A 44,378-nucleotide genomic window follows, 5' to 3' on the forward strand; every position below is an offset into this window, starting at 1 on the left:
CCCCAGCATGGAGTTTGAATCAGAAATTCCTCCAATTGGGAATCCCGATTCCGCTAAAAAACAACACGCTCTAGCGCTTACGCGCGAACCGACCTCCCCTTTTCAAGGGGAGGTGAGCCGAAGCCGCAAGCGATTGTGGATTTTACGCAGCCTCGAAGTCGAGATCGGCCCACACCGGCACGTGGTCTGACGGTTTTTCCCAAGCGCGGACGTAGCTGTCGACCCCGACATGGGTCAGCCGGTCGCTGGCTTGGGGCGACATCAAGAGGTGGTCGATCCGCAGGCCCCAGTTCTTCTGCCAAGCCCCAGCCTGATAGTCCCAGAACGTGTACTGGCCAGGCGCGTCGGTGACGGCGCGCAGCGCATCGGTCAGGCCGAGGCCGAGCAGGGACTGGAATGCTTCACGGGTGGTCGGACGGAATAGGGCGTCTTCCACCCAGGCCGGCGGGTTGTAGACGTCCGAGGCTGCCGGGATCACGTTGAAGTCGCCGGCAAGGATCAGCGGCTCTTCCGCTTTAAGTCGCTCCCGCGAGTAATCAAGAAGTCGCGACATCCATTTGAGCTTGTAGGGATATTTGTCGCTGTTCGCCGGGTTGCCATTGGGCAGATAGAGGCAGGCGATCCTGAGCACGCCATGCTTGTGGGTGACCACGCCTTCGAGGAAGCGTGCGTGCGCGTCTTCGTCATCGCCGGCGAGGCCCGACTTGGTCTCGTCGAACGGCAGCTTGGAGAGCAAGGCGACGCCGTTGAAGGTCTTCTGCCCATGCGTGACGACGTTATAGCCGAGCGATTCAATCTCCAGCCGCGGAAACGCTTCGTCGGTGCATTTGATTTCCTGCAGGCAGACGATGTCAGGGGAGCACTCCTTCAGCCAGGTGAGGAGAAGCTCGAGCCGCTGCCGGATCGAATTGACGTTCCAGGTGGCGATGCGAAGTCCCATTCGAAGTCCTCTATTTTTACGAGACCAAGCGTTTCCGCATCTCGATGTGCGGGATGCCGACCTCGTCGAATTCCTCGCCGACCCGCTCGAACCCGACGCGCGTGTAGAACGGCTCGGCGTGTGTTTGCGCGTTAAGGATCAGTTCGGGATAGCCGAGTTCGACCGCCTTGGCCATCAGCGCGTCCAGCACTCGGGCGCCCATGCCCGTGCCGCGCGCCGCCTTGAGCACGGCCATGCGGCCGATATGGCAGTCGGGCAGCAGCCGGCCCGTGGCCACGGGTGTGCCGTCCTCGGCAAACGCCAGCGCGTGCCAGCTCGGCGCGTCCATATCGTCCCACTCCAGTGCCTCCGGCACGCCTTGCCCTTCGACGAAGACGCCGTAGCGGATGGCACGGGCGCGTTCGCGGGCTTCTTCCCAGGTGCAGACAAGGACGGAGGCGGACATGAGGCAGCGATGCGGAAAGCTCATTGAAGGGGTGAAATGATACGGCCCGTTTGCCGCCCGCAAGGTCGCGGTCGCCATTCTGGCACATTTGCGGAATCGCGACGGGGCGGCGGCGCGTGCCGTATCACCTAATAGTCGCAATTTCGGCCGTTGGCATACCATCAGCCGCTCGGCTGTGATAACCATTTAAGGATTAATGGCGCAAAATGCGCTGTCGAGGGGCAGGCAGGGGCAGGATTGGGTCGTCACGGCCGTTGCGGGCCGGCGGACGAGCAAAAGGCATGAAGAAACGTAATTTGATTCTCGTTGCAGGCGTCATCGGCATCGCTGCCGTCGCCGCCTACGCCACCCGCTCTTCGTGGCTCGCCGGTGGCGGCGCAAACGCGCAGGCGCCGCAGCGGCCGCGCCCGGTTTCGGTCGAGCTCGCCAAGGCGGAGCGTCGGTCGGTGCCGGTCGATGTCGACGCCATCGGAACCGTGACGCCGATTGCCAGCGTGGCGCTGAAGTCACGGCTGGAGACCACGATCATTGGCGTGCATTTCGAGGACGGCGCCAAGGTCAATGAGGGCGACCTGCTGTTCACGCTCGACGCGCGGCAAATCGACGCCCAGATCGAGCAGGCGGAGGGCGTGCTGGCCAGGGACCAGGCCCAGCTCGAGGGCGCGCAGCGCGATCTGCGCCGCTACAACGATCTCGTCGCGAAGGGCGCGACCACCCAGGTCAATGTCGACAATGCCAAGACCCAGTCCGACATCCTGATCGGCACCATCAAGGCCGACCAGTCGGCACTGGAAAATTTGCGGGTCCAGAAAAGCTACACTGTCATCCGCGCGCCGTTCGCGGGCCGCATCAGCGCCGCCAATGTGAAGGTCGGCAATTTCGTGCGCCCCGCCGACACCCAGCCGCTCGCCACCATCAACCAGATGGCGCCGGTCTACGTCACTTTCGCGATCCCGCAGCGCGTGCTGGTCGACCTCCGCGACGCGATGGCGAAAGGCGATTCCAAGGTGATCGCGACCGTTCCCGGGCACAAGCGCTCGGAAGATGGCAAGGTCGCGATGGTCGAGAACACCGTGGACTCGACCACGGGCATGGTGACCGTCCGCGGCATCATGGACAATGGAAACGAGACCCTGTGGCCGGGCATCCTGGTGCAGACCAAGCTGATCATCCGTAACGAGGATGCCGTGGTGGTCCCGACAGTCGCGGTCCAGCGCAGCCAGAACGGCAACTATGTCTTCGCCGTGAAGGACGGCGTGGCCAAGGTCATGCCGGTCAAGGTCGACCGCACCTTCGGCGGTTTCTCTGTCATCGCCGAGGGGCTCTCCGGCGGCGAAGATGTCGTCGTCGACGGCCAGCTTCTGTTGTCGGACGGCACGCGGGCAGAGCCGCGCGCCCGCAAGGCCGGGGCGTGAGCGATGTCACTGCCCGAACTTTGCATCCGGCGACCGGTGATGACGACGCTGATCACCGCGGCGCTCATCGCCTTTGGCATTTTCGGCTTCCGCCTGTTGCCGGTCTCGGCGTTGCCGAAAGTCGATTTTCCAACCATTGCGGTAACTGCTACGCTGCCGGGCGCGAGCGCCGACACCATGGCGGCCTCCGTCGCCGGCATCATCGAGCGGCAGCTCTCGACCATTGCCGGCATCTCCTCGATGTCCTCGAACTCCTCGCAGGGCACGAGCGTCATCACCATCCAGTTCGATCTGAACCGCAACATCGACGCCGCGGCGCTCGACGTGCAGACCGCGCTGACGATCGCGCAGCGCCGGTTACCGATCGAGATGACGACACCACCCAGCTTCCGCAAGGTGAACCCGGCGGACTTCCCGGTTCTCTTCATCTCGCTGAATTCGGCGACACTGCCACTCTCGACCGTCAACGAGTATGGCGACATCACTATCGGCCAGGCACTATCGCAGCTTCCGGGCATCGCCCAGGTCCTGATCTATGGCGCGCAGAAATTCGCGATCCGGGTCCAGGCCGATCCTGTCGCCGCGGCGGCGCGCGGGGTGTCGCTCGAGGACATCAGGTCCGCGGTGTCGCGCGCCAATTCCTCGACCCCCGTCGGAACGCTGAACGGGCCGAAGCAGGACGTCGCGCTGCAGGCCTCCGGCCAAATGGACAAGGCGGCTGACTACCGCCAGATCTATGTCGCCTGGCGCAACGGTTCGCCGGTTAGACTCGACGAGATCGCAAAGGTCTATGACAGCGTCGAGAACGACAAGGTCGCGACCTGGCTGAACGACGAGCGCGCGATCGTGCTCGCGATCCAGAAGCAGCCCGACGCCAACACGGTTGCGGTGGTCGATTCCGTGCTGGCGAAGCTGCCGGCACTGCGGGCCTCGATCCCGCCTTCCGTGACCATGCAGGTGATGATGGACCGCTCGGTCTCGATCCGGCAGGCGGTCAGCGACGTCGAGGAAACCCTGCTGATCGCGATCGGGCTGGTCATCCTGGTGATCTTCCTGTTCCTGCGGTCGCTGTGGGCCACCTTCATTCCGGCGCTCGCGGTCCCTATCTCCCTGCTCGGCACGTTCGCGGCGATGTATGCGCTGGACTACTCCGTCAACAACATGACGCTGCTGGCGCTGACATTATCGGTCGGCTTTGTGGTCGACGACGCCATCGTGATGCTGGAAAACATCGTCCGCCACATCGAGCGCGGCATGCGACCGTTCGAGGCGGCACTGAAGGGCGCGCGCGAGATCGGCTTCACCATCATCTCGATCACCTTCTCGCTGATCGCCGTGTTCATCCCGGTGCTCCTGATGGGCGGCATCGTCGGCCGCGTATTCCGCGAATTCGCGGTGACGATCTCGGTCGCGATCATCGTGTCCGGGTTCGTCTCGCTGACCTTGACGCCGATGCTGTGCGCGCGCGTGCTGCGGGCTCATGACGAGACCAAGCGCCCGAATGTCGTGCTGCGGGCGTTCGAGGCGATGTTCGATGCCTTGCTGCGGGCCTACGAATGGGCGCTCGACTGGGTGCTGGCGAAAAAGGCGCTGATGCTCGCCGTCACCTTGGCGACGCTCGCCGGCACCTTCTATCTCTACATGATCGTGCCGAAGGGCTTCTTTCCGCAGGAGGACACCGGCTTCCTGATCGGCGTTACCGAGGCCGCAACCGACACCTCGTTCGAAGCGATGAAGGTGCGCCAGCAGGCGCTGGTCGACGTGCTTCGGACTGACCCTGCGGTCGATTACGTCAACTCGACCGTCGGTTCCGGCGGGCCCAACCCGACCGCGAATTACGGCCGCCTGTTCATCGCGCTGAAGCCGCAGAAGGAGCGCGACAACGCTAGCGTCGTGATCGGGCGGCTGCGCCAGAAGGCCCGCGCCATCCCGGGCATGCAGGCATTCTTCCAGAGCGTCCAGAACCTCAACATCGGCGGCCGCGTCTCCAAGAGCCAGTATCAATACGTGCTGCAGAGCGGCGATACCGAGTCGCTGTACCGGATCGCGCCCGACATGCGCGACAAGATCGAGAAGATCCCGGGCCTGCTCGACGTCACCACCGATCTCTACATCAAGAACCCGCAGATGACGGTCGACATCGACCGCGAGAAGGCCGCGGTCTACGGCGTCACCGTCGATCAGGTGCGCAACCAGCTCTACAACGCCTACGGGGCGCGCCAGGTCGGCACCATCTACATGCCCTCCAATGACTACCAGATCATCCTGGAGGTGCAGCCGGAGTTCCGCGTCGATCCGTCCAATCTGTCCAAGCTCTACATGAAGACCGGGAGCGGCCAGACCATTCCGCTGGATGCGGTCGCAAGGCTGGTGCCATCGGTCGGGCCGTTGCAGATCAACCACCAGGGTCAGCAACCGGCGGTGACGATCTCGTTCAATCTCGCGCCCGGCACTTCGCTGGGCTATGCAGTCGACCAGATCACGGCGCTGGAGCAGAGCTCGAACCTGCCGGCGACGATCGCGACCGGCTTCTCAGGCACCGCGCAGGTGTTCCAGGATTCACTGCGCGGGCAGGGCGTCTTGATCCTCGCCGCGGTGTTCGCGGCTTTCGTGATCCTCGGCATTCTCTACGAGAGCTTCATCCATCCGATCACGATCATCTCCGGCCTGCCGTCGGCCGGTATCGGCGCGATCCTCACGCTGATGCTGTTCAACATGGAGCTGTCGGTGATCGCGATGATCGGCATCGTGATGCTGGTCGGCATCGTCAAGAAGAACGCAATCATGATGGTCGACTTCGCGCTCGAGCGTCGTCGCGTGGGCTTGAGCGCCGAACACGCGATCCGCGAGGCCGCGCTCTTGCGTTTCCGCCCGATCATGATGACGACGTTTGCCGCGATCTTCGGCACGCTGCCGATCGCGCTCGGCGCGGGCGCGGGCGCCGAGTTGCGCCAGCCACTCGGCGTGGCCGTGGTCGGCGGACTCTGCGTCTCGCAACTGCTGACGCTGTTCATCACACCGGTGATCTATATCTATCTCGACCGCATCGACCGTCGGCTGCGCCGCAAGCTCGAGCCGCAGGAGGAAGGTGGCGAGGATCGGCCGCACGTGGTGGCGGCGGAGTGACGATGCCTGCCCGTGCAATGTGGACGGCGGGATTTGCCGCCGTCGCGTGGCTCGCAACGATCGGCGCACCCACCCGCGCGGCCGAGCCGATCGAGATCTTCGACGCGCATCTGCACTACAATTGGGAGCCGACGCCCACCTACAAGCTCGATGAAGTGCTGGCGCTGTTCAGGAAGCACCGCATCACCGGCATCATCGCGACCAGCCGTCCCAATACCGGGACGCATGCGCTGGTCGATGCCAAGGCTGATGGCGTCGAGGTGGTGCCGTTCCTCCGGCCCTACCGCGTGCGTGCCGACATCCAGACCTGGTTCGGCGATCCGACGATCTTCGACCTCGTGCAGGAGGAGTTCAAGCGCGGCTATTATCGCGGTATCGGCGAATTTCATTTGTCCGGCAAAGCGGCCGATACCGAGTGGGTGAAGAAGACCGTCGATTTCGCCGTCGACCAGGATCTCTATTTGCACGCGCATGCCGATCAGGAAGCCGTCGAGATCCTGATGCGGCATAGTCCGCGCGCCAGGATCATCTGGGCGCATACCGGCTTTGGGCTGCCGACCGATCGCGTCGCCGCGATGCTCGGTAAATATCCGAACCTGTGGGGCGAGCTGTCCTATCGCGGCGGCATCGTCGACGGGGCAGGGAAGCTGACGGCGGAATGGCGAGGGCTGTTCGAGCGCTACCCCGACCGTTTCCTGCTCGGCTCCGACACCTGGGTACCGGAACGCTGGGCAAGCTATGGCGACTATGGCGACATCATGGCCGGCTACCGCGCCTGGCTCGCTCAGCTACCGCCCGATATCGCCGCAAAGATCGCGCACGGCAACGCGCGGGCGCTGTTCGCCAGCCGCTAGAGCTTTCGGTTCTGATTGAATCAGAACCGAAAGCTCTAGATTCTAGTTTTGACGCGTTTTCTTCACGCGAACCGGTATCCACTTCGCTCGAAAACGCTCTCAGAGCGAAAAATCAGATCGAGAAGCTGGTGCCGCAGCCGCAGGAGGCGGTCGCGTTCGGATTCACCACGCGGAAGGACGCGCCGATCAGATCGTCGACAAAATCGACCTCGGACCCCGCCAGGAACGGCGCGGACGCCGAATCGACCAGCACCACCGCCTCTTCACGGGAGATCACGAGATCGTCTTCCGCCTTGGCGCGGTCGACGTCGAACTTGTACTGGAAGCCGGAGCAGCCGCCGCCTTCGACCGAAATGCGCAGCATCGCACCGTCACCCTCGCTCTTGAGGATTTGACCAATCCGATGGGCGGCCCGCTCGGTGATGGTGACGGAATCAGTCATGGCAAGCTCCGAAGCCTTGTTTGAGCATGATCTTTGCGGACCATGTTCGCAACGTCATACCCATTTCATTTGGTATCCCGCGCTCACCATAGTTAAGTGCGGACGGAAGCGGAATCAAATGGATAAGGACTAAAAAACCGTGTCGGTCGGAATGGCTGCCCCCCGCGCGCCCTATGCCTGCGACCCCGATCGCAGCCGCGGGCGGCTGTTCGCGGAGGCCCCGAGCAAGACCCGCAGCGCCTTCCGCCGGGATTGCGACCGCGTGATCCATTCCACCGCGTTCCGGCGGCTGAAGTACAAGACCCAGGTCTTCGTGTTCCACGAGGGCGACCACTACCGTACGCGGCTGACACATTCGCTGGAAGTCGCGCAGATCGCCCGTGCGCTCGCCCGCCAACTCGGGCTGGACGAGGACCTGACGGAAACCTTGGCGCTGGCGCACGACCTCGGACACCCGCCGTTCGGCCATGCCGGCGAGCGGGCATTGGACAGGTGCCTGAAACCCCATGGCGGCTTCGATCACAATGCGCAGACGCTGCGCATGGTTACCGCGCTGGAGCACCGCTATCCGGAATTCGATGGGCTCAATCTGACCTGGGAATCGCTCGAGGGCATCGTCAAGCACAACGGCCCGCTGACCGAGCGCGACGGTGCGCCGGCCGGACGCTACCGCGAGACAGGCGGCATCCCCATCGGTATTTCCGAGTACAACAAGACCTACGACCTGGAGCTATGGAGTTTTGCTTCGCTCGAAGCCCAGGTCGCGGCCTTCGCCGACGACATCGCCTACGATGCCCACGACATCGATGACGGCCTGCGTGCGGGGCTGTTCAAGGTCGACGAGCTCAAGGTGATGCCGTTGACCGCCGAGATCATCGCGGCAATCGACCGGCACTATCCGGCTCTCGACGAAGTCCGGCGTGGCGCGGAACTGGTGCGTGAATTGATCTCGCATTTCATCAGCGCGGTCTTCGCGGAGGCGAGCCGGCGGCTCGAGGCTGCGCAGCCGCAATCCGCTCACGATGTGCGTCGTCACAATGGGCCGCTGATTGCGTTTCCGCCGGTCGTGGCCCAGGAGGAGGCGGAGATCAAGGCCTTCCTCTGGCAGCGGATGTACCGCCACCAGCGGGTGATGCGGGTGATGGACGAGGCCGAACAGATCGTGTTCGACCTGTTCGCGCGCTACCGGCAATCCCCGGACGACCTGCCGCCCGAGTGGGTGGAGGGTAGGGAGGCGGAAACCGACGCGGAACGCGCCAGGCGGATCGGTAATTTCATTGCCGGGATGACCGACCGCTACGCCCTGATCGAGCATAACAGGCTTTTTGACTCGACCCCGGATTTGCGTTAGGCGGCGCTTATGGCCGACAAACCTGCTTCTCCGCACCTTTTTGCCGATGTGCTCGTGCGCGTGCACGCGATCTGTGCCGCGCTCGCGGCTGAGGACCAATGGCCCGAAGGCGTCGATTTCTCGCGCGTTGTGGTCGAGCCGCCGCGCGAGGCCAGCCATGGCGACATGGCGACCAACGCCGCAATGGTGCTCGCCAAGGAAGCCAAGGCCAAGCCGCGCGATCTCGCCGAGAAGATCGCAGCCAAATTGCGCGCCGACGAGCTTGTGGCGTCCGTCGAGGTCGCCGGCCCCGGTTTCATCAACCTGACCCTCAAGCCGCACGTCTGGATCGGCGCGCTGCGCACGATCCTGCGCGAGGGGGTGGGCTTTGGCTACAGCGCGATAGGCGGTAACGAAAAGGTCAATGTCGAGTACGTCTCGGCCAACCCCACCGGACCGATGCATGTCGGCCATTGCCGTGGCGCGGTGTTCGGCGACGCGCTTTGCAGCCTGCTGCAGTTCGCAGGGTTCGACGTCACGCGCGAATATTACATCAACGACGCCGGTGCTCAGGTCGACGTGCTCGCACGCTCGGCCTATCTGCGTTACCGCGAGGCGCTCGGCGAGGACATCGGCGCGATCCCGGAAGGGCTTTATCCTGGCGACTATTTGAAGCCGGTCGGGCAGGCGCTTGCCAAGGAATACGGCGACAAGCTGCTTTCGATGCGCGAGGCCGCCTGGCTGCCGGTCGTGCGCGACAAGGCGATCGCGATGATGATGGCCGAGATCAAGGACGATCTCGCCGCGCTTAGCATCAAGCATGACGTGTTCTTCTCCGAGCGCTCGCTGATCGACACCGGCAACAACAAGGTCGCCGAGACCATCGATTTCCTGCGCGACAAAGGCGACATCTACGAGGGGCGTCTGCCGCCGCCGAAAGGCAAGCCGGTCGAGGACTACGAGGACCGCGAGCAGACGCTGTTTCGCGCCACCGCCTATGGCGACGATGTCGATCGGCCGCTGATCAAGTCGGACGGCTCCTACACCTATTTCGCGTCCGACATCGCCAATCATCGCAACAAGTTCGAGCGCGGCTTTCACAATCTGATCGATGTGTTCGGTGCCGATCATGGCGGCTACGTCAAGCGCATGCAGGCGGCTGTGAAGGCCGTGAGCGCGGGCAAGGCGGAACTCGACGTGAAGATCGTGCAGCTCGTCCGGCTGCTGCGTGACGGCGAGCCGGTGAAGATGTCGAAGCGCGCCGGCGAGTTCGTCACGCTGCGCGAAGTCGTCGACGAGGTCGGCTCGGACGCGGTGCGTTTCATGATGCTGTTCCGCAAGAACGATGCGGTGCTCGATTTCGATCTCGCCAAGGTGATCGAGCAGACCAAGGACAATGCCGTGTTCTACGTCCAGTACGGACACGCTCGCGGCCACTCGGTTTTCCGTAACGCGCGGCAGGAGGTATTACCCGACCTCCCGGACGAGGACGGCGCGCGGCGGGACTATCTTGCAGGGGCGGCGCTGGAGCGGCTGTCCGATCCGGCGGAACTCAGCCTCCTCAAGCAGTTGGCGCTCTATCCGCGCATGATCGAGGCAGCGGCCGTCGCACATGAGCCGCACCGGATCGCTTTTTATCTGTATGACTTGGCCAGCGAGTTCCACGCGCTTTGGAACAAAGGGGGCGATCTGCCCTATTTACGCTTCATTATGAATAATGATGCAGAGATCACAAGGGCGCGACTGGCAATGGTTCAGGGCGTCGTCTCGGTTCTGGCATCGGGTCTAGCTGTTCTAGGCGTCCACGCCCCAACCGAGATGCGGTAGCAGCAGGGGCGAAGCCTCTCGCGATGGGGATCGTGGGGGTACTTGGCAGGGACCAACTCGTTCGCACCAGGAAGTTGCAGGCGACTTGGCGCTGTCCCGAAGGGGATGCAAGATCACGATGGCTGATCGATATCAAAACCGAACTTTTCCCGCCGACCTCGACTATGATCGCGGCAGCAATGCCGCGGGTCGGGCCGAAAGCGACCCGTTGGCCGAACTGGCGCGGCTGATCGGGCAGGCCGATCCGTTTGCCGCCAATCCGCCCAAGCCGCAGCCGGCGCCGCATCCTCTGCAGCCAGCGTCGCGTCCGCTGCAGTCGCGGGCCAATGTTCGCCCGCAGACCTATCAGCCGCAGGCTGAGGATGAGGAGGTGGACCTGCCGGCCAGCCCACCGCCCTGGATGCAGCGCGCTCGCCATGAGGTCGCGCCACCGCAGCAATATGCTGCGCCGTCGCAGGACTATGCTGGGCCGTCGGAGGACTACGAAGAGCCGGATCTTCACCCGAGCGCCGTGCACCCGGTGCACCGCTACACCGCGCAGCACGCCGCGGCGCCGATGCCGACGCCGGAATATCGCACGCCGGTGCCGGAATATCGCGAGGAGTTGCCGCTCGATGAGCCCGCGCAGCAGCTCGATCCGTCGCGCTACGACGATGCACTCTATGGCCAGATCGAAGCCGGCGGGCAGGATTTTCAGCGCGAAGCGGCGTATCCCGACGACCCCTACGCATATCAGAACGACGCTTACGAGGACGAGGAGCCTCCGCCGCGCAGGCGCTCCAGCGGACTGATGACGGTTGGAGCCGTGCTCGCGCTCGCGGTGGTGGGCACGGGCGCAGCCTTTGCCTACCGGACCTATGTCGGCTCGCCCCGCAGTGGCGAACCGCCGATCATCAAGGCCGACAACAGTCCGACCAAGATCATGTCGCAGCCTGACGGTGCCGGCAAGGCGCCAGACCGCATCGCGTCCGGCGACGGCACGGAAAAGCTCATCTCGCGCGAGGAGACGCCGGTCGACGTCACCTCCAATACCGGTCCCCGCGTGGTGTTTCCGCCGTTGAACCAAAATGCCAACCCGCCGCCGGTGGCGAGCGTCGCTCCGTCGGCAGCTTCGCCGATGACCACGAGCGGGACGCTGCCGAACAATGAGCCGCGACGGATCCGGACGCTTTCGGTCAAGGGCGACGCGACAGATGCCGGCGTACCGGGATCGGCCCCGCCTCCGCCAGCCAAGCCCGCGCCTGTCACGCGGACGGCATCTGCGAACCCGTCACACGGCAATCCGGCCTCCGCCAATGCGAGCGCCAACACGCCGATGTCGCTGGCGCCCGGCGCACCTCAGCCCGATCCGGCGCCGACCCGGGTCGCTTCGACCAATCCGACGGCCACCGTAAGCAGCGGAGGGTACGTCGTTCAGGTCTCCTCGCAACGAAACGAGGCGGATGCGCAGTCCTCCTACAAGGCGCTGCAGGGCAAGTATCCAAGCGTGCTCGGCTCGCAGTCGCTGGTCGTGAAGCGCGTCGATCTCGGCGAGAAGGGTGTGTACTACCGGGCGTTTGCCGGTCCGTTCAGCTCCCTGGATCAGGCGACGCAGGTTTGCAGCAGCCTGAAGGCCGCCGGCGGGCCGCAGTGCCTCATCCAAAGGAATTAACGGCGGTTTCCTTGACGCTCAGGATACATGCGGCCTAATCGGCCGCATGGTAAACCGAGCATTCATCACCGGCGTATCCGGATTTGAGCTGACCGATGCCGAGCGCGAGTTCATTCGCGCCGAGCGGCCATGGGGCTTCATCTTATTCAAACGGAACGTCGAAACTCCCGACCAAGTATCTGCACTTGTTCGTGAATGCCGCTCCGTCGCAGGTCAAGCCGACGCGCCGGTCCTGATCGACCAAGAGGGCGGCCGAGTGCAGCGGCTTGGACCGCCCCATTGGCCCGTTTATCCCGCTGGAGCGGCGTTTGGAGCGCTGTACGATCGCGATTCGCAGCTCGGGCTTGCCGCGGCGCGGCTCAGCGCGAGGCTGATTGCCGCCGATTTGGGCGCTCTCGGGATCACCGTCGACTGCCTGCCGCTGGCGGATGTGCCGGTTGAGGGCGCCGACGCCGTGATCGGCAACCGCGCCTATGGAACCAATCCGGCCAAGGTGGCCGCCATCGCCCGCGCCGTTACCGACGGACTGGAGCAGGGTGGTATTTTACCGGTACTGAAACATATACCAGGTCATGGACGGGCCACGGCGGACACCCATTTCCGGCTGCCGACCGTTGATACGGCGAGGTCCGAGCTGGAACGGACCGACTTTGCGGCGTTCCGGCCGCTTGCGGACCTGCCGATGGCGATGACTGCACATGTTGTGTTTAGCGCGCTGGACTCCGCCCAACCGGCGACGACTTCTGCGACAATCATCCAACAGGTGATTCGCGACGGTATCGGGTTCCAGGGTTTGTTAATGAGTGATGACGTGTCGATGAACGCGCTCTCGGGATCGATCGCAGAGCGGACCCGGGCGATCATCAGCGCAGGCTGCGACATGGTCCTGCACTGCAACGGCAAGCTCGACGAGATGCGCGAAGTTGCGCGCGAGGCGCCGGAACTGACCGGCGAGGCGCTGCAGCGCGCCAAGCGCGCGCTGGCAGCACGGAAACCGCCGCTTCCGTTCGACCGGCTGGCGGCACGGGCCGAGCTGGATGCCTTGATAGGACAAGTAGGTACGGCATGACCGCAGAAATTCTGTCGTTTGAGACCGGCCGGCCGGCTGAAGTCAGCGAGGACGAGCCGGCCCTGGTGGTCGACGTCGGCGGCTATGAGGGCCCGCTCGACCTCCTGCTGACGCTCGCGCGGCAACAAAAGGTCGACCTGGCCAAGATCTCGATCCTGGCGCTCGCCGACCAGTACCTGCAGTTCATCGAGGCGGCGCGGAAGATCCGGCTGGAGCTTGCCGCCGATTATCTGGTCATGGCGGCCTGGCTCGCCTACTTGAAATCACGACTGCTGTTGCCGGAGCCGCCGGCGGCGGAAGGGCCGAGCGCCGAGGAGATGGCGACCGCGCTCGCCAACCGGCTGCGGCGGCTTGAGGCGATTCGGGAAGCGGCGAACCGGCTGATGAACCGGCCGCAGTTCCAGCGCGATATCTTTCCGCGCGGCAATCCGGAGTCGATCGCCGAGATCAAGCATCCCAAGTTCACAGCGACGCTCTACGACCTGCTCACGGCCTACGCCACGCAGCGCCAGCAGCGGGTATTGGCCAGCGTACATCTGGCCAAGCGCACGGTGTGGTCGCTCTCCGAGGCGCGTGCCTCGCTGGAACGGCTGGTTGGTGCGGCCGATAGCGAGAACTGGAGCTGCCTCGACGAGTACCTGATGAACTACGTCGTCGAACCGTCGCAGCGGGCGACCGTGTTCGCGTCGAGTTTCGCTGCCGCGCTGGAATTGGTGCGGGAAGGCGAGATGGAACTGAACCAGAGCCGAGCGTTTGCGCCGCTCTATTTTCGTAAGCGTTTGCCGCAAGTGCCCGGTGCCACCGCGCCGGACCTTACGGCCGAGTAAGTGGAAGAAGGAGACCGAGCCATGGCAAGCCTGGCGGAAAAGCGCATGGAAGATGCCGAGGAGCACGTCACCGATCCGCAGGCGCGGCCCGAGGAGTTGCGGGTTCTGGAAGCCCTGCTGTTTGCCTCCGCCGAGCCGATCGACCAGGCCACCTTAGCCAAGCGCATGCCCGAGGGCGTCGACGTCAAGGCTGCGCTGGCGCAACTGCAGGCGGAATACGCCCCGCGCGGGGTCAATCTGGTGCGCGTTGCCAACAAATGGACCTTCCGCACCGCAGGCGATCTGGCCTGGCTGATGACGCGCGAGACCACAGAGACGAAAAAACTGTCGCGCGCGGCGATCGAGGTGCTGGCGATCGTTGCCTATCACCAGCCGGTGACCCGCGCCGAGATCGAGGAGATCCGTGGCGTGGTCACCTCCAAGGGCACGCTCGACGTGCTCCTGGAAACCGGTTGGATCCGCCCCCGCGGGCGCCGCAAGACGCCGGGACGGCCGCTCACCTTCGGCACGACGGAAGCGTTCCTCTCGCAGTTCAGCCTGGAGGCGCTCGGCGACCTGCCGGGTCTCGACGAACTGAAGGGAACCGGTCTCTTGGATTCGCGCCTGCCCTCCGGCTTCAATGTTCCGACGCCATCGGACGATCCGACGCTTCGTGAGGACGAGGATCCCCTCGAGCCCGGCGACAATCTGGAACTGTTCCTGGCGCCGGTTGCCGAGCCCGAGGAGGGCAGTGGCAAGGATTCGGACGCAGAGGGCGCCAGCAAGGATTCGGACTCAGAGGGCGCCGCCAAGGATTCGGATTCAGAGGGCGGTGGCGCTTCAGAGGATGATGGCAAGGAATCAGCCTAACCTCCGCAGCCGGAACGCCGTAGCTTAACGGTAGCAATATTGCGTAGCCGCGACAGCGATTTGCCGCGGCTTGAGTCCTTGTTTTTGACGCCCCGCGGGCCTACTTTCCGCTCGAAGCTTAGGCCGGTGCGCCGGTCGTCTTTGGAGGGTTTGCAGGATGGGTTCGCTTAGCATTTGGCACTGGATCGTGGTGATCGCAGTGGTCCTGCTGCTGTTTGGTCGCGGCAAGATTTCCGACCTGATGGGCGATGTTGCGCAGGGGATCAAGGCCTTCAAGAAGGGCATGCAGGACGATGACAAGACTGCAGAAAAGCCCGCCGAGCCGGTGAAGACCATCGATCACAACGCGGCGCCGTCGGCAGCGCGGTCGGACGTCGGCAGCAAGGCCGTCTAAGTTAGACGTCCCGTTGAGAAAAACCGCGCGCGCCCCCAAATCCTGTTAGAAGGGCGGGGGCCAGTTGCGCGTGAGCGGAATCTTTCATGTTCGATATCGGGTGGAGTGAACTGCTCGTCATCGCGGTCGTCGCGCTGATCGCCATCGGCCCGAAAGAGCTCCCCGGCGTGCTGCGGATGGTGGGCCAGTGGATGGGCAAGGCGCGCCGGATGGCCGCCGAATTCCAGGGCCAGTTCCAGGAGGCCATGCGCGAGGCCGAGATGGCCGATCTCAAGAAGAGCTTCGACGAAGTCAAGGAAGCCGCCACGGGCTTTACCAGCAATAACGTCATGACGTCGCTGCAGAAGGACGTCAATGACGCCATGCAGATCGGCGACATCGAGAAGCCCCCGGAGGTCAAGCCTGCGGATGCGCCGGCCGCTCTGCCGCCGGCATCGGAAAGTGATACGCCGGTCATTCCAACGACGCCGGCAGCGCCCACGCCGGAGACCTTTGTCGAAGCCGAGGCGCACGCGGCGGCAAACGAGCCGCTCGCGATCGTCAAAGAAGCTGAACCGGCAGCGCCGCAGGACACGCCTGAGGTGCCCGACACGCAAAAGACCGCGAAAGCGTCATGAGCGCCGAAGACATCGAAGCCAGCAAGGCGCCGTTGATGGACCACTTGATCGAGCTGCGCTCGCGGCTGATCAAGGCACTGCTCGGATTCGGCGTGGCGTTCCTCTTCTGCTTCTTCTTCGCCAAGCAGATCTACAACGTGTTGGTGTGGCCGTTCGTCTGGGTCGCGGGGCCGGATAATTCGAAATTCATCTACACCGCGCTGCTGGAATATTTCGTCACCCAGCTCAAGCTTGCGCTGTTCGGCGCCGGCTTCATCTCATTCCCGATCGTCGCGACCCAGATCTACAAGTTCGTGGCGCCCGGCCTTTATCGGCACGAGCGCAACGCGTTCCTGCCGTATCTGATCGCCACTCCCGTGTTCTTCGTGGCTGGCGCGATGCTGGTCTATTTCGTGGTGTTGCCGATGCTGGTGCGGTTCTCGCTCGGCATGCAGCAGATGGGCGGCGCGGAGACGGCGCAGATCCAGCTCCTGCCGAAGGTCGGCGAGTATCTGTCGCTGATGATGTCGCTGATCTTCGCCTTCGGCATCGCATTCCAGCTTCCGGTGATCCTGACGCTGCTCGGCCGTATCGGCATCGTGACGTCGAAGATGCTGCGCGAGAAGCGGCGCTATTTCATCGTCATCGCTTTCATCATTGCCGCGGTCCTGACCCCGCCGGACGTGCTGAGCCAGGCCTCGCTCGCGATCCCATTGCTGGCGCTCTATGAGGGCGCGATCATCGCCGTGCGGATGGTGGAAAAGAAGGCAGCCGCCTCCCAAGCCTCGACCGGCGGCACACCCAACGCCGCCAATCCGGCGGAGTAGGGCGTTATTCGTCATGCCCGGGCTTGTCCCGGGCATCCACGTCTTTTACAGACCGTGCAATCGAGGCGTGGATGGCCGGGACAAGCCCGGCCATGACGTAGGAATGTGGTCATGCACGACATCAAAGCGATCCGCGACAACCCCGAAGCTTTCGACGCCGCAATGAGCCGGCGCGGCTTTGCGCCCCTGTCGCCGTCGCTGCTGGCAATCGACGAGAGGCGCCGTGCGGCAATTCTGGCGTCCGAGCAGGCGCAGGCGCGGCGCAATGCGGCGTCCAAGGAGATTGGCGAAGCCAAGAAGGCGAAGGACGAGGCGCGCGCGGCCAAGCTGATGGCTGAAGTCGCCGACCTCAAGACCTCGCTGCCGGAGCTCGAGGCCGCCGCAAAAGTTGCCGATGAGGAGCTGAACACGCAACTCGCCGCGCTTCCGAACCTGCCGGCACAGGATGTGCCTGATGGCGTCGACGAGCACGGCAACGTGCAGCACCACGTATTCGGCGCACCGCGGCAGTACGGCTTCGCGCCGAAGCCGCATGACGATCTCGGCGGCGCTCTCGGCTACATGGATTTCGAGGCGGCCGCGAAATTGTCGGGCGCACGCTTCGTCGTGCTGAAGAAGGGATTGGCGCGGTTGGAGCGGGCGATCGGGCAATTCATGCTCGACCTGCACACCAATGAGCACGGCTACACCGAAATCAATCCGCCGCTGCTGGTGCGCAATGAGGTGATGTTCGGCACCGGGCAATTGCCGAAATTCGAAGACGATCAGTTCTGGGCGATCAAGGGCGAACTGCTGACGGCGGGTGAAGAGCGGCTGAAGAGCGAACGTCTTGGATTGATCCCGACCGCCGAGGTCTCGCTGACCAACTTGGTCCGCGAATCCATCGTCGACGAAAAAGAGCTGCCGATGCGGCTGACCGCGCTCACGCCGTGCTTCCGCGCCGAAGCGGGCGCTGCTGGCCGCGACACGCGCGGCATGATCCGCCAGCACCAGTTCACCAAGGTCGAGCTGGTCTCGATCACGACGCCGGAGACCAGCCGCGACGAACATGAGCGCATGCTGGCCTGCGCCGAGGAAGTGCTGCGTCAGCTCGATCTGCATTATCGCGTGATGACGCTGTGCGCCGGCGATATGGGCTTTTCCGCGCAGAAGACCTACGACATCGAAGTCTGGATGCCGGGACAATTTTCAGGTCAGGGTGACGGTGGCGCCTATCGCGAAATCTCGAGCTGTTCGGTCTGCGGCGATTTCCAGGCCCGGCGAATGGATGCGCGCTATCGCGCCGGCGATGGCAAGCCGCGCTTCGTGCATACGCTGAACGGCTCCGGCACCGCGGTCGGCCGAGCGCTGATCGCCGTGATGGAAAACTATCAGCAGCAGGACGGCTCGATTGCCGTTCCCGACGTGCTGCAGCCCTATATGGGCGGCTTGAAAGTGATCGAGCACGACAAGTGAAGTGAATCTGCAAGATGGCGCTGCATCGCGACATCTACTGGATCGGACGGCAATGGGCCGTCACCGGTTTCGGGATGCAGCTCATCGATCAAAGGCACGAGGGAAAGTTCGATATCGAGATCGCGAGGCTCTGGGACGAGGGGCTCGCGGGCGATCTGGGCGCGCAGAAATGGTTCGATCCGGTCGATTTCGGCAAAGGGCTTTGGGTCGCGCGGCAGCGCCACACGAAACCGCCGGCACCCGCTCAGGTCGACGTGGCGCCCGACGCGCCGGTCGCCGGGAAAGCGGAGGTTGCAACGGCTGGTGCCGTTGAGCCGCCACCGCGGAAAACCACTGGATCTCAGCTTCGGATCGCCGGCAGCGCCAAATTCCTGCGTCCCTGGCGAGTCCGGATGAAGCAGTAACAACCCGCAAGTCACCGGGTTTGCCTCTGCGGCGTTTGCCGGTTAAGACCTTTGGCAAGACAGGCGATCGAACAGGGCATTTTGACGGATGCGAATTCTCTGCACCAATGATGACGGCATCCACGCGCCCGGGTTGAAGGTCGTCGAGCAGATCGCGCGCGCTTTGTCCGACGATGTCTGGGTCGTGGCGCCCGAGCTCGACCAGTCCGGCGTATCGCATTCGCTGTCGCTGAACGATCCCTTGCGGCTGCGCGAGATCGGCCCGCGGCACTTCGCCGTCAGGGGTACGCCGACGGACTGCGTGATCATGGGCGCACGCCATATCCTCGGGGCCAAACTGCCGGATCTCGTGCTGTCGGGCGTCAACAAGGGCCGCAACGTCGCCGAGGACGTGGTCTATTCCGGCACCATCGCCGGCGCGCTCGAGGGCACCATTCTGGGCCTGCCGTCGTTCGCGCTGTCGCAGGAATTCAGCATCGAGACCCGTGAAAAGCCGCTCTGGGACACCGCGCTGCAATTCGGCCCCGACATCGTGCGCAGGGTGATGGATGCCGGCATCCCGAAGAACACGGTGATCAATGTCAATTTTCCGGCCTGCGTGCCTGACGACGTCAAGGGCATCCGCGTCACCCGGCAGGGTAAGCGCAATCTCGGTTTCCTGAAGATCGACGAGCGCCGCGACGGCCGCGGCAATCCATATTTCTGGATCGGCTTTGAGCGCACGGCGATGATGGATACGCCCGCGGAAGGCACCGATCTCGCGGCGCTCAGGGCGCACTACGTGTCGGTGACACCGCTGCGGCTTGACCGCACCGATGAAGCGTTTTCGGAAACGCTGACATCGACGTTGAAATAGGGTTCGCAGCTTCGTAGCCCGGATGAAGCGAAGCGCAATCCGGCGCCGGCGTATCCATGCGCGAGGGATTCCCGGATTACGCTTCGCTTCATCCGGGCTACGGATTCGATGCTAAACCGGCGCGCTCTTCAGCGTGCTGTCGATCAGTTGGGCGAGCGTTTCAAGCTGGAACGGCTTCTGCAGCGCGGGCCGATCGCGGTATTCCTCCGGCAGGCCTGACGAGCCATATCCGGTCGCGAAAATGAAGGGGCGGTTGCGGGCGTTGATCAATTCGGCGACGGGCGTGATTACCTTGCCGTTGACATTGACGTCGAGGATCGCGAGGTCGAACTCAGTCGATTGCGCGAGCTTGACCGCTTCTGAAATTTCCCCGGCCTCGGCCGCCACGCTGTGACCCAGCTCTTCCAGCATGTCGGCGACCATCATCCGGATCATGACCTCGTCCTCGACGAGAAACACAGAACAGCCCTCAGGCCGTGCGGTAGTCATGTCGGAATCCTTGCCTGTCCCTGCGCCACGTTCGCAAATATCTTCCGCAGGCGCAACGTAAACGTTCGCACTCATGCTCGCCCTCACAGAGCCTCGATCATGCGTCGTTGCCGATCATATGGGTAATAAAAATACTTGCTCGCCAACGCCGCGCCATGGCTATGGTTCCGGGGAGGGAACGCGATCGTGAGGGAAATTTTCCTCAACGCGGGATTTCGAGTTGGTGTGGCATTAATCGGTTAGGATCGTGCTCGGCAACCGTGCCGCGCAGCAAGCTTACGAGACCCGCTATGGCCAGCACATCTGAGCCGCCCGAGAAAATGATGTTTCAGCTCGCGCTGCGGCGGCGCGGCATCAGCGACCAGTCGGTGCTTCGTGCGATGGAGGAGGTGCCGCGTGAGCGGTTTGTCGCGGCCAATGACCGCGACCATGCTTACCGCGACAGCGCGCTCGGCATTGCCTGCGGGCAGACCATCAGCCAGCCCTTCGTGGTCGCCTACATGACCGAACAGCTCCAACTCAACCGGGAGCACCGGGTGCTCGAGATCGGCACCGGCTCCGGCTACCATGCCGCGGTCCTCTCGCGGCTGTGCAAGCATGTGCTGACCATCGAGCGCTATCGGACATTGGCCGATACGGCCCGCCAGCGGCTGGAGAAGCTCGGCTACTACAATATCGAGGTCATGCTTGGCGACGGCTTCGACGTGCCTGCCGGGGGCGGCGATTTCGACCGCATCATCGTCACCGCCGCGATGGAGCAAATTCCGGAGAAGCTTTTGCAGCGGCTCGAGGTCGGCGGCATCCTGATCGCGCCGGTCGGTCCACACCATGGTACCCAGACCTTGGTGCGGGTGACCAGGACCGAGACCGGCTTCGAGCGCAAGGAACTGGTCGATGTGCGCTTCGTGCCGGCCCTGCCGGGCGTGGCGCGGGAACTGTAGAGTCTGGGGATTGCTGCCTCGCGCCAATACCTTATTCCGAAGGTTAAGCGGTTATTTACTCGGTACGTGTTTACTCAAAACAGTATTTTGTTGCGTACGAGTGAGTAACCATGTCCGCTCTTGTCGAGTTGCTTCGCTCGCGCCGCGTCCCGCAGGTGACGGTGCTGGCGCTGATGTCGGTCGGTTTTGCCGGGTGCAGCGGCGACATGTCGACGCGCTTCTCGCAAAACTCCTATTCCAGCAATCCTTTCGCCTTCGAGCCCCAGGCGACCGGCTCTGTGCCGCAGCAGCCGGTCGAGCGGCGTGAGTTGCCGCAATATGCGCGGCCGCAATCGCCCTATTCGCAGTCCCAGCCCTATCAGTCCCAGCCGCTGCCGCCGCCGGTTGCTGCGCCGCAATCCTATCCGGTCTCGAACTCCGGCGTATCAGGGGGCGGGCGGGGCGTGGCATCCTATGCGCCGCCACAACAACCGCCGCGCCTTGAGGCGCCCCAGCAGCAGCGTCTCGAGACGACTGCCGCCGTGCCGCAGTCGGTGGCGCGCGCGCCCGCAGGCCATGGCGGCACTACGATCATCGTCGGCACCAGCGATACGCTGGAAGTGCTGTCGAAGCGCTACAACGTCTCGACAGCCGAGATCCTGCGCGCCAACGGCTACAAAGGGCCGCGCGCGCTGTCGCCCGGCCAGCAGCTTGTCATCCCGCGTCCGGCTGCCGTTGCGGCGGCGCCGGCACCTGCCGTGGCGCCGCCGGCAAGCAAGCCGGTCGCGGTCGCAGCCACGGTCGGAGGCGTCCATTACGTCAACAAGGGCGACACGCTGCACAGCATCGCGCGCCAGCATCACGTCTCGCCGGCCGAGCTTGCCAAGGCCAACCATCTCGATCAGTCGGCCAGGCTCAGCCTAGGCATGAAGCTGACGGTCCCGGGCGCCAAGACCGCTGCGGCCGCGCCCACGGCGCCGGCAGTTGCGCCGGCTCCCGCTGCCGCGCCAGCCGCTCCGGCACCGAAGGTGGTTGCGACCGCCCAGCCGCAAAGCGCCCGGCTGGTTCAGCCCGCGGCGAATGTCGAACAGCCTGCTCCGGCCGCGGAACCGGTGGCGGTCAAGCCGAGCGAGACCACGAGCTCGTTGCCGACCTTCCGCTGGCCGGCCCGCGGCAAGGTGATCACCGGCTACGGCGCCAAGACCAACGGCAAATCCAATGACGGCATCAACCTCGCGGTGCCCGAGGGCACGCCGGTGAAGGCCGCCGAGGATGGCGTGGTCGCCTATTCCGGCAACGAATTGAAGGGCTATGGCAACCTGGTCCTGGTGCGGCACTCGAACGGCTACGTCACCGCTTATGCCCATGCCAGTGAGCTGCTGGTGAAGCGCGGTGATACGATCAAGCGCGGGCAGGTGATCGCCAAGTCGGGCCAGTCGGGAGAGGTGAGCTCGCCGCAGCTTCACTTCGAGATCCGCAAGGGATCATCGCCGGTCGATCCGCTGCAATTCCTCAACGGCGCGTGAGGCCGTCTTCGTCATTGCCGGGCTTGACCCGGCAATCCATCTTTGAACAAAGCGCTTTTGTGAAGATCGATGGATACGCGGGTCAAGCCCGCGTATGACGATCGAAATCGTGGCCTGCTCTGCGCACCGTGCTGGGCGCCTTACTTGCCCGCTAGCCTCACGCCAAGCCGGCCGGCCAATTCCTGCGTGAACTGCCAGGCGACGCGGCCGGAGCGGGAGCCGCGGGTGGTCGACCATTCCAGCGCCTCGCGCTCCAATTCCTCGCCATCGACCTTGATGCCGAAATGGTCGCAATAGCCTCTGACCATGGCGAGGTATTCATCCTGGCTGCAGCGGTGGAAGCCGAGCCACAGGCCGAAGCGGTCGGACAATGAGACCTTCTCTTCGACCGCTTCGCCGGGATTGATCGCAGTGGAGCGCTCGTTCTCGATCATCTCGCGCGCGAGCAAATGCCTGCGGTTGGACGTGGCATAGAGGATGACGTTCTCGGGACGTCCCTCGATGCCACCTTCCAGCACCGCCTTCAGCGACTTGTACGAGGCGTCGTTGCCGTCGAAGGAGAGGTCGTCGCAGAACACGATGAAGCGGAAATCGGAGGCGCGCAGCACTTCCATCAGCATCGGCAGGCTCTCGATATCCTCGCGATGGATCTCGATCAGCTTCAACCGGTCCGCAGGCTTGCGGTCGAGATTGATGCTGGCATGTGCGGCCTTCACCAGCGAGGATTTCCCCATGCCGCGCGCGCCCCAGAGCAGCGCGTTGTTGGCGGGCAGCCCGTTGGCGAAGCGCTCGGTATTTTCGATCAGGATGTCGCGCATCCGGTCGATCCCCTTGAGCAGGAATATCTCGACGCGGCTGACGCGGGCGACGTTCGAGAGCCGTCCGTCCGGATGCCAGACGAAAGCATCGGCCGCGCCAAGCTGCTTGCTTGCGTCGGAGTCCGGGGCGGCGGCGGAGAGGTGGCGCGCGATCGCTTCCAGGGCGTTCGCGATCCGCTCCGCGGTGTCGCCGTTGGGCGCGCTTGCCGGACCTTTTGTCGCGGTTTTGCGGGGGCCTTTGGAGGCCAGTTTGGGCATGGCGCGAGGCGCTGATTTTTTGGCTTTTTTCGACATTTGCGCAGTTCCTGACGGGGCAGCCTTTAACGGGCCTTGGCGGTTGCCGCAAGCGGCCTAAATGAGGGGCTGTTAACGTTGCAATTGGGCCGGCCGCCGCTATAGTCCGCGCGAATTTGCCCGGACCGGGCTTGACGCGCCAGGCGTCGCCGGTCCTTCTCCCGTCTCACGAGGATTGTCCGAATGCTGATTACTCCTGCGTTTGCCCAGGCCGGAGCCGGCGGCGATGCCAACAGCATGTTGATGTCGCTTCTGCCGTTCGCCCTGATCTTCGTGATCATGTACTTCCTGATTCTGCGCCCGCAGCAGAAGAAGGTGAAAGACCATGCCGAGCTCGTCAAAAACATTCGCCGCGGCGACACCATCGTGACCTCGGGTGGCCTCGTCGGTAAGGTGACCAAGGTGGTCGACGACGACCAGATCGAGTTCGAAATCTCCGATGGCGTCCGCGTGCGGCAGATGCGGCAGATGATCTCGGGCGTGCGCACCAAGGGCGAGCCGGCGAAGGAAAAAGCCGAGGCCAAGGACGAGACATCCGCGAAGTGATCGTCGCGCCGCAATTTTCGATCTGACAGGTCAAGGCGATGTTGTATTTCACGCGGTGGAAGGCGCTGGGAATCATCCTCACGGCGCTCGTGGTGTGCCTTTGCGCCGTGCCGAACTTTTTCCCGGAATCGCAGGTCAAGACCTGGCCGGGGTGGGCGCAGCGGCGCCTGGTGCTCGGCCTCGACCTGCAGGGCGGCTCCTATCTGCTGCTCGAGGTCGATTCCAACTATGTGAAGAAAGAGAAGCTCGACCAGATCCGCGACGACGCGCGGCGCGTGCTGCGCGACGCCAAGATCGGCTACACCGGTCTCAACGCGCGCAACGATGCCGTGGAGGTACGGATCAGCCGCGATACCGACCTGCCGACCGCGCTCTCCAAGTTGCGTGAGCTCTCGCAGCCACTCGGCGGCTTGCTTGGTTCCAGCGGCCAGCGCAGCCTCGAAGTGTCCGATGCCGGCGGCGGGCTGATCCGCCTGACCGTGCCGCAGGCTGCCATCACCGAGCGCATCCGCCAGACGATCGAGCAGTCGATCCAGATCGTCGAACGCCGCGTCAACCAGCTCGGTACCGTCGAGCCCGTGATCCAGCGCCAGGGCACCGACCGCATCCTGGTGCAGGTGCCGGGTCTGCAGGACCCGACACGTCTGAAGGAACTGCTCGGCAAGACCGCGAAGATGGAATTCCGGATGGTCGACACCTCGGTGCCGCCCGACCAGGCCCAGCAGGGCAGGGTTCCGCCTGATTCCGAACTGCTGATGAGCGCGTCGACGCCGAAGATCCCGTACGTCGTCAAGAAACAGGTGCTGGTCTCCGGCGGCGATCTGACTGACGCGCAGCCGGGATTCGACCAGCGCACCGGCGAGCCGATCGTCAGTTTCCGCTTCAATACCTCGGGCGCGCGGAAATTCGCCCAAGCCACGACTGAGAATGTCGGCCAGCCCTTTGCCATCATCCTCGACAATGAGGTGATCTCCGCGCCCGTGATCCGCGAGCCGATCACCGGCGGCCAGGGCCAGATCTCCGGCAGCTTCACGGTCCAGTCCGCCAACGATCTCGCGATCCTCTTGCGCGCCGGCGCGCTGCCGGCACCGCTGACCGTGATCGAGGAGCGCACGGTCGGTCCGGGGCTCGGCCAGGATTCGATCGAGAAGGGCGAACTGGCGGCCTATGTCGGCTCGATCCTGGTCATCGTGTTCATGCTGATCACCTATCGGCTGTTCGGCGTGTTCGCCAACATCGCCGTTGCCGTCAACGTCGCGATGATCTTTGGCCTGTTGTCGCTTTTGAACGCCACGCTGACGCTGCCCGGCATCGCCGGCATCGTGCTCACGGTCGGCATCGCCGTCGACTCCAACGTGCTGATCTATGAGCGTATCCGCGAGGAGCTGCGGGGCGGGCGCAACGCGATCTCGGCGATCGATGCCGGCTTCAAGCGCGCGCTCGCGACCATCCTCGACTCCAACATCACCACGTTCATCGCCGCTGCAGTGCTGTTCTACATCGGTACCGGCCCGGTGCGCGGCTTTGCCGTCACGCTCGGGATCGGCATCATTACCACGGTCTTCACCGCGTTTACGCTCACGCGGCTGATCGTGGCGTGGTGGGTGTGGTGGAAGCGGCCGCAAAAGACCGTGCCGATCTGAGAGGCCTGTTGTGACTCATTTTGTTCTCATTGGCCTTGGCATCCTGATCGCCGTGCTGACCGTCGTCGCGGCGCTCGGCATCCTGCCGCCGCTGCGCATCGTCCCGGACAACACGCATTTCGATTTCACGCGCTTCCGCCGCATCAGCTTCCCGATCTCGGCGGTGCTCTCGATCATCGCGATCACGCTGTTCTTCACCCACGGCCTGAATTTCGGCATCGACTTCCGGGGCGGCACGCTGCTGGAAGTGCAGGCCAAATCCGGCAATGCCGACATCGCGGCGATGCGCGCCACGCTCAGCGCCTTGAACCTCGGTGAGGTCCAGTTGCAGCAGTTCGGCGGCCCGGCCAACGTCTTGATCCGCGTCGCGGAGCAGCCCGGCGGCGACAGCGCGCAGCAGGAGGCCGTGCAGAAGGTCCGCGGCGCGCTCGGCGATTCCGTCGAATATCGCCGCGTCGAGGTGGTGGGCCCGCGCGTGTCCGGCGAGCTCCTGGCTTACGGCATGCTTGGATTGATGGTCGCCATCATCGGCATCCTGATCTATCTCTGGTTCCGCTTCGAATGGCAGTTCGCGCTCGGCGCCATGATCGCCAACGTCCACGATATCGTGCTGACGATCGGCTTCATGTCGGTCTCGCAGGTCGATTTCGACCTCACCAGCATCGCGGCACTGCTCACGATTCTCGGCTACTCCCTCAACGATACGGTCGTGATCTACGACCGTATCCGCGAGATGCTGCGGCGTTACAAGAAAATGCCGATGCCGCAGCTCCTCAACGAATCGATCAACTCGACGCTGTCGCGCTCGATCATCACCCACGTCACCGTGACGCTCGCGCTGCTGGCGCTGCTGCTGTTTGGTGGCAACGCCATCCACAGCTTCACCGCGGTGATGATGTTCGGCGTGGTGCTGGTCGGCACCTACACCTCGATCTTCATCGCGGCGCCGATCCTGATCTATCTCGGCGTGGGCACCGTACGCGGGGACGCGCCGGAGACGCCGGCCAAGAAGCCGGAAGCAGCGGTCAAGAAGTAGCTCCATGGCTCAATCCTCGGACGCTCCACATCTTCCGAGGTCGGCGCCGATCGAGGCATACGGCAAGGGCGGCTTCGCCTTTGCCGATATGTCGCATCGCGGTTCGCTGCTCTGCCTGCCCGGTGGCATCTGGGCCTGGCCGGTGACGACGCCGCAGCAGATCGACCGATACTCGCTCGAACGTGTGTTCGCGAAGGCCAACATCATCGACACGCTGATCGTCGGCACCGGCACCGAAGTATGGATAGCGCCCAAGGCGCTGCGGGATGCCTTGCGCGCGGTGCATGTGGTGTTGGATACGATGCAGACGGGGCCTGCGATCCGCACCTACAACATCATGTTGGGCGAGCGTCGGCGGGTGGCGGCGGCGCTGATTGCGGTGCCATGACCGAGTCCGGGTCCGGCCGCACGGACGCCGCGGCATTCTGCGCCGACCTGGTGCGCACGCATGATTTCGCGCGCTATGCCTCCACGCTGTTCGTGCCGGCGCGCGAACGCCGCGCGCTGCTCGCGATCTACGCCTTCAACGCCGAAATTTCCCGCGTTCATGAGCTGGTCAGCCAACCCTTGCCCGGCGAGATACGCCTGCAATGGTGGACCGACATGCTCGCAGGCAGCGGCCATGGCAGCGTCGAAGGCAACCCGGTGGCTGCGGAACTGCTGCTCGCGATCAGGAATTTCCGGCTGCCCGTTGAGCCGCTGTCGCGGCTGGTCGAGGAGCACCAGTTCGATCTCTACAACGATCCGATGCCGTCGATGGCGGCGCTCGAGGGCTATCTCAACGAGACCGCCTCGGCGCTGTTCTCGCTCGCCGCGCGCGTGATGGCACACCCCTCCGAGGAGATCGATCACCTCGCACAGCATGCCGGGCTCGCGCAAGGTATCGCGCAAGTGATCGCCGCATTGCCGCGCGATGCTTCGCGGCGGCAATTGTTCCTGCCGCTGCAGTTCCTTGAGCAGCACGGCGGCGGAATCGAAGACGTGTTCTCGGGCAAGCAGACGCCCCAACTGCGCGCGGCGATCGACCAGCTCATCGGTGAGGCGAGCAGTCATCTGAAGACCGCGCTCTCGCTGCTGCCGACGGTCCCGCCGGCGACGCGGCCGATCTTCCTGCCATTGGCGCTGGCCGAGCGCGATCTCGCGCGGACATCGCGGGCCGGCAGCAATCCCTTCGCCCCGCAAGTCACATCGCGGCTGCGGGTGCTGTGGACGGTATGGCGGGCGTCGCGGCGACGGGAGTTCGGCGGCTAACACTGCGCGCTACTTGCCGATGTGCTTGGTGAAGATCCTGATCGTGCGGCCTTTCACGACCGGGCCGGCATCGAACAAGCCGGACGCGATCTTCTCGATCTCGTCGCGCAGTGACACAAACTGCCCCTGCCGCGCGATGCTCGGTGTGCCGCGCGTTCCCGCAAGCTCGTCCATCGCGGCGTCGCTGATCTGACACTCCACGGCTTCGCCTTCGTTCAACATCGTGAACGTGAATGCGAGCCGTTCGGAATCATGTCCGCCAATCTTGCCACGCGTCAGCGGCATTGAAGCACTCTCCTTGGGATCGATTCCAAAGGTGCTTCGCAACGATGGCATTGTCGAGGTGGCGATGCCGAACGGTTACCGCGTCAGCCGATCCATTTCCGCGACCTCGAAATTGAATCGGTCGCGAAGATTTTTGCGCTGCTCAAGGATGTCCTTGAGGAAGGCGCGGTCGGTCTCGTTCTGCATCATCGGCTCGATCAGGTCGATCTGGTTCATCGCCACGAGCTGCAATATCTCGGTGCGCGGCTTGCCCGCGGCATCGCGCGGCAGCGCATGGACGACCTGGATATGCTCGGGCGGCTTGACGCCCTTGGCTGAGGCAAGCGTGTTGCGCAGCTTCTTCTCCAGCGCGGCCTCGTCGGCTTCCACAAAGGCATAGAGCCCGACGCCGACGCGGCGGTCGGCGAAAGCGACGATCGCGGTGTCGCGCACTTCAGGGTTCTTCCGGATCAGATCAATCAGGACCGGCGCGTCATTGACCAGCCGTCGGCCGCCGCCTTCGCGATCGGTGAAATTGAAGAGTCCGCGGGTGATCGCCTGGTAGACCTTCTTGCCGGTCTTGAGCCAGACGCTGGCGACGACGGACTTGCGTGCGAGGATCTTGCGTTCCTTCGGGGTCAGCGCCTCCGGCGCATAGCTGCGCTTGTGCTTCAGCAGGTGCCGCAAGTCCTCATAGGCCGCGATGCGGAACAGACGGCTGCGGCGCTTGAAGCAGGCGGCGAGCTGGAAATCGGTGAGATAGGCGCGGCCGTTGCGGCCGACCAGCCAGTTCTGCTCCTTGGCGAGATCGTTGTGGCAGATGCCGGCGCGATGCAGTCTGCGCAGTGCATCCTTGGCCGAGCGGAAATAGGCGACATCGCCATGTGGCTTGGCCAAGTGCAGCGCCACGCCATCGATGAACCCGCGTACCAGCGCGCGTTGTCCCGCCCACAGCAGTTTCGGTCCGACGTCGAGGTCGCGCGCCAGCGACAGCGCGCGCCGCTCGCGCGAAAACAGGTGCAGCGCCACTGGAAACGACCAGAACGGCACCAGGTCGAGTCGGCGCAGCACCGCATCGGTTTCGCCGGTGTCGATGCGGAAACGGCCGCGCTCGACGGTCGAGAACACGTCGCGCTTGAGCAGGACTCCTTCGCGCCATCGCGCCGACAGGGTGGCGGCGTCGTGTTTCGGCAAGCTCATGGCTCAAGCCGCCGCCGCGACGTGCAAATGCTCCGATATCCAGCGGTCGAGATCGGCAAGCGCGCGGGCGGACATCGCCTGCTTCTTCGCTACCGTCTTCTCGTTGCCGCGGAGCCGCGTGCCGTCGGGTTTCTTCGTTGGCGCGCTGGCCAGCGGCGGGAACAAGCCGAAATTGATGTTCATCGGCTGGAACGAGCGCGGACCCGTGTCGATGGTCTCGATATGGCCGCCGGTGATGTGGCCGAGCAGCGCGCCCAGCGCCGTGGTCGAAGGCGGCGGCGCCAGCGAATGGCCGCGAGCGTTCGCTGCGGCATAGAGGCCGGTGAGCAGGCCGATGCTGGCGGACTCCACATAACCTTCGCAGCCGGTCATCTGGCCGGCGAAGCGCAATCGCGGCTCGGCGCGCAGCCGTAGTTGTGAATCCAGAAGCTTGGGCGAGTTCAGGAAGGTGTTGCGGTGCAATCCGCCCAGCCTGGCGAATTCGGCATGCTCGAGACCCGGAATGGTGCGGAACACGCGCTGCTGGGCGCCGTGCTTCAGCTTGGTCTGGAAGCCGACCATGTTGTAGAGCGTGCCGAGCTTGTTGTCCTGGCGAAGCTGTACGATCGCGTAAGGCTTTGTTGTGGGATCGTGAGGATTGGTGAGGCCGACCGGCTTCATCGGACCGTGCCGCAGCGTCTCGCGCCCGCGCTCGGCCATCACCTCGACCGGCAGGCAGCCGTCGAAATAGGGGGTGTTGGTCTCCCAGTCCTTGAAGTCCACCTTCTCGCCGGCCAGCAGCGCGTCGACGAACGCGTCATACTGCTCCTTCGTCATCGGGCAGTTGATGTAGTCGGCGCCGGTTCCGCCTGGGCCGACCTTGTCGTAGCGCGACTGGAACCACGCCACGTTCATGTCGATGGAGTCCTTGTGCACGATCGGCGCAATGGCATCGAAGAAGGCGAGCGCGCTTTCGTCGGTGAGCTCGCGGATGGCGCCCGCCAGCGGCGCCGAGGTGAGGGGGCCTGTCGCAACGATAACATTGCGCCATTCGGCGGGCGGTAGGCCCGCGATCTCCTCGCGGCGAATCTCGATCAGGGGATGGTCGTTGAGGGCCTTGGTGACCGCCGTGGAGAACCCCTCGCGATCGACCGCCAGCGCCCCGCCGGCGGGCACCTGGTTGGTATCGGCGGCGCGCATGATCAGCGAGCCGAGCCGGCGCATCTCGGCATGCAGCAGGCCGACCGCGTTGTTGGCGGCGTCATCGGAGCGGAAGGAATTGGAGCAGACGAGCTCGGCAAGGCCATCGGTGCGATGGGCCTCGGTCATCCGTTGCGGGCGCATCTCGTGCAGCACCACGCGCCCGCCGGCGCTCGCCACCTGCCAAGCGGCTTCGGAACCGGCAAGGCCGGCGCCGATGATGTGGACAGGATCTGGAAAGGGTTTGGTCGCAGTCATCGCGCAGGGTTAGCGCGTTTTTTCCGCGAGCGCATCTGAAACCGGGCAGAGAAACTGGGGAGAGAATACGAGAACGCCCGCGTAAAGCAGCGGGCGTTATCCGTTCACTGGTGGGCTGACGAACGATCAGCCGTTGTAGTGCCCAGAGGCGACGCGCGGGATATCGGAGCGATCGAGGCCGATGTCCGCCAGCTCGCGATCGCTAAGCTGCGACAGCTCGGCAACATTACGCTGATAATCCCGGAAAGCCCGGATCATGCGGATGAGCGAGAGTAACATGGTAGTCTCCTAGAAATTACGATTCAGCGTTTCGGCACGCGTTATCGTTGATGAAGTGAACATAAGTTGAGTTGATGCAGTGCGGTAGCGCTTATGTTGCGATGCAGCTAAGTGAAAAATGCATGACAAAGTAAGGGTCGATTAACCCTTCATGGGGCTGCCCGAGAAGGCGCGGGCGCCCCCGGTGTGAGGCCTGTCGGAGATTAGAAAACCACCGTAAAATCACTGGCTTGTTACAAAAATAGTGTCTCTGTCGCCCCTAAAGCATGTCGTGGCTATCAGTGCCGAAATCAAACGTTGTAACCCGATTGGTGTCATGCAGAGGCCAACTCACAAGGGCTCGCTTCTCATGCGTGATTCGCATGCGTCGCTTAGAAATGAAATGAAAATCATTTCTTCTGGCGCAGATTTTAGAAGAACATTCCTTCACCATCTAGGAGTTGGCGTCGGACCGCGCGCCCGAAGCCAGGCGCAGGATCATCGTCTGGCAGACCGTCCACCCCTCAGCGTAGTCACCCAAGGATGTTCGCAACCCGAAGGGCTCGTCGCCGACGCTGAACCCGCAGTTCCCGGTCCGCGGGAATTCGGTTCGTGAGGAGAGGAGACGGCACGTTGCACCGCGCTAGCGGCAACGATCGCTTACGCGGCGTTTCCTTACCGGGCTGTAATGAAAAATCGATGCAACGCATGCGTGCTTTGCTCGCAGCGTCGATCACATCTCTATCGCGCGGAATTCATTCTGAACTTTTCGATGATGAGCGAACAATCGCTGTCACGGATTCCGGCAATGACGTCGGCTTCCGTTCAAATAATACAGAAAATGGGGAAAATACCATGCACAACAAACTGATCGCAGCGACTGCGATGGCCGTCATTGCTTACGCCGCTGCTCCTGCCCACGCGGCCAAGGTGACCGTCGGCTGCAGCGGCGACAATCTCACCAAGACTGAGTCTATGGTCGAGAACATGGCGGACGGTCCAGGCAAAATCGTGGCGCAAAAGGAGATTGCCCAAGCCCAGGACGCTCTGCTCGGTGGCAAGATGGGCGTGTGCGCGGCGCATCTGAACAAGGCCATGCACGCCGGCGAGGCGAAGTAGGAGGCAAGGCTTCTCGAAGGTGCCGATCGTCCTGCGGCGATCGGCTCCTTAAAGACAGAGGGGCGTTAGATTTCTTTTTGACGCGTTTGCTTGACGCGAACCGGCGTCCACCCTCGGATCAAGTCCGAGGGCATGCTTCGCTCGCAAACGCTTTAGGGCGCTCGGGTAAGCTGGGTGGCAAAATAGGCGACGGTCCGGGCGTAAACCTCGCTCTTGTTCCATTGCTGGATTACCGCGAAGTTCGGATTGCCTGGCTCCCAATTCTTGCCGCGTTGCCAGCCATGGTTGGCGAAGAAATTCGCGGTCGAGGCCAGCACATCGGGCGCGCTGTGCAGGAGATCGCGGCGGCCATTGCCGTCGAAATCGACTGCGAATTTGATGTAGTTCGACGGCATGAACTGGGTCTGGCCGATCTCGCCGGCCCATGCGCCGCGCAGTTCCTGCGCAGGGACATCGCCGCGCTCGATGATGCGGAGCGCATCCAGAAGCTCGGCCCTGAACATATCGGAGCGGCGGCAATCATAGGCGAGCGTCGCCAGCGCCCGCATCGTCGGGAATTTGCCGATGTTGACGCCGAAATCGGTCTCCAGTCCCCAGATCGCCACCAGCACTTCGCCTGGCACGCCATACGCCTCCTCGATGCGGGACAGCACCGAGCCGTACTGCTTCATCATGTTGGCGCCACGGGTGAGGCGGGGCGGCACCATGCGTCCCGAGAATTCCTCGAAAGTCTGACTGAACACCTTCTGCGACTGGTCGCGCGTGAGGACGTTCTTGTCGAGGGTGACGCCGTTCAGGCCGACCTGGATCGCGGACTGCGAAATCCCCTTCGACGCCGCCTCCTTCTTGAAGTCGTCCAGCCACGTATCGAACGAGCCGCTGCCGCAGGTCGCGGCGAACGAAGGCGTGCAGAGGGTCAGGAGCAGGGCTCCCAGCGCAGTCCGGAGGGAAAAGCGAAAGCTCATGAAATCATTCACTCCATGTCGACGCAGCATCGACACTAATCTCGAAACGCTACCAAAATGTTTGCGGCAACAGCGGCCAAAACAAGGCTTGTCGGCGTTGCGCGAGCAAGTCAATCCCATGCCGAGGCGATGACATATTCCTGCGCATCTCCGATCTGGTGCTCGCGCACCAGGCCGGAGATGAGCAGATTTGCCGAAGATTTACGCGCTGTTTTTCCGCCGCCACGGGAACAGGTTGGCGGGGAAGTCGGCGGCAGACTTGCGCTCGCGCGGGCGCGGCTGGAGCGGTCGCACATTGGGATCGGGAACGATCACCTGCCGGTAGAGATGCCAGGTGGCATGGCCGAGCAGGGGAATGACAACGGCGAGGCCGAGGAAGAAAGGCAGCGTTCCCAGCACTAGCAATGCCGCAACGATCAGGCCCCAGGCGGCCATTGGTAGCGGATTGCGCGCGACCGCGCGCAGCGAGGTGACCATGGCTTCACCGGTCGTGGCGTGACGGTCGAGCATCATCGGGAACGAGACCACGCTGATGCAAAGCGCGAGCAGGGCGAAGAGGAAGCCGACGCCGCAGCCGACCAGGATCAACCACCAGCCTTGCGTTGTCGTCAGCACCTGCGTGAAGAAGTCGGGAATCCCCGCAGCCGTCGCATAACCGAATGTCGAGACGTAGATGGCCTGCGCCGTGGCGATCCAGGTCACGAACAGTGCGAACAGCAGCGTGCCTAATCCAAGCATGGCGCCGAATGACGGCGAGCGGACGATCTCGATCGCGTCCCATGCAGAAGGTTCTTCGCCATTCTCACGACGGCGACTGAGCTCATAGAGACCGATCGCCGCGAACGGGCCGAGCATGGCAAAGCCCGCGGCCAACGGGAACAATAGCGGCAGCACGGAATAGCCGTGCACGACGCGGGCAAGCACCAGGCCCAACACCGGATAGACCACGCACAAGATGACGGCGTGGCTTGGCACGGCCTTGAAATCCTCCCAGCCGAGCTGCAGGGCGCGATGCAGATCGCCAAGACCGATGGTGCGAATCTCGGGCGCAGTCGCGACTTTCTGTCCGTTCTGCGTCAATGATGTGACATTGTCGTGATAGGTGGCCATAGTCGTTGTCTCCCTGCGCGGCCGCATTTCTGTGCCCGCCAGCGAGGGCACGACGTGCCGTCTCCTGCGAACAGGCCAGACGCGAAGACACCCAACCGGCCATGTCGCGAACTGAGATGTCACGGTACTCCCAAACCGGGACAGACGCGCTCACGCTTCGGTGAATGTCGCATTGGCAACCTTGGCTGGGCCGGGTAAAATCATTTTGCGACGCGGGCGGGTGCTGGCGGTCGAAAAGAGCCCCGAGAGAACCACCTGACACCACATCTCAAGTTTTTTGGAGTGAACGATGAGCATTTTCGGAAAAATCATGAGCTCGATCTTCGGCAGCAGCACAGCGACCGCAGCGCCGGCTGCCGGTGCGCCTGCGGGGAGCGCGCCTGCGGGGAGCGCGCCCGCGGCCGGCACCTCGCCGACTGCTACGGCTGCAGCGCCTGCGCAGAGCGTCGACGTCGCTCCGATTTTGGATGCGGCTGTCGCCGCAAAGAAGGAGAAGCTCGAGTGGCGCACATCGATCGTCGACCTGATGAAGGCGCTCGACATCGATTCGAGCCTGTCGGCGCGCAAGGAGCTTGCCAAGGAGCTTGGCTACACCGGCGACACCAATGATTCCGCGAGCATGAACATCTGGCTGCACAAGCAGGTGATGACCAAGCTCGCCGCCAATGGCGGCAAGCTGCCGCCGGAAATCAAGCACTAAGGCGACGCTCGTACTTAGGATTCGAAGGCCCGCGATCGTCGCGGGTCTTTTTTTGACCCCAGATAACAACAACGAAGGAGAAACGCCCATGACTACGATCGATCGCAGGACCATGCTGGCCACCGGCGCGCTCGCGCTGGCGGGAACGGCTGCGCAGGCTACGTCCGCTGAGGCGCAGGCTGGGCCGAAGGCGATGTTTCCGGTGGCGGCGACGACGATCCCGATTGTCGGCGAGACCGAGGTATTCCAGGTTCGCCGCATCTATTGCATCGGCCGCAACTATGCCGCGCACGCGATCGAGCGCGGCTCCGATCCGACGCGCGAGCCGCCGTTCTTCTTCCAGAAGCCGACCGATGCGATTCAGAACGTTGAGATCGGGACAGTTGCCGATCATCCCTATCCGTCGCTGACGAAAAACTATCATCACGAGGTCGAACTCGTCGCAGCGCTGAAATCCGGCGGCACCAACATTCCCGCCGACAAGGCGCTGGATCACGTCTACGGCTATGCGCTCGGTCTCGACATGACCCGCCGCGACCTGCAGAACGGCATGGCCGCTGAGAAGAAGCCTTGGGAGATCGGCAAGAGCTTTGACCATGCCGCCGTGATCGGTCCGATCCATCCGGCTTCCAAGACCGGACATTTCACCCAGGGCGCGATCTCGCTCGCGGTCAACGGCACCGTCAGGCAGAACTCGGACCTGCGGAACATGATCTGGAGCGTCGCCGAGCAGATCGCAAAACTGTCGGAAGCCTTCGAGCTGAAGGCTGGCGACATCATCTATTCCGGCACGCCGGAAAATGTCGGCCCGGTGGTCAAGGGCGACGTGCTGCTGTGCAAGCTCGAGGGCCTGCCGGACATGTCAATCCGGATCGTGTAGCAGGCCGCACGACTCTCACGCCACGAGATCCCGATACTCGGGGTGTTTGCTGAGATAGTCGACGACAAAGCCGCAGCCGGCGATCACCTTGTGGCCGTCGGCGCGGATCAATTCCAGCGCGCCCTTGACGAGTTCGGAGGCGATGCCGCGGCCGCGCAGCGCACGCGGCGTCTCGGTGTGGGTGATGATGATGGCCGACGGCGTCGCGCGGTAGTTTGCGAAGGCGACGCCGCCTTCGACGTCGAGTTCGAAGCGGCTTTGTGCGCTGTTATTGCGGACCGATGTCATGTCTGATGTCTACGCTTTCAGTGTTTCAGCAGATCCTGGTAATCCGCGTGTTTCTCGATGAAGGCCTTCACGAACGGGCATTGCGCGATCACCTTCAAGCCCTCGGCGCGCACCTGGTCCAGCGCGCCGCGGATCAGCTTTGAGCCGATACCCTTGCCGCCGAGCGCCGGCGGCACTTCGGTGTGGATAAAGGTGATCACACCATCCGCTTTCTCGTAGTAGGTCGCGGCAATATGTCCGTCGGCCGCGAGCTCGTAGCGCTTGCGCCCGGGGTTGTTGACTACGGCTTCGTTCACACGTCCATCCATTATCTCATTCCCGTTGTTTGCATCGCGGCATCGCCCCGTGGTTGTCCCGCGAAATGGCAATCGCCCGCCTTGCAAGCCGATCATAACCGGCCTAGGTTTTTTTCAAGACATACGCCCCGAAGCGGCCAGATGGTCGTTTGGTCCTGCAATGTCATAATCGCTGGCTGCTGACGTATGCCTCTTTTCCAGGGAGGTCTACCATGTCGGATAAGCGTTTCTTTAGCACCCATAGACCTTGGGAGGACTGGTTCGGCATGCTGCTTGGCGTGCTGATCGTGGTCTCGCCATGGTTTCCGATGCAGGCCGGCCGCGACGTCGTCGATGCCGACCGCAGCATCATGATCCTCAACACCTTCGTGATCGGCATGCTGGTGTTCGGCCTGGCCCAGCTCGAATATGTCGCCCTGCAGCGCTGGGAGGAGGTGGCAGCCATCGTGCTCGGCTGCTGGCTGATCGCTTCGCCGTTCCTGTTCGGCTATTCCGGCGATACCCTGCTGCAGGTGTGGCACGGCATCCTCGGCGCGCTGGTGGTTCTGCTGGGTGCGCTGCAGCTTTGGCAGGACTGGGGCAGGAGCGACCAGGAACTCGCCGACCATCCGCAGTGAGCGCCCTCGTCGCGGAGCGGTGGCTGGGCAGCCGGAGGCGCCGGGGTCCGCCCTTGCCGAACCCCGTGCGGAGGCGATAAACCGCAGAGGGGTGGCGAGAAGCCCCGCGTGATGAAATTCCCGATGGGACGGAAATGAGCGGAGAGACGGGTAGCGCGGCCACGCCGCGCGGCGGACAGTTGCGGATGTCGCGCCGGGTCATGAACCTGGCGCATATCGTGACCCAGAATGCGCGCCGGCACGGCGATCGCGCAGGGTTCATTTGGCAGGACCGAAGCTGGACCTGGCGCGAGATCGATGGCCTCGTCTCGGCACTTGCCGCTGCGCTGGCGGCGCGGGGCATCGGCAAGGGCGACCGCATCCTGGTCCACTCCAAGAACTGCGACGAGATGTTCTGGTCGATGTTCGCCGCCTTCCGCCTCGGCGCGGTCTGGGTCCCGACCAATTTCCGCCTGATGCCCGACGAGGTCGCCTATCTCGCCGCAGCCTCCGGCGCCAAGGCTTTCCTCTGCCACGGCGACTTTCCCGAGCACGCCGCGGCCGTCGCCAATCCGGCGCTGCAATTCACCTGGCGGATCGGCGAGGAGGGGAGCTTTGGCGAGCGGACCGTCACTGACGCGATCGCGGCGCATGCCGGCGCGAAGGTCGATAATGTCGCGGTCGAGCATGACGATCCCTGCTGGTTCTTCTTCACCTCCGGCACCACCGGCCGCTCCAAGGCCGCCGTGCTGACCCACGGCCAGATGGCCTTCGTGGTGACCAATCATCTCGCCGACCTGACGCCCGGCGTGAGCGAGCGGGATGCCTCGATCGTGGTCGCGCCACTGTCGCATGGCGCGGGCATCCATCAGCTCGTGCAGGCCGCGCGCGGCGTGCCGACCATCCTGCTGCCGTCGGAGAAATTCGATATCGCCGAGACGTTCCGGCTGATCGAGCAGCATCGCGTCAGCAATCTCTTCACCGTGCCGACGATCCTGAAGATGATGGTCGAGCATCCCGCCGTCGACCAGTTCGACCATTCCTCGCTGCGTCACGTGATCTATGCGGGGGCGCCGATGTATCGCGAGGACCAGAAGCTGGCGATGCGGAAGCTCGGCGCTGTGCTGGTGCAGTATTTCGGCCTTGGCGAGGTCACCGGCAACATCACCGTGCTGCCGCCAGCGCTGCACGATCCCGAGGACGGCCCGCATGCGCGGATCGGCACCTGCGGCTTCGAGCGCGTCGGCATGCAGGTCTCGATCCAGGACGACCAGGGACGCGAATTGAAGCCGTTCGAGACCGGGGAGATCTGCGTGATTGGCCCGGCAGTGTTCGCGGGCTACTACGACAACCCCGAAGCCAATGCGAAGGCGTTTCGTGACGGCTGGTTTCGCACCGGCGATCTCGGCCACATGGACGAAGAGGGCTTCGTCTACATCACCGGCCGCGCGTCCGACATGTACATCTCCGGCGGCTCCAACATCTATCCGCGTGAGATCGAGGAGAAGATCCTGACGCATCCTGCTGTCGGCGAGGTCGCGGTGCTCGGCGTGCCCGATCCCTTCTGGGGCGAGGTCGGGGTTGCCGTCTGCGTCGCGCGCGAGGGCGCCAGCGCGGTCGGCGAGGCGGAGCTTGCCGCGTATCTTGCGCCGAAGGTGCCGCGCTACAAGATGCCTAAGCGCTTCTTCTTCTGGGAAGCACTGCCGAAGTCGGGTTACGGCAAGATACCCAAGCGCCTGATCCGCGATGAGCTGGAAGCGCGCGGGCTGCTCGACATCTCCACCAAGCAGACCGGGTGATGCGCAGCATCGCCCAACCGGGTCCCATCGCGCGCGAGCGTATTCAATGGGTCGAAGCGCGCGGGCGCGCGTTTTCGTTTACGCTGCAGGCCGGCATTCCGCTGCTTGAAGCTGCGCGCCGCGGCTTCGCGGCGGAAGGATTTTCGGGCGGCGTGTTGAGCGCAAGCGGCGGCGCGCTCGGCCCGTTCGCTTACGTGATGCCGGCGCTGTCGAAGACCGGCGCCAATGCCGCATTCTACAGCGAGACATTTCGCCCTGATGGCATCACCCGGCTCAAGTTCGCCACGATGACGCTGGGCGAGCGCGACGGTGCGCCGTTCTTCCACTGCCACGGATTGTGGACCGAGGCTGACGGCCGCTTCAACGGCGGCCATATGCTGCCGGAGGAGACGGTGGTCGCCGAACCTTTCGAGGTGCAGGCCTTCGGTCTCAATGGGGCGATGTTTGTCGCCGAGCCTGATGCCGAGACCAATTTCAAACTGTTCGGCCCGGTGCCGCGCCAGGCGACCAATGCTGAGACCGCCAGCCGCGCCTTTGCGCTGCGGCTGCGCCCGAACCAGGATTTTGCCTGCGCGCTGGAGAAGTTTTGCCGCCAGCATGGCATCCCGCACGCGCGCCTGCATGGCGGCGTCGGCTCGACCATCGGCGCCTGTTTCACCGATGGCCGCACAGTGGTGCCGTTCGCGACCGAGCTCGCGGTCCGAGCCGGCACGATCGCTCCCGACGCCGATGGCCAGCTCGAAGCCGAGCTCGAGATCGCGCTCGTCGACTATCTCGGGGGCATTGCCGAGGGGAAATTGGTGCGCGGCGACAATCCAGTGCTGATGACGATGGAGCTCGTGCTCGAAGTGTTGGACGAGGAGTAGGCTCTCTCCGATGTTGTAGGATGGGTAGAGCGAAGCGAAACCCATCGACTTCATAGCAAGCGGCCGCATGGTGGGTTTCGCTTCGCTCTACCCACCCTACGATTCCGATTCAATTTTCAAACAGCTCTCCGCTGTCATCGTCCGGCTTGACCGGACGATCCAGTATTCCAGAGGCCATCGTGCTTGAGCCGAAAGGCCGCGGGTTACTGGATGCCCGCCTTCGCGGGCATGACGGTGGAGTTTGGGAGAGGATGTGCGTTCGCATTCTCGCGACGCTTTGCGTCCGAGTTCTGCGTCACTTCCACCCTCGAAGAGAGGGCGCAGGGAAAGCCGGGCGCCGATTGCACCCATGGGTCCCGTGCAACAAAAAGCACGGGGGTAGGACCACAGGTTCAACCGGGATCACACCGGCTTTCCCTGCGCGACGGCTTTACGGCCTACTTCGTACTCTCCCCGGTGACCGGGCTCTCTTGCCACCGTCGCCCGCGGCAGCTCTTGCTGCTCGCGCGCTTAGCGCCAGCGTCGGGGCGCCAGGACCACACGACTTCGCCGTACGCAGCCACGCCATTCGTCTGCGCTTTTCGCGCCTGACACAGCCACGTCCAGCGCATCCCGCTTCCAACGTCCGTGACGATCGCGATACGCCCCTCCAAGTGGAGGCGGGACGGCGCGTTTCTAAGGTGATTTGCGGTGAGAACGAAGCGGAATGTTTTTCGCGGGCAGACTGGATGGGGCAAATCACGTTGATATTGCAGGGGAATTTTCGCTCGAGCGACATGCGAGACCACGTGCTCAGTCCTCATTCTGAGGAGCCGCGCCTCGCGCGGCGTCTCAAAGGATGGCCGCGGGCGAGATCGGGGCCTCATGGTTCGAGACGCGCTACGCGCTCCTCACCATGAGAGTCTGGCGTTGCGCGGGCGGCTAGGACGCAAACATCCTCACCGCCGCCTGCGGACGTGGATGTTGATGTCGAGATCGATCTTGCTGACGCAGGTCTGCTCGGTGCGGTGCGAGCCGCCTTCGTGCCAGCGTCCTTTGCGCAGGCGGGCATCGCGCACATTGGCGAGCCGCAGGCAGCGCCATTGCGGGAGCATGCCTGAACTCTCGCCGGCGAACTGCCAGGCCAGCACGACTTCTTCGCCTGATTTGTTGGTGCCGATGATGTGCGGGCAAAGCTCGCGCGGCCGGCCTTCGTAGCTGCAGACGACCTGCTGCTCGCCGCGAATGGCTTTGCGGAAAAGAGCGTAGGTGGCGCTCGGCGCGGGGCGGACGCTCATCGGCAGGATCGTTCTTGTTGTGTTCCGTGATCTGTGCCAGATAATCAGCCTGGGATTGAAGCTCTGAACTGCGTCGGTTGTTAGGTGCGCCCATGGCCTCGCGAAGAAGCCGAACGATCAATCTGCCGGCGCCTTACCTCAAGCGCGTCTGGCTCGATCCGTCCCGCATCACGGACCGGGACGCATATCCGTTCTGCCTGCCATTACTGCGGGATGACTTCGAGTTGAGCTTCGATCGTGCGATCACCATCATCGTGGGCGAGAACGGCACCGGCAAGTCGACGCTCTTGGAAGGTATAGCGGTGCTGGCCGGCTTCGACGAGGCCGGCGGCAGAAATGGCTACATGCCGGTCGATCACTCGAAGGCGATCGAGAAGATGGGCGGGCAATTGTCGACCGCGCTTCGCGCAAGCTGGTTGCCGAAAATCACCAATGGCTGGTTCTTCCGGGCGGAAAGCTTCTTTTCTGTTGCGAGATATCTGGACGAGGTCAACAACGAATTTATTCCGGGAGTGGGTCGCGGCATCCCTCCAGACTTCCTCTCCCATTCTCACGGCGAAGGTTTTTTGCGTTTCTTTAACGAGCAGTGCCAGCGTCAGGGCATCTTCATCTTCGACGAGCCGGAATCGGCGCTGTCGCCCTCGCGCCAGATCGAATTCCTGAAACTGCTGCGCCGCATGGACGTAACAGGACATTGCCAAGTGCTGATGGCCACGCATTCGCCGGTGCTGATGGCCTATCCCAACGCAACGCTGCTGCGGCTGACGAAATACGAGCTCGAGCCCATTACCGTCGAGCAGACCGACCACTACAAGGTGATGCGCGAGTTCTACGCGGACCCGGCGAGCTTCGTGAGCGCGGCGATCGCGGAATAGAGTGGGGCGGGGACATGGGGCGAAAACGAAACCGAACGATCAACCTGCCTGCGCCGTATTTGAAGCGGGTCTGGCTCGATCGTTCCCTCGTTCCGGATTGGGACGCCTATCCATTCTGCCTTCCGATTTTCAGGGACGAGTTCGATCTGAGTTTCGAGTCCGCCATCACCATCATCGCCGGCGAGAACGGGACCGGCAAATCGACCATCCTCGAAGGCATCGCAGCGCTTGCCGGATTCGACAGCGGTGGGGGCGGCAAGGGGCACAGGTTGGTCGATCATTCCGACGCCATCGAAGTGACCGGCGAAGACCTTTCGGTTGCCCTGCGCGCCGGTTGGTTACCCAAGGTCAACTACGGCTGGTTTTTTCGGGCAGAGACGTTCTTTTCGGTCGCAAGACACCTGGATCGCGCCGCTCAGGAAGCCGAACAACTGCTTGGTGGCCAGGTTAACCAATCGGCACCCGATTATCTCTCCTATTCCCACGCAGAGGGCTTTCTCTACTTCTTCGAAGAACGCTGCCAGCGGCAGGGCATCTTCATCTTCGATGAACCGGAATCCGCGCTGTCGCCTTCGCGCCAGATCGAATTCCTGAAGCTGATGCGCCGGATGGACGAGAGCGGCCAATGCCAGATCATCATGGCCACGCATTCGCCGATCCTGATGGCCTATCCAAATGCGACTCTGTTGCGATTGTCGAAATACGGATTGGAGCCGGTGAGCGTGACGGATATGGATCATTACAGGGTCATGCGCGAATTCTGCGATGATCCCAAGAGCTTCGTTGAAGCGGCGATCGGGGACTAAGACGAGCAGGGCGCTGACCGCGTGCGACCGCCTTTCTGGTCCAGCGCCGCTCCCGCCCGCGCCACAAACCAGCCGCCTTTGGTCTGAAAATGCCTTGCGATATGACAGCCCGCGCGCCTAGGTGGCTGCCAAGATAATAAATGAGGAAACGACATGAGAGTGACGATCGCGAAGGTGGGAGCCGTGGTGGCGGCGCTGGCTGTGGTAGGGGCGGCTTGGGCCCATGGACCGACCCGGCAAAAGGTGCGGGAATCGATCGAGATCAGCGCGCCGCCTGCAAAGGTGTGGGCGGTGATCGGGAATTTTCAGGACATGAGCTGGTTGCAGCCGGTCAGCAAGACCGAAGGTGAGAAGGGCAACGAGATCGGCGCCACCCGGCGGCTGACGCTTGCGAGCGGCGGCACGATGGACGAGGAGCTCTACAAATACGACGCCGAGAAGTTGAGCTATTCGTACCGGATTACGGCGGTCGACGTGAAGGTGCTGCCGGTCACCAACTATTCCTCGACCTTGACGATATCGCCAGGGGCCGACGGCAAGGGCAGCGTTCTGGAGTGGGCCGGCGCCTTCTATCGCGGCTATCCCAACAACGACCCGCCACCTGAGTTGAACGATGAGGCCGCGGTGAAGGCGGTGAGCGGGCTTTATCGTTCAGGGCTTGAGGCGCTGAAGAAGAAGGTCGAGAGCGGAAGCTGATCGTGCGGGCCATCGTTCTGGCGGCTGTGGTCGCCAGCATCGGCTCAGCCTCGGCCGAGGAGGCGTTCGTCACCAATCAGCTCAGCGAAAACCTGACGGTCGTGGACCTCGCAACGGTGCAGCCGGTCGCGACCATCGCGATTGGCGGCAAGCCGGCCGGCGTTGCCGTCACGCTGGATGGACGCTTCGCCTATGTGACGAGCCCCGAGGCCAAGGCGCTCACGGTGGTGGATGCCGCCGCGCGCCAGGTCGTCGGGCAGGTCAAAGTCGGCGGCGGTCCGCTTGGTGTCGCGGTATCGCCGGATGGCGCGGCGGTCTATGTTGCTGACTGGCATGCCGCGGCGGTGCGGGTGATCGATCCGCTGGCGCTGCGCGTTGTCGCCGATATCGCGGTCGGCGCATCGCCCTCGGGCCTCGCGGTGACGCCCGACGGCCGGCTCTTGCTCTCGGCGGACCGCGACGACAACACTGTGTCCGTCATCGATACCGCAACGCGCGACCGGCGGGCGGTCATCAAGGTCGGGATGCACCCGTTCGGAGTCACCATCGATGCGGAAGGCCGGCGCGCCTACACCGCCAATGTCGAATCGAACGACGTGTCGGTCATCGATATTGCAGAGGGCCGTGAGATCGCTCGTGTGAAGGCCGGCCTGCGCCCCTATGCGGTTGCGCTAGCGCAGGGCCGGGGCTTCGTCACCGACCAATATGACGGCACCGTCAGCGTGTTCGATCTCGCGACGCTGGCGCCGATCAAGCGCATCGGCGTCGGCGACTATCCGGAAGGGATCGCCGCGACGGCGGATGCGCGGCGCATCATCGTGGCAAACTGGGAGAGCAACACGCTCAGCGTCATCGATGCGGCCGAGCTTAAGGTGATCGGTGAGACCAAGGTCGGCGACGGTCCGCGCGCGTTCGGAGCTTTTCTGCGGCGCTAGAGCGGGATGACTTGTCTTCGAATCGGCGTGACCGCGGTTGTCCACCTCTCCCATAGGGAGAGGTCGGCGCGCAGCGCCTGGTGAGGGGTTATGGTTCCTCGATCGAGCTCATCCCCCTCACCCGGATCGCATCTCACGATGCGATCCGACCTCTCCCCGACGGGGAGAGGTAAGGCACCTC

47 protein-coding genes are annotated in these 44,378 nt (G+C 63.6%); 32 read left to right on the top strand and 15 right to left on the bottom strand.

The annotated features are described in order from the left end of the window. Positions 1-142: 142 nt before the first annotated feature. Positions 143-940: an exodeoxyribonuclease III gene (gene xth / locus ACZXDY_RS31845; RefSeq protein ID WP_464348242.1), complete on the bottom strand. Its 798-nt coding sequence runs from the start codon at positions 938-940 to the stop codon at positions 143-145. A gap of 16 nt (positions 941-956) precedes the next feature. Beyond that, positions 957-1,463, bottom strand: a complete 507-nt coding sequence (locus ACZXDY_RS31850; RefSeq protein ID WP_464348243.1) for a GNAT family N-acetyltransferase — start codon at positions 1,461-1,463, stop codon at positions 957-959. Between the two features lie 203 nt (positions 1,464-1,666). Between ACZXDY_RS31850 and ACZXDY_RS31855 the strand changes: the two genes are divergently transcribed. The 3 genes from ACZXDY_RS31855 to ACZXDY_RS31865 are packed head-to-tail and all read left to right on the top strand — an operon-like array spanning position 1,667 to position 6,780. Continuing rightward, complete coding sequence (locus tag ACZXDY_RS31855) at positions 1,667-2,800, top strand: efflux RND transporter periplasmic adaptor subunit (RefSeq protein ID WP_464348244.1); 1,134 nt, start codon at positions 1,667-1,669, stop codon at positions 2,798-2,800. A 3-nt stretch (positions 2,801-2,803) separates the two neighbouring features. Further along, on the top strand, positions 2,804-5,926 hold the full coding sequence (locus ACZXDY_RS31860) for an efflux RND transporter permease subunit (RefSeq protein ID WP_464348245.1): 3,123 nt from the start codon (positions 2,804-2,806) through the stop codon (positions 5,924-5,926). 2 nt (positions 5,927-5,928) lie between these two features. Beyond that, positions 5,929-6,780, top strand: a complete 852-nt coding sequence (locus tag ACZXDY_RS31865) for an amidohydrolase family protein (RefSeq protein WP_464348246.1) — start codon at positions 5,929-5,931, stop codon at positions 6,778-6,780. A 112-nt stretch (positions 6,781-6,892) separates the two neighbouring features. On the opposite strand, the gene erpA is transcribed toward ACZXDY_RS31865, so the two are convergent. Then, the gene (erpA, locus tag ACZXDY_RS31870; RefSeq protein ID WP_130226383.1) at positions 6,893-7,222 is read right to left on the bottom strand and encodes an iron-sulfur cluster insertion protein ErpA; all 330 of its coding nucleotides are present in this window, start codon (positions 7,220-7,222) and stop codon (positions 6,893-6,895) included. A 139-nt stretch (positions 7,223-7,361) separates the two neighbouring features. Between erpA and ACZXDY_RS31875 the strand changes: the two genes are divergently transcribed. The 12 genes from ACZXDY_RS31875 (at position 7,362) to surE (ending at position 19,307) form a co-directional block, all read left to right on the top strand. Next, positions 7,362-8,573 (top strand): deoxyguanosinetriphosphate triphosphohydrolase, encoded by a 1,212-nt coding sequence (locus ACZXDY_RS31875; protein ID WP_464348247.1) that lies wholly within the window; start codon positions 7,362-7,364, stop codon positions 8,571-8,573. A gap of 9 nt (positions 8,574-8,582) precedes the next feature. Continuing rightward, a complete protein-coding gene (argS, locus tag ACZXDY_RS31880; RefSeq protein WP_464348248.1) occupies positions 8,583-10,379 on the top strand; it encodes an arginine--tRNA ligase in 1,797 nt (598 codons plus the stop codon). Between the two features lie 118 nt (positions 10,380-10,497). Further along, positions 10,498-12,030: an SPOR domain-containing protein gene (locus tag ACZXDY_RS31885; protein ID WP_464348249.1), complete on the top strand. Its 1,533-nt coding sequence runs from the start codon at positions 10,498-10,500 to the stop codon at positions 12,028-12,030. Between the two features lie 46 nt (positions 12,031-12,076). Continuing rightward, complete coding sequence (gene nagZ / locus ACZXDY_RS31890) at positions 12,077-13,099, top strand: beta-N-acetylhexosaminidase (RefSeq protein WP_464348250.1); 1,023 nt, start codon at positions 12,077-12,079, stop codon at positions 13,097-13,099. Continuing rightward, positions 13,096-13,926 carry a segregation and condensation protein A gene (locus ACZXDY_RS31895; RefSeq protein ID WP_455997429.1) on the top strand — a complete coding sequence of 277 codons (831 nt, stop codon included), beginning with the start codon at positions 13,096-13,098 and terminating at the stop codon, positions 13,924-13,926. Before nagZ ends, ACZXDY_RS31895 begins: the two co-directional genes overlap by 4 nt. Positions 13,927-13,947: 21 nt before the next feature. Then, complete coding sequence (gene scpB / locus ACZXDY_RS31900) at positions 13,948-14,775, top strand: SMC-Scp complex subunit ScpB (RefSeq protein ID WP_051396879.1); 828 nt, start codon at positions 13,948-13,950, stop codon at positions 14,773-14,775. A gap of 157 nt (positions 14,776-14,932) precedes the next feature. After that, the gene (locus ACZXDY_RS31905; protein ID WP_028165598.1) at positions 14,933-15,169 is read left to right on the top strand and encodes a twin-arginine translocase TatA/TatE family subunit; all 237 of its coding nucleotides are present in this window, start codon (positions 14,933-14,935) and stop codon (positions 15,167-15,169) included. 86 nt (positions 15,170-15,255) lie between these two features. Further along, positions 15,256-15,786 carry a Sec-independent protein translocase protein TatB gene (gene tatB / locus ACZXDY_RS31910; RefSeq protein ID WP_464348251.1) on the top strand — a complete coding sequence of 177 codons (531 nt, stop codon included), beginning with the start codon at positions 15,256-15,258 and terminating at the stop codon, positions 15,784-15,786. Further along, complete coding sequence (tatC, locus tag ACZXDY_RS31915) at positions 15,783-16,592, top strand: twin-arginine translocase subunit TatC (protein ID WP_028165596.1); 810 nt, start codon at positions 15,783-15,785, stop codon at positions 16,590-16,592. The genes tatB and tatC overlap by 4 nt, the downstream gene beginning before the upstream one ends. Before the next feature lie 111 nt (positions 16,593-16,703). After that, complete coding sequence (gene serS / locus ACZXDY_RS31920) at positions 16,704-18,047, top strand: serine--tRNA ligase (protein WP_028165595.1); 1,344 nt, start codon at positions 16,704-16,706, stop codon at positions 18,045-18,047. Positions 18,048-18,061: 14 nt separating this feature from the next. Further along, positions 18,062-18,451, top strand: a complete 390-nt coding sequence (locus tag ACZXDY_RS31925; protein WP_464348252.1) for a hypothetical protein — start codon at positions 18,062-18,064, stop codon at positions 18,449-18,451. Positions 18,452-18,539: 88 nt separating this feature from the next. After that, positions 18,540-19,307: a 5'/3'-nucleotidase SurE gene (gene surE / locus ACZXDY_RS31930; protein ID WP_028165593.1), complete on the top strand. Its 768-nt coding sequence runs from the start codon at positions 18,540-18,542 to the stop codon at positions 19,305-19,307. A gap of 111 nt (positions 19,308-19,418) precedes the next feature. On the opposite strand, the gene ACZXDY_RS31935 is transcribed toward surE, so the two are convergent. Next, positions 19,419-19,796 carry a response regulator gene (locus ACZXDY_RS31935; RefSeq protein ID WP_028165592.1) on the bottom strand — a complete coding sequence of 126 codons (378 nt, stop codon included), beginning with the start codon at positions 19,794-19,796 and terminating at the stop codon, positions 19,419-19,421. A gap of 290 nt (positions 19,797-20,086) precedes the next feature. Between ACZXDY_RS31935 and ACZXDY_RS31940 the strand changes: the two genes are divergently transcribed. After that, positions 20,087-20,737 (top strand): protein-L-isoaspartate(D-aspartate) O-methyltransferase, encoded by a 651-nt coding sequence (locus ACZXDY_RS31940; RefSeq protein WP_028165591.1) that lies wholly within the window; start codon positions 20,087-20,089, stop codon positions 20,735-20,737. 110 nt (positions 20,738-20,847) lie between these two features. Beyond that, positions 20,848-22,242, top strand: a complete 1,395-nt coding sequence (locus tag ACZXDY_RS31945; protein ID WP_464348253.1) for a peptidoglycan DD-metalloendopeptidase family protein — start codon at positions 20,848-20,850, stop codon at positions 22,240-22,242. A gap of 140 nt (positions 22,243-22,382) precedes the next feature. Here the strand turns inward: ACZXDY_RS31945 and ACZXDY_RS31950 are convergent, their stop codons facing one another. Continuing rightward, positions 22,383-23,354: an ATP-binding protein gene (locus ACZXDY_RS31950; protein ID WP_464348254.1), complete on the bottom strand. Its 972-nt coding sequence runs from the start codon at positions 23,352-23,354 to the stop codon at positions 22,383-22,385. Between the two features lie 183 nt (positions 23,355-23,537). Between ACZXDY_RS31950 and yajC the strand changes: the two genes are divergently transcribed. Genes yajC through ACZXDY_RS31975 form a run of 5 tightly spaced genes read left to right on the top strand, consistent with a single transcriptional unit; the run spans position 23,538 to position 27,830 of the window. Continuing rightward, positions 23,538-23,900 carry a preprotein translocase subunit YajC gene (gene yajC / locus ACZXDY_RS31955; protein WP_028165588.1) on the top strand — a complete coding sequence of 121 codons (363 nt, stop codon included), beginning with the start codon at positions 23,538-23,540 and terminating at the stop codon, positions 23,898-23,900. 38 nt (positions 23,901-23,938) lie between these two features. Beyond that, positions 23,939-25,543 carry a protein translocase subunit SecD gene (gene secD, locus ACZXDY_RS31960; RefSeq protein ID WP_028165587.1) on the top strand — a complete coding sequence of 535 codons (1,605 nt, stop codon included), beginning with the start codon at positions 23,939-23,941 and terminating at the stop codon, positions 25,541-25,543. A gap of 10 nt (positions 25,544-25,553) precedes the next feature. Further along, the gene (gene secF, locus ACZXDY_RS31965) at positions 25,554-26,579 is read left to right on the top strand and encodes a protein translocase subunit SecF (RefSeq protein WP_464348255.1); all 1,026 of its coding nucleotides are present in this window, start codon (positions 25,554-25,556) and stop codon (positions 26,577-26,579) included. A 4-nt stretch (positions 26,580-26,583) separates the two neighbouring features. Further along, complete coding sequence (locus ACZXDY_RS31970) at positions 26,584-26,967, top strand: Mth938-like domain-containing protein (protein ID WP_464348256.1); 384 nt, start codon at positions 26,584-26,586, stop codon at positions 26,965-26,967. Next, entirely contained in the window at positions 26,964-27,830 is an 867-nt protein-coding gene (locus tag ACZXDY_RS31975; protein ID WP_464348257.1) for a phytoene/squalene synthase family protein, read from the top strand. Before ACZXDY_RS31970 ends, ACZXDY_RS31975 begins: the two co-directional genes overlap by 4 nt. Before the next feature lie 9 nt (positions 27,831-27,839). On the opposite strand, the gene ACZXDY_RS31980 is transcribed toward ACZXDY_RS31975, so the two are convergent. From ACZXDY_RS31980 to ACZXDY_RS31995, 4 genes are all read right to left on the bottom strand, one after another. Next, positions 27,840-28,115 (bottom strand): DUF1488 family protein, encoded by a 276-nt coding sequence (locus tag ACZXDY_RS31980; RefSeq protein ID WP_464348258.1) that lies wholly within the window; start codon positions 28,113-28,115, stop codon positions 27,840-27,842. Positions 28,116-28,190: 75 nt separating this feature from the next. Then, a complete protein-coding gene (locus tag ACZXDY_RS31985; RefSeq protein ID WP_464348259.1) occupies positions 28,191-29,294 on the bottom strand; it encodes a serine/threonine protein kinase in 1,104 nt (367 codons plus the stop codon). 3 nt (positions 29,295-29,297) lie between these two features. Further along, entirely contained in the window at positions 29,298-30,731 is a 1,434-nt protein-coding gene (trmFO, locus tag ACZXDY_RS31990; RefSeq protein ID WP_464348260.1) for a methylenetetrahydrofolate--tRNA-(uracil(54)-C(5))-methyltransferase (FADH(2)-oxidizing) TrmFO, read from the bottom strand. 126 nt (positions 30,732-30,857) lie between these two features. Beyond that, a complete protein-coding gene (locus tag ACZXDY_RS31995; protein ID WP_080663824.1) occupies positions 30,858-31,010 on the bottom strand; it encodes a DUF1127 domain-containing protein in 153 nt (50 codons plus the stop codon). A gap of 612 nt (positions 31,011-31,622) precedes the next feature. Between ACZXDY_RS31995 and ACZXDY_RS32000 the strand changes: the two genes are divergently transcribed. Then, positions 31,623-32,108: a hypothetical protein gene (locus ACZXDY_RS32000; RefSeq protein WP_464348261.1), complete on the top strand. Its 486-nt coding sequence runs from the start codon at positions 31,623-31,625 to the stop codon at positions 32,106-32,108. 152 nt (positions 32,109-32,260) lie between these two features. Here ACZXDY_RS32000 and ACZXDY_RS32005 read toward each other — a convergent pair whose 3' ends face one another. The 3 genes from ACZXDY_RS32005 to ACZXDY_RS32015 all read right to left on the bottom strand — a co-directional run bounded on the left by ACZXDY_RS32005 (position 32,261) and on the right by ACZXDY_RS32015 (position 34,495). After that, positions 32,261-33,073 carry a lytic murein transglycosylase gene (locus ACZXDY_RS32005; RefSeq protein WP_130226365.1) on the bottom strand — a complete coding sequence of 271 codons (813 nt, stop codon included), beginning with the start codon at positions 33,071-33,073 and terminating at the stop codon, positions 32,261-32,263. 201 nt (positions 33,074-33,274) lie between these two features. Beyond that, positions 33,275-34,183: a DUF2189 domain-containing protein gene (locus ACZXDY_RS32010; RefSeq protein ID WP_464348262.1), complete on the bottom strand. Its 909-nt coding sequence runs from the start codon at positions 34,181-34,183 to the stop codon at positions 33,275-33,277. A gap of 150 nt (positions 34,184-34,333) precedes the next feature. After that, positions 34,334-34,495 (bottom strand): hypothetical protein, encoded by a 162-nt coding sequence (locus ACZXDY_RS32015; RefSeq protein ID WP_196237318.1) that lies wholly within the window; start codon positions 34,493-34,495, stop codon positions 34,334-34,336. Here ACZXDY_RS32015 and ACZXDY_RS32020 point away from each other — a divergent pair. Then, positions 34,473-34,883, top strand: a complete 411-nt coding sequence (locus tag ACZXDY_RS32020) for a DUF3597 domain-containing protein (RefSeq protein WP_464348263.1) — start codon at positions 34,473-34,475, stop codon at positions 34,881-34,883. The two genes, ACZXDY_RS32015 and ACZXDY_RS32020, sit on opposite strands and share 23 nt — an antisense overlap. An 88-nt stretch (positions 34,884-34,971) precedes the next feature. After that, a complete protein-coding gene (locus ACZXDY_RS32025; RefSeq protein WP_464348264.1) occupies positions 34,972-35,763 on the top strand; it encodes a fumarylacetoacetate hydrolase family protein in 792 nt (263 codons plus the stop codon). Positions 35,764-35,778: 15 nt separating this feature from the next. Here the strand turns inward: ACZXDY_RS32025 and ACZXDY_RS32030 are convergent, their stop codons facing one another. Further along, the gene (locus ACZXDY_RS32030; protein ID WP_028165575.1) at positions 35,779-36,051 is read right to left on the bottom strand and encodes a GNAT family N-acetyltransferase; all 273 of its coding nucleotides are present in this window, start codon (positions 36,049-36,051) and stop codon (positions 35,779-35,781) included. A gap of 17 nt (positions 36,052-36,068) precedes the next feature. Continuing rightward, positions 36,069-36,359 carry a GNAT family N-acetyltransferase gene (locus ACZXDY_RS32035; RefSeq protein ID WP_464348265.1) on the bottom strand — a complete coding sequence of 97 codons (291 nt, stop codon included), beginning with the start codon at positions 36,357-36,359 and terminating at the stop codon, positions 36,069-36,071. A gap of 200 nt (positions 36,360-36,559) precedes the next feature. On the opposite strand from ACZXDY_RS32035, the gene ACZXDY_RS32040 reads away from it, so the two are divergent. The 3 genes from ACZXDY_RS32040 to ACZXDY_RS32050 all read left to right on the top strand — a co-directional run bounded on the left by ACZXDY_RS32040 (position 36,560) and on the right by ACZXDY_RS32050 (position 39,608). After that, positions 36,560-36,964: an SPW repeat protein gene (locus ACZXDY_RS32040; protein WP_028165573.1), complete on the top strand. Its 405-nt coding sequence runs from the start codon at positions 36,560-36,562 to the stop codon at positions 36,962-36,964. Positions 36,965-37,098: 134 nt separating this feature from the next. After that, positions 37,099-38,742, top strand: a complete 1,644-nt coding sequence (locus tag ACZXDY_RS32045) for an acyl-CoA synthetase (RefSeq protein WP_464348266.1) — start codon at positions 37,099-37,101, stop codon at positions 38,740-38,742. After that, the gene (locus tag ACZXDY_RS32050) at positions 38,742-39,608 is read left to right on the top strand and encodes a PCC domain-containing protein (protein WP_464348267.1); all 867 of its coding nucleotides are present in this window, start codon (positions 38,742-38,744) and stop codon (positions 39,606-39,608) included. Before ACZXDY_RS32045 ends, ACZXDY_RS32050 begins: the two co-directional genes overlap by 1 nt. A 938-nt stretch (positions 39,609-40,546) precedes the next feature. On the opposite strand, the gene ACZXDY_RS32055 is transcribed toward ACZXDY_RS32050, so the two are convergent. Beyond that, positions 40,547-40,885 (bottom strand): hypothetical protein, encoded by a 339-nt coding sequence (locus tag ACZXDY_RS32055; RefSeq protein ID WP_464348268.1) that lies wholly within the window; start codon positions 40,883-40,885, stop codon positions 40,547-40,549. Positions 40,886-40,977: 92 nt separating this feature from the next. Here ACZXDY_RS32055 and ACZXDY_RS32060 point away from each other — a divergent pair, with 92 nt between their 5' ends. From ACZXDY_RS32060 to ACZXDY_RS32075, 4 genes are all read left to right on the top strand, one after another. Further along, positions 40,978-41,760 carry an AAA family ATPase gene (locus ACZXDY_RS32060; RefSeq protein ID WP_464348269.1) on the top strand — a complete coding sequence of 261 codons (783 nt, stop codon included), beginning with the start codon at positions 40,978-40,980 and terminating at the stop codon, positions 41,758-41,760. Positions 41,761-41,774: 14 nt separating this feature from the next. Beyond that, positions 41,775-42,566 (top strand): AAA family ATPase, encoded by a 792-nt coding sequence (locus tag ACZXDY_RS32065; RefSeq protein ID WP_464348270.1) that lies wholly within the window; start codon positions 41,775-41,777, stop codon positions 42,564-42,566. A gap of 153 nt (positions 42,567-42,719) precedes the next feature. Next, on the top strand, positions 42,720-43,262 hold the full coding sequence (locus ACZXDY_RS32070) for an SRPBCC family protein (RefSeq protein ID WP_028165568.1): 543 nt from the start codon (positions 42,720-42,722) through the stop codon (positions 43,260-43,262). Positions 43,263-43,264: 2 nt separating this feature from the next. Then, complete coding sequence (locus ACZXDY_RS32075) at positions 43,265-44,197, top strand: YVTN family beta-propeller repeat protein (protein ID WP_464348271.1); 933 nt, start codon at positions 43,265-43,267, stop codon at positions 44,195-44,197. Positions 44,198-44,378 lie beyond the last annotated feature (181 nt).

It is taken from the genome of Bradyrhizobium sp. LeoB3 (genome assembly GCF_055456055.1).

Bases quoted from the DNA above. Each gene is read 5' to 3' on its own strand.
- ACZXDY_RS31905 (WP_028165598.1), top strand. From the start codon at position 14,933: ATGGGTTCGCTTAGCATTTGGCACTGGATCGTGGTGATCGCAGTGGTC.
- ACZXDY_RS32055 (WP_464348268.1), bottom strand. From the start codon at position 40,885: ATGAGCGTCCGCCCCGCGCCGAGCGCCACCTACGCTCTTTTCCGCAAA.
- ACZXDY_RS31925 (WP_464348252.1), top strand. From the start codon at position 18,062: ATGGCGCTGCATCGCGACATCTACTGGATCGGACGGCAATGGGCCGTC.
- ACZXDY_RS31860 (WP_464348245.1), top strand. From the start codon at position 2,804: ATGTCACTGCCCGAACTTTGCATCCGGCGACCGGTGATGACGACGCTG.
- ACZXDY_RS32050 (WP_464348267.1), top strand. From the start codon at position 38,742: ATGCGCAGCATCGCCCAACCGGGTCCCATCGCGCGCGAGCGTATTCAA.
- serS (WP_028165595.1), top strand. From the start codon at position 16,704: ATGCACGACATCAAAGCGATCCGCGACAACCCCGAAGCTTTCGACGCC.
- xth (WP_464348242.1), bottom strand. From the start codon at position 940: ATGGGACTTCGCATCGCCACCTGGAACGTCAATTCGATCCGGCAGCGG.
- ACZXDY_RS31855 (WP_464348244.1), top strand. From the start codon at position 1,667: ATGAAGAAACGTAATTTGATTCTCGTTGCAGGCGTCATCGGCATCGCT.
- ACZXDY_RS31885 (WP_464348249.1), top strand. From the start codon at position 10,498: ATGGCTGATCGATATCAAAACCGAACTTTTCCCGCCGACCTCGACTAT.
- ACZXDY_RS31940 (WP_028165591.1), top strand. From the start codon at position 20,087: ATGGCCAGCACATCTGAGCCGCCCGAGAAAATGATGTTTCAGCTCGCG.
- ACZXDY_RS32040 (WP_028165573.1), top strand. From the start codon at position 36,560: ATGTCGGATAAGCGTTTCTTTAGCACCCATAGACCTTGGGAGGACTGG.
- trmFO (WP_464348260.1), bottom strand. From the start codon at position 30,731: ATGACTGCGACCAAACCCTTTCCAGATCCTGTCCACATCATCGGCGCC.
- tatC (WP_028165596.1), top strand. From the start codon at position 15,783: ATGAGCGCCGAAGACATCGAAGCCAGCAAGGCGCCGTTGATGGACCAC.
- ACZXDY_RS31980 (WP_464348258.1), bottom strand. From the start codon at position 28,115: ATGCCGCTGACGCGTGGCAAGATTGGCGGACATGATTCCGAACGGCTC.
- nagZ (WP_464348250.1), top strand. From the start codon at position 12,077: ATGGTAAACCGAGCATTCATCACCGGCGTATCCGGATTTGAGCTGACC.
- ACZXDY_RS32020 (WP_464348263.1), top strand. From the start codon at position 34,473: ATGAGCATTTTCGGAAAAATCATGAGCTCGATCTTCGGCAGCAGCACA.
- ACZXDY_RS32045 (WP_464348266.1), top strand. From the start codon at position 37,099: ATGAGCGGAGAGACGGGTAGCGCGGCCACGCCGCGCGGCGGACAGTTG.
- secD (WP_028165587.1), top strand. From the start codon at position 23,939: ATGTTGTATTTCACGCGGTGGAAGGCGCTGGGAATCATCCTCACGGCG.
- ACZXDY_RS31935 (WP_028165592.1), bottom strand. From the start codon at position 19,796: ATGACTACCGCACGGCCTGAGGGCTGTTCTGTGTTTCTCGTCGAGGAC.
- ACZXDY_RS32070 (WP_028165568.1), top strand. From the start codon at position 42,720: ATGAGAGTGACGATCGCGAAGGTGGGAGCCGTGGTGGCGGCGCTGGCT.
- scpB (WP_051396879.1), top strand. From the start codon at position 13,948: ATGGCAAGCCTGGCGGAAAAGCGCATGGAAGATGCCGAGGAGCACGTC.
- ACZXDY_RS31850 (WP_464348243.1), bottom strand. From the start codon at position 1,463: ATGGCGACCGCGACCTTGCGGGCGGCAAACGGGCCGTATCATTTCACC.
- erpA (WP_130226383.1), bottom strand. From the start codon at position 7,222: ATGACTGATTCCGTCACCATCACCGAGCGGGCCGCCCATCGGATTGGT.
- ACZXDY_RS32005 (WP_130226365.1), bottom strand. From the start codon at position 33,073: ATGAGCTTTCGCTTTTCCCTCCGGACTGCGCTGGGAGCCCTGCTCCTG.
- ACZXDY_RS31950 (WP_464348254.1), bottom strand. From the start codon at position 23,354: ATGTCGAAAAAAGCCAAAAAATCAGCGCCTCGCGCCATGCCCAAACTG.
- ACZXDY_RS31895 (WP_455997429.1), top strand. From the start codon at position 13,096: ATGACCGCAGAAATTCTGTCGTTTGAGACCGGCCGGCCGGCTGAAGTC.
- surE (WP_028165593.1), top strand. From the start codon at position 18,540: ATGCGAATTCTCTGCACCAATGATGACGGCATCCACGCGCCCGGGTTG.
- ACZXDY_RS32035 (WP_464348265.1), bottom strand. From the start codon at position 36,359: ATGGATGGACGTGTGAACGAAGCCGTAGTCAACAACCCCGGGCGCAAG.
- argS (WP_464348248.1), top strand. From the start codon at position 8,583: ATGGCCGACAAACCTGCTTCTCCGCACCTTTTTGCCGATGTGCTCGTG.
- ACZXDY_RS32060 (WP_464348269.1), top strand. From the start codon at position 40,978: ATGGCCTCGCGAAGAAGCCGAACGATCAATCTGCCGGCGCCTTACCTC.
- ACZXDY_RS31995 (WP_080663824.1), bottom strand. From the start codon at position 31,010: ATGTTACTCTCGCTCATCCGCATGATCCGGGCTTTCCGGGATTATCAG.
- ACZXDY_RS32030 (WP_028165575.1), bottom strand. From the start codon at position 36,051: ATGACATCGGTCCGCAATAACAGCGCACAAAGCCGCTTCGAACTCGAC.
- ACZXDY_RS32025 (WP_464348264.1), top strand. From the start codon at position 34,972: ATGACTACGATCGATCGCAGGACCATGCTGGCCACCGGCGCGCTCGCG.
- tatB (WP_464348251.1), top strand. From the start codon at position 15,256: ATGTTCGATATCGGGTGGAGTGAACTGCTCGTCATCGCGGTCGTCGCG.
- ACZXDY_RS32015 (WP_196237318.1), bottom strand. From the start codon at position 34,495: ATGATTTTTCCGAAAATGCTCATCGTTCACTCCAAAAAACTTGAGATG.
- yajC (WP_028165588.1), top strand. From the start codon at position 23,538: ATGCTGATTACTCCTGCGTTTGCCCAGGCCGGAGCCGGCGGCGATGCC.
- ACZXDY_RS31970 (WP_464348256.1), top strand. From the start codon at position 26,584: ATGGCTCAATCCTCGGACGCTCCACATCTTCCGAGGTCGGCGCCGATC.
- ACZXDY_RS31865 (WP_464348246.1), top strand. From the start codon at position 5,929: ATGCCTGCCCGTGCAATGTGGACGGCGGGATTTGCCGCCGTCGCGTGG.
- ACZXDY_RS31945 (WP_464348253.1), top strand. From the start codon at position 20,848: ATGTCCGCTCTTGTCGAGTTGCTTCGCTCGCGCCGCGTCCCGCAGGTG.
- ACZXDY_RS31975 (WP_464348257.1), top strand. From the start codon at position 26,964: ATGACCGAGTCCGGGTCCGGCCGCACGGACGCCGCGGCATTCTGCGCC.
- ACZXDY_RS31985 (WP_464348259.1), bottom strand. From the start codon at position 29,294: ATGAGCTTGCCGAAACACGACGCCGCCACCCTGTCGGCGCGATGGCGC.
- ACZXDY_RS32010 (WP_464348262.1), bottom strand. From the start codon at position 34,183: ATGGCCACCTATCACGACAATGTCACATCATTGACGCAGAACGGACAG.
- ACZXDY_RS32065 (WP_464348270.1), top strand. From the start codon at position 41,775: ATGGGGCGAAAACGAAACCGAACGATCAACCTGCCTGCGCCGTATTTG.